The organism is Streptomyces sp. NPDC003027, from assembly GCF_053591435.1.
This window is the reverse complement of sequence record NZ_JBSFTU010000019.1, coordinates 55,940-112,351: the sequence shown is the minus strand read 5'-3', so window position 1 is coordinate 112,351 and position 56,412 is coordinate 55,940. Positions and strand designations below refer to the sequence as shown.

At 73.0% G+C, this 56,412-nt stretch carries 52 protein-coding genes and 1 pseudogene (2 of these 53 only partly in view); 41 read left to right on the top strand and 12 right to left on the bottom strand.

All coding sequences use genetic code 11. From position 1 onward, the window contains the following. From ACWDX6_RS16275 to ACWDX6_RS16265, 3 genes are all read left to right on the top strand, one after another. A protein-coding gene (locus ACWDX6_RS16275) for an aldehyde dehydrogenase family protein (RefSeq protein ID WP_451485595.1) crosses the window boundary here: on the top strand, positions 1-974 show its 3' portion. The gene continues 391 nt to the left of window position 1, outside the view; the window shows 974 of its 1,365 coding nt (coding positions 392-1,365); its start codon lies beyond the left edge, outside the window; it ends in the stop codon at positions 972-974. 5 nt (positions 975-979) lie between these two features. Beyond that, the gene (locus ACWDX6_RS16270; protein ID WP_451485594.1) at positions 980-1,765 is read left to right on the top strand and encodes a 3-oxoacyl-ACP reductase; all 786 of its coding nucleotides are present in this window, start codon (positions 980-982) and stop codon (positions 1,763-1,765) included. 143 nt (positions 1,766-1,908) lie between these two features. Further along, positions 1,909-2,814 carry a DUF2510 domain-containing protein gene (locus ACWDX6_RS16265; RefSeq protein WP_451485593.1) on the top strand — a complete coding sequence of 302 codons (906 nt, stop codon included), beginning with the start codon at positions 1,909-1,911 and terminating at the stop codon, positions 2,812-2,814. A 23-nt stretch (positions 2,815-2,837) separates the two neighbouring features. Here the strand turns inward: ACWDX6_RS16265 and ACWDX6_RS16260 are convergent, their stop codons facing one another. Next, the gene (locus ACWDX6_RS16260) at positions 2,838-4,040 is read right to left on the bottom strand and encodes an amino acid deaminase/aldolase (RefSeq protein ID WP_451485592.1); all 1,203 of its coding nucleotides are present in this window, start codon (positions 4,038-4,040) and stop codon (positions 2,838-2,840) included. 301 nt (positions 4,041-4,341) lie between these two features. On the opposite strand from ACWDX6_RS16260, the gene ACWDX6_RS16255 reads away from it, so the two are divergent. The 3 genes from ACWDX6_RS16255 (at position 4,342) to ACWDX6_RS16245 (ending at position 7,928) form a co-directional block, all read left to right on the top strand. Further along, entirely contained in the window at positions 4,342-5,847 is a 1,506-nt protein-coding gene (locus ACWDX6_RS16255; protein ID WP_451485591.1) for a hypothetical protein, read from the top strand. Further along, complete coding sequence (gene mycP / locus ACWDX6_RS16250) at positions 5,844-7,046, top strand: type VII secretion-associated serine protease mycosin (protein WP_451485590.1); 1,203 nt, start codon at positions 5,844-5,846, stop codon at positions 7,044-7,046. The genes ACWDX6_RS16255 and mycP overlap by 4 nt, the downstream gene beginning before the upstream one ends. 147 nt (positions 7,047-7,193) lie before the next feature. Continuing rightward, a complete protein-coding gene (locus ACWDX6_RS16245; RefSeq protein ID WP_451485589.1) occupies positions 7,194-7,928 on the top strand; it encodes an SseB family protein in 735 nt (244 codons plus the stop codon). Between the two features lie 57 nt (positions 7,929-7,985). Here the strand turns inward: ACWDX6_RS16245 and ACWDX6_RS16240 are convergent, their stop codons facing one another. Then, positions 7,986-8,354 carry a DUF1844 domain-containing protein gene (locus tag ACWDX6_RS16240; RefSeq protein WP_356895643.1) on the bottom strand — a complete coding sequence of 123 codons (369 nt, stop codon included), beginning with the start codon at positions 8,352-8,354 and terminating at the stop codon, positions 7,986-7,988. Between the two features lie 307 nt (positions 8,355-8,661). Between ACWDX6_RS16240 and infC the strand changes: the two genes are divergently transcribed. The 10 genes from infC to ACWDX6_RS16190 all read left to right on the top strand — a co-directional run bounded on the left by infC (position 8,662) and on the right by ACWDX6_RS16190 (position 19,879). Next, entirely contained in the window at positions 8,662-9,396 is a 735-nt protein-coding gene (gene infC, locus ACWDX6_RS16235) for a translation initiation factor IF-3 (RefSeq protein WP_451485600.1), read from the top strand. A 125-nt stretch (positions 9,397-9,521) separates the two neighbouring features. After that, complete coding sequence (gene rpmI, locus ACWDX6_RS16230; RefSeq protein WP_019884943.1) at positions 9,522-9,716, top strand: 50S ribosomal protein L35; 195 nt, start codon at positions 9,522-9,524, stop codon at positions 9,714-9,716. Between the two features lie 104 nt (positions 9,717-9,820). Further along, positions 9,821-10,207, top strand: coding sequence for a 50S ribosomal protein L20 (gene rplT / locus ACWDX6_RS16225; RefSeq protein ID WP_351220722.1), 387 nt, complete (start codon positions 9,821-9,823; stop codon positions 10,205-10,207). A gap of 266 nt (positions 10,208-10,473) precedes the next feature. Further along, entirely contained in the window at positions 10,474-11,313 is an 840-nt protein-coding gene (locus ACWDX6_RS16220) for a TrmH family RNA methyltransferase (protein ID WP_451485588.1), read from the top strand. A gap of 81 nt (positions 11,314-11,394) precedes the next feature. Further along, on the top strand, positions 11,395-12,513 hold the full coding sequence (locus tag ACWDX6_RS16215) for an ATP-binding protein (protein ID WP_451485587.1): 1,119 nt from the start codon (positions 11,395-11,397) through the stop codon (positions 12,511-12,513). 166 nt (positions 12,514-12,679) lie between these two features. After that, a complete protein-coding gene (gene pheS, locus ACWDX6_RS16210) occupies positions 12,680-13,807 on the top strand; it encodes a phenylalanine--tRNA ligase subunit alpha (protein WP_451485586.1) in 1,128 nt (375 codons plus the stop codon). Further along, on the top strand, positions 13,807-16,320 hold the full coding sequence (gene pheT, locus ACWDX6_RS16205) for a phenylalanine--tRNA ligase subunit beta (RefSeq protein ID WP_451485585.1): 2,514 nt from the start codon (positions 13,807-13,809) through the stop codon (positions 16,318-16,320). Before pheS ends, pheT begins: the two co-directional genes overlap by 1 nt. 289 nt (positions 16,321-16,609) lie before the next feature. After that, positions 16,610-17,686 (top strand): PP2C family protein-serine/threonine phosphatase, encoded by a 1,077-nt coding sequence (locus ACWDX6_RS16200; protein ID WP_451485584.1) that lies wholly within the window; start codon positions 16,610-16,612, stop codon positions 17,684-17,686. Positions 17,687-17,956: 270 nt separating this feature from the next. Then, positions 17,957-19,297 carry a transcriptional regulator gene (locus ACWDX6_RS16195; RefSeq protein WP_451485583.1) on the top strand — a complete coding sequence of 447 codons (1,341 nt, stop codon included), beginning with the start codon at positions 17,957-17,959 and terminating at the stop codon, positions 19,295-19,297. Positions 19,298-19,348: 51 nt separating this feature from the next. Further along, positions 19,349-19,879, top strand: coding sequence for an NUDIX hydrolase (locus tag ACWDX6_RS16190; RefSeq protein ID WP_451485582.1), 531 nt, complete (start codon positions 19,349-19,351; stop codon positions 19,877-19,879). A gap of 137 nt (positions 19,880-20,016) precedes the next feature. Here ACWDX6_RS16190 and ACWDX6_RS16185 read toward each other — a convergent pair whose 3' ends face one another. Continuing rightward, a complete protein-coding gene (locus ACWDX6_RS16185) occupies positions 20,017-20,877 on the bottom strand; it encodes a 3-hydroxybutyryl-CoA dehydrogenase (protein ID WP_403290868.1) in 861 nt (286 codons plus the stop codon). Positions 20,878-21,047: 170 nt separating this feature from the next. Between ACWDX6_RS16185 and ACWDX6_RS16180 the strand changes: the two genes are divergently transcribed. Next, positions 21,048-22,292: a glycoside hydrolase family 10 protein gene (locus ACWDX6_RS16180; protein WP_451485581.1), complete on the top strand. Its 1,245-nt coding sequence runs from the start codon at positions 21,048-21,050 to the stop codon at positions 22,290-22,292. 46 nt (positions 22,293-22,338) lie between these two features. Here the strand turns inward: ACWDX6_RS16180 and ACWDX6_RS16175 are convergent, their stop codons facing one another. Then, a complete protein-coding gene (locus ACWDX6_RS16175) occupies positions 22,339-22,533 on the bottom strand; it encodes a DUF1918 domain-containing protein (protein ID WP_403290864.1) in 195 nt (64 codons plus the stop codon). 96 nt (positions 22,534-22,629) lie between these two features. After that, positions 22,630-23,622 (bottom strand): DMT family transporter, encoded by a 993-nt coding sequence (locus ACWDX6_RS16170; RefSeq protein WP_451485580.1) that lies wholly within the window; start codon positions 23,620-23,622, stop codon positions 22,630-22,632. On the opposite strand from ACWDX6_RS16170, the gene ACWDX6_RS16165 reads away from it, so the two are divergent. From ACWDX6_RS16165 to ACWDX6_RS16155, 3 genes are all read left to right on the top strand, one after another. Next, positions 23,621-25,057: an aminotransferase-like domain-containing protein gene (locus ACWDX6_RS16165; protein ID WP_451485579.1), complete on the top strand. Its 1,437-nt coding sequence runs from the start codon at positions 23,621-23,623 to the stop codon at positions 25,055-25,057. The two genes, ACWDX6_RS16170 and ACWDX6_RS16165, sit on opposite strands and share 2 nt — an antisense overlap. Positions 25,058-25,283: 226 nt before the next feature. Continuing rightward, positions 25,284-25,859 carry a histidine phosphatase family protein gene (locus ACWDX6_RS16160; RefSeq protein ID WP_451485578.1) on the top strand — a complete coding sequence of 192 codons (576 nt, stop codon included), beginning with the start codon at positions 25,284-25,286 and terminating at the stop codon, positions 25,857-25,859. Positions 25,860-25,991: 132 nt separating this feature from the next. Beyond that, entirely contained in the window at positions 25,992-27,194 is a 1,203-nt protein-coding gene (locus tag ACWDX6_RS16155; RefSeq protein WP_451485577.1) for a methyltransferase, read from the top strand. 77 nt (positions 27,195-27,271) lie between these two features. Here the strand turns inward: ACWDX6_RS16155 and ACWDX6_RS16150 are convergent. Continuing rightward, positions 27,272-27,520: pseudogene (locus ACWDX6_RS16150) on the bottom strand (AraC family transcriptional regulator); the annotation flags it as partial. A 120-nt stretch (positions 27,521-27,640) separates the two neighbouring features. Here ACWDX6_RS16150 and argC point away from each other — a divergent pair. From argC to ACWDX6_RS16125, 5 genes are all read left to right on the top strand, one after another. Further along, positions 27,641-28,669 carry an N-acetyl-gamma-glutamyl-phosphate reductase gene (gene argC / locus ACWDX6_RS16145; protein ID WP_451485576.1) on the top strand — a complete coding sequence of 343 codons (1,029 nt, stop codon included), beginning with the start codon at positions 27,641-27,643 and terminating at the stop codon, positions 28,667-28,669. A gap of 88 nt (positions 28,670-28,757) precedes the next feature. Beyond that, positions 28,758-29,924, top strand: coding sequence for a bifunctional glutamate N-acetyltransferase/amino-acid acetyltransferase ArgJ (gene argJ / locus ACWDX6_RS16140; RefSeq protein WP_451485575.1), 1,167 nt, complete (start codon positions 28,758-28,760; stop codon positions 29,922-29,924). Beyond that, positions 29,921-30,823 (top strand): acetylglutamate kinase, encoded by a 903-nt coding sequence (argB, locus tag ACWDX6_RS16135; RefSeq protein WP_451485574.1) that lies wholly within the window; start codon positions 29,921-29,923, stop codon positions 30,821-30,823. The genes argJ and argB overlap by 4 nt, the downstream gene beginning before the upstream one ends. A 56-nt stretch (positions 30,824-30,879) precedes the next feature. Then, a complete protein-coding gene (locus ACWDX6_RS16130) occupies positions 30,880-32,067 on the top strand; it encodes an acetylornithine transaminase (RefSeq protein ID WP_451485573.1) in 1,188 nt (395 codons plus the stop codon). A gap of 19 nt (positions 32,068-32,086) precedes the next feature. Then, positions 32,087-32,650, top strand: a complete 564-nt coding sequence (locus ACWDX6_RS16125; protein WP_451485572.1) for an arginine repressor — start codon at positions 32,087-32,089, stop codon at positions 32,648-32,650. A gap of 16 nt (positions 32,651-32,666) precedes the next feature. Here the strand turns inward: ACWDX6_RS16125 and ACWDX6_RS16120 are convergent, their stop codons facing one another. Beyond that, positions 32,667-33,353: a L,D-transpeptidase family protein gene (locus tag ACWDX6_RS16120; RefSeq protein ID WP_451485571.1), complete on the bottom strand. Its 687-nt coding sequence runs from the start codon at positions 33,351-33,353 to the stop codon at positions 32,667-32,669. Between the two features lie 241 nt (positions 33,354-33,594). Here ACWDX6_RS16120 and argH point away from each other — a divergent pair, with 241 nt between their 5' ends. From argH to ACWDX6_RS16105, 3 genes are all read left to right on the top strand, one after another. Further along, positions 33,595-35,022 carry an argininosuccinate lyase gene (gene argH, locus ACWDX6_RS16115; protein WP_451485570.1) on the top strand — a complete coding sequence of 476 codons (1,428 nt, stop codon included), beginning with the start codon at positions 33,595-33,597 and terminating at the stop codon, positions 35,020-35,022. Positions 35,023-35,234: 212 nt separating this feature from the next. After that, the gene (locus tag ACWDX6_RS16110; RefSeq protein WP_451485569.1) at positions 35,235-35,786 is read left to right on the top strand and encodes a TetR/AcrR family transcriptional regulator; all 552 of its coding nucleotides are present in this window, start codon (positions 35,235-35,237) and stop codon (positions 35,784-35,786) included. Then, positions 35,783-37,330, top strand: a complete 1,548-nt coding sequence (locus ACWDX6_RS16105; protein WP_451485568.1) for an MFS transporter — start codon at positions 35,783-35,785, stop codon at positions 37,328-37,330. Before ACWDX6_RS16110 ends, ACWDX6_RS16105 begins: the two co-directional genes overlap by 4 nt. A gap of 75 nt (positions 37,331-37,405) precedes the next feature. Here ACWDX6_RS16105 and ACWDX6_RS16100 read toward each other — a convergent pair whose 3' ends face one another. Continuing rightward, positions 37,406-38,077, bottom strand: coding sequence for a lysophospholipid acyltransferase family protein (locus ACWDX6_RS16100; protein ID WP_356895083.1), 672 nt, complete (start codon positions 38,075-38,077; stop codon positions 37,406-37,408). Positions 38,078-38,298: 221 nt separating this feature from the next. Between ACWDX6_RS16100 and ACWDX6_RS16095 the strand changes: the two genes are divergently transcribed. From ACWDX6_RS16095 to ACWDX6_RS16085, 3 genes are all read left to right on the top strand, one after another. Beyond that, the gene (locus tag ACWDX6_RS16095; RefSeq protein ID WP_451485567.1) at positions 38,299-39,453 is read left to right on the top strand and encodes a glycerophosphodiester phosphodiesterase; all 1,155 of its coding nucleotides are present in this window, start codon (positions 38,299-38,301) and stop codon (positions 39,451-39,453) included. 87 nt (positions 39,454-39,540) lie between these two features. Beyond that, positions 39,541-40,086 carry a sigma-70 family RNA polymerase sigma factor gene (locus tag ACWDX6_RS16090; RefSeq protein WP_451485566.1) on the top strand — a complete coding sequence of 182 codons (546 nt, stop codon included), beginning with the start codon at positions 39,541-39,543 and terminating at the stop codon, positions 40,084-40,086. Between the two features lie 17 nt (positions 40,087-40,103). Beyond that, positions 40,104-40,586 carry a GNAT family N-acetyltransferase gene (locus ACWDX6_RS16085; protein WP_451485565.1) on the top strand — a complete coding sequence of 161 codons (483 nt, stop codon included), beginning with the start codon at positions 40,104-40,106 and terminating at the stop codon, positions 40,584-40,586. Position 40,587: 1 nt separating this feature from the next. Here ACWDX6_RS16085 and ACWDX6_RS16080 read toward each other — a convergent pair whose 3' ends face one another. Beyond that, positions 40,588-41,010, bottom strand: coding sequence for a hypothetical protein (locus tag ACWDX6_RS16080; RefSeq protein ID WP_451485564.1), 423 nt, complete (start codon positions 41,008-41,010; stop codon positions 40,588-40,590). A gap of 2 nt (positions 41,011-41,012) precedes the next feature. Next, on the bottom strand, positions 41,013-41,375 hold the full coding sequence (locus ACWDX6_RS16075) for a hypothetical protein (protein WP_451485563.1): 363 nt from the start codon (positions 41,373-41,375) through the stop codon (positions 41,013-41,015). A gap of 598 nt (positions 41,376-41,973) precedes the next feature. Between ACWDX6_RS16075 and ACWDX6_RS16070 the strand changes: the two genes are divergently transcribed. The 8 genes from ACWDX6_RS16070 (at position 41,974) to ACWDX6_RS16035 (ending at position 52,966) form a co-directional block, all read left to right on the top strand. Beyond that, positions 41,974-43,026: a methionine ABC transporter ATP-binding protein gene (locus ACWDX6_RS16070; protein WP_451485562.1), complete on the top strand. Its 1,053-nt coding sequence runs from the start codon at positions 41,974-41,976 to the stop codon at positions 43,024-43,026. Beyond that, complete coding sequence (locus tag ACWDX6_RS16065) at positions 43,023-43,691, top strand: methionine ABC transporter permease (protein WP_451485561.1); 669 nt, start codon at positions 43,023-43,025, stop codon at positions 43,689-43,691. Before ACWDX6_RS16070 ends, ACWDX6_RS16065 begins: the two co-directional genes overlap by 4 nt. 82 nt (positions 43,692-43,773) lie before the next feature. Then, positions 43,774-44,634: a MetQ/NlpA family ABC transporter substrate-binding protein gene (locus tag ACWDX6_RS16060; RefSeq protein WP_451485560.1), complete on the top strand. Its 861-nt coding sequence runs from the start codon at positions 43,774-43,776 to the stop codon at positions 44,632-44,634. A 165-nt stretch (positions 44,635-44,799) separates the two neighbouring features. After that, complete coding sequence (locus tag ACWDX6_RS16055) at positions 44,800-45,435, top strand: GNAT family N-acetyltransferase (RefSeq protein ID WP_451485559.1); 636 nt, start codon at positions 44,800-44,802, stop codon at positions 45,433-45,435. A 77-nt stretch (positions 45,436-45,512) separates the two neighbouring features. After that, complete coding sequence (cbiE, locus tag ACWDX6_RS16050) at positions 45,513-46,730, top strand: precorrin-6y C5,15-methyltransferase (decarboxylating) subunit CbiE (protein WP_451485558.1); 1,218 nt, start codon at positions 45,513-45,515, stop codon at positions 46,728-46,730. A 306-nt stretch (positions 46,731-47,036) separates the two neighbouring features. Beyond that, positions 47,037-50,612 carry a nicotinate-nucleotide--dimethylbenzimidazole phosphoribosyltransferase gene (gene cobT / locus ACWDX6_RS16045; protein ID WP_451485557.1) on the top strand — a complete coding sequence of 1,192 codons (3,576 nt, stop codon included), beginning with the start codon at positions 47,037-47,039 and terminating at the stop codon, positions 50,610-50,612. A gap of 237 nt (positions 50,613-50,849) precedes the next feature. Beyond that, positions 50,850-52,082, top strand: coding sequence for a uroporphyrinogen-III C-methyltransferase (gene cobA, locus ACWDX6_RS16040; RefSeq protein WP_451485556.1), 1,233 nt, complete (start codon positions 50,850-50,852; stop codon positions 52,080-52,082). A gap of 65 nt (positions 52,083-52,147) precedes the next feature. Further along, a complete protein-coding gene (locus ACWDX6_RS16035; RefSeq protein ID WP_451485555.1) occupies positions 52,148-52,966 on the top strand; it encodes a TrmH family RNA methyltransferase in 819 nt (272 codons plus the stop codon). 24 nt (positions 52,967-52,990) lie between these two features. Here the strand turns inward: ACWDX6_RS16035 and ACWDX6_RS16030 are convergent, their stop codons facing one another. Both ACWDX6_RS16030 and ACWDX6_RS16025 read right to left on the bottom strand, forming a co-directional pair. After that, positions 52,991-54,115: a hypothetical protein gene (locus ACWDX6_RS16030; protein WP_451485554.1), complete on the bottom strand. Its 1,125-nt coding sequence runs from the start codon at positions 54,113-54,115 to the stop codon at positions 52,991-52,993. Between the two features lie 95 nt (positions 54,116-54,210). Then, positions 54,211-55,362 carry a serine/threonine-protein kinase gene (locus ACWDX6_RS16025; RefSeq protein ID WP_451485553.1) on the bottom strand — a complete coding sequence of 384 codons (1,152 nt, stop codon included), beginning with the start codon at positions 55,360-55,362 and terminating at the stop codon, positions 54,211-54,213. A 615-nt stretch (positions 55,363-55,977) separates the two neighbouring features. Between ACWDX6_RS16025 and ACWDX6_RS16020 the strand changes: the two genes are divergently transcribed. Further along, positions 55,978-56,145 carry a hypothetical protein gene (locus ACWDX6_RS16020; protein ID WP_403290781.1) on the top strand — a complete coding sequence of 56 codons (168 nt, stop codon included), beginning with the start codon at positions 55,978-55,980 and terminating at the stop codon, positions 56,143-56,145. A gap of 194 nt (positions 56,146-56,339) precedes the next feature. Continuing rightward, positions 56,340-56,412, top strand: partial view of a phosphotransferase gene (locus ACWDX6_RS16015; RefSeq protein ID WP_451485552.1) — the beginning only. 857 nt of this gene lie beyond the right edge of the window; only the first 73 of its 930 coding nucleotides appear in the window; its start codon is at positions 56,340-56,342; its stop codon lies beyond the right edge, outside the window.

Sequence of the window (56,412 nt, the reverse complement as noted above, 5' to 3'; positions counted from 1 at the left end):
CCATGCCCATCGCCGCCTGGGCCCTCGCCCCGGCCCTCGCGGCCGGCAACGCCGTCCTCCTCAAGCCCGCCGAGACCACCCCGCTCACCGCCCTGCGGCTCGCCGAACTCGCCCTGGAGGCCGGCCTTCCCGAGGGCCTCTTCCAGGTCCTGCCGGGCGAGGGACCCGTCACCGGCGACGCGCTCGTCGGACACCCCGGCATCGCCAAGATCGTCTTCACCGGCTCGACCCGCGTCGGCAAGTCGATCATGGCGAAGTGCGCGGACCAGGTGAAGCGCCTCACCCTGGAGCTCGGCGGCAAGAGCCCCAACATCGTGTTCGCCGACGCGGACATCGAGGCGGCGGCCGCCGCGGCCCCGATGGCCTTCCTCGACAACAGCGGCCAGGACTGCTGCGCCCGCACCCGCGTCCTCGTCCAGCGGTCCGTGTACGACCGCTTCATGGAGCTGTTCACCCCCGCCGTCGAGGAGATCGTCGTCGGCGACCCGGCCGACGAGCGGACCCAGATGGGCCCGCTGATCTCGCGGGCCCAACTCGACCGCGTACGGGCGTACGTCCCCGACTCCGCCCCCGCCATCCGCGGCAAGGCCCCCGAGGGCCCCGGCTTCTGGTTCCCGCCGACCGTCCTCACCGACGTCGCCGAGGACGCGCCCTGCGCCGTCGAGGAGATCTTCGGACCGGTGGCCGTCGTCCTGCCCTTCGAGGACGAGGCCGACGCGATCCGGCTCGCCAACGCCACCGACTACGGCCTGTCCGGTTCCCTCTGGACCCGCGACGTCGGCCGCGCCCTGCGCGTCTCGCGCGCCGTCCGAGCGGGGAACCTCTCCGTCAACTCGCACTCCAGCGTCCGCTACTGGACCCCGTTCGGCGGCTACAAGCAGTCCGGCCTCGGCCGCGAACTCGGCCCCGACGCCCTGACCGCCTTCACCGAGACCAAGAACGTCTTCATCAGCACCGAGAGCCCGGAGGCCTGAGCACCATGACCGACACCGAGATCGTCTGCCGCCGCCTCGCCGGCCGTACCGCCGTCATCACCGGGGCCGGCAGCGGCATCGGACTCGCCGCCGCCCGCCGGCTCGCCTCCGAAGGCGCCAACGTGGTCTGCGGCGACATCGACGAGACCGCGGGCAAGGCGGCGGCGGAGGAGGTCGGCGGCACGTTCGTGCAGGTCGACGTCGTCGATCCCGAGCAGGTCGAGGCGCTCTTCAGGACCGCGTTCGACACCTACGGCTCCGTCGACATCGCCTTCAACAACGCGGGCATCTCGCCGCCGGACGACGACTCCATCCTCACCACCGGACTGGAGGCATGGAAGCGCGTCCAGGACGTCAACCTCACCTCCGTCTACCTCTGCTGCAAGGCGGCCCTGCCCTACATGCGGCGGCAGGGCTGCGGATCGATCATCAACACGGCCTCCTTCGTCGCCGTCATGGGCGCGGCCACCAGCCAGATCTCGTACACCGCCTCCAAGGGCGGCGTGCTCGCCATGTCCCGCGAACTGGGCGTCCAGTTCGCCCGTGAGGGCATCCGCGTCAACGCGCTCTGCCCCGGACCCGTCAACACCCCGCTGCTCCAGGAGCTGTTCGCCAAGGACCCGGAGCGCGCCGCCCGCCGCCTCGTCCACATCCCGGTCGGCCGGTTCGCCGAGGCCGAGGAGATCGCGGCCGCCGTCGCCTTCCTCGCCAGCGACGACTCCTCCTTCATCAACGCCACCGACTTCCTCGTCGACGGCGGCATCTCGGGCGCGTACGTGACGCCGCTCTAGCTCTTCCAGCCCCTCTAGCCCTTCCAGCCCCTTTGGACCATCCCGCCCCCCACCCCGCGACAGCCGGGCGCCGCCAGGTGCCCGGCTGTCGTGCGCCCGGGACTCCGTGTACGGGTCAGGAACACGCCCTCTAGGCTGGCCCGATGAGCATGACGACCCCTCCCCCCACGCCCGGCGGCGTACCCCCGGGCTGGTACCCGGACCCGGCCACGCCCGCCGTCGAACGCTGGTGGGACGGTACGACGTGGAGCGCCCACACCCGACCCGCAGGGGCGCCTCCGGCGTCGCGCCGCGGCCGGACCGTCGCCCTCGCCGCGGCGGCGGCCGTCGTCGTGGCGGCCCTCGTGGTCGCGGGGGTCGTCCTCGGCGGTGACGACGGGGAGGAACCCGGAACGGCCGGCCCGCCCGCGACGACGAGCGCGGGCACCACGGGCCCCGCCCCGGCGCCGCCGCCCTCGACCGGCCCGGCGGCCGAGGACCCCACCCGGGTCGCCGACCCGCTCAACGGCATCACCCTCCCCGTCCTCAAGGGCTGGGAGAAGCCGAAGTACATCTCGGGCGGCGTGCCCACGGTCGCCACCGTGGGCACCTACCCCTGCCCCGGAGCGGCCAACGTCGACTGCCGTCGCGGCACGGTGAACTCCCGTACGGTGTCGGGCACGGACGCCGCGACCCCCGAAGCGGTCGCCACGGAGGACATCGCCCTCGCCGCCGACGCCTTCCTCGAGGAGGACGTCCTCGGAAACCGGCCGTACGGCGGCATCGTCTCCCACAAGGTGGTCGCGGCCCGTCCCGCCGTCGTCGCTGGCCGCACCGGCTACCTCGTGCGCTGGCAGGTCACCACCGGCAAGGGCCCCGGCGCCTACGTCCAGTCGCTGGCCTTCTCGTCACCGCTGGGCAGCGAGTCCCCGGTCGTCGTGCGCTTCGCCTTCGACGCGGGCCCGGAAGGGCCGCCGCTCGCCGCGATGGACGAGATCACGAAGGGGATCCTCCCGATCGGCAGCACGACGAACGGCGGGGTGGGCGCGCCCCTCGGCCCTGGATCCTGACCGCGCCCACGCCCGGACCAGGCTCACAGGAAGGTGCGGCCCTCACCCCGGTACGTCGGCACGGTCGCCGTGACCCGCTCGCCCTCGACCAGCCGCAGACTGTCGAACCGCTCGCACAGCTCACCGGCCTTCGCGTGCCGGAACCACACCTTGTCGCCGATCAGGAGATCGTCGGCGGGGGCGCCGAGCAGCGGGGTCTGCACCTCGCCCGGCCCCTCCCGCGGGTCGTACCGCAGCCCCTCCGGGAGGTACGGGACGGGCAGCCGGTCCACGCCGGCGGCGCCGGACGCGGGATAGCCGCCACCGAGCACGGTCACCACCCCGACGCCGGGCCGGCGGACGACGGGCTGGGCGAAGAGGGCGGCGGGGCGCCCGGTGAAGGACGTGTAGTTGTCGAAGAGGCGCGGCACGAAGAGTCCCGAACCGGCGGCGATCTCCGTCACCGCGTCCTCGGCCGCCGTGTGCTGCACGCTGCCCGTTCCGCCGCCGTTGACGAACTCCAGCTCCGGCGCGACCGCCCGTACCGCGCGCACCACGGCCGCGCGCCGCTCCGCCAGCTCCCTGCGGGCGGCCGACTGCATCAGCCGGATCGCCCGGGAGCGCAGCGGCCGCCCGGCGACCGCGTCCCCGACTCCGGCGACATGGCCCTCGTACGCCATGATCCCGACGAGCCGGAAGCCGGGGCGACGGGCGACGGACCGGGCCAGCTCGGCCAGCTGGGCGGGCTCGCGCAGCGGGGAACGGAGGGCGCCGACCCGCACCCGGCCGCCGAGCAGCCGGAGCGAGGTGTCCAGCTCCAGACAGACCCGGATCTCCTCCGCGCCGCCCGCCCGGGCGTGGTCGATCAGATCGAGCTGCGCCGGGTCGTCGACCATGACGGTGACGGCGGCGGCGAGCTTGGGGTCGTTCGCCAGCTCGCCGTACGCGGTGCGGTCGGCGGAGGGGTAGGCGAGCAGGACGTCCTCGAACCCGGCCCTGGCAAGCCACAGGGACTCGTCCAGCGTGAACGACATGATCCCGGCGAACCCCTGGCGCGCCAGGACCCGCTCCAGCAGTGCCCGGCACCGCACGGACTTGCTGGCGACCCGGATCGGCTTGCCACCGGCCCGGCGGACGAGGTCCTCGGCGTTGGCGTCGAACGCCTCCAGGTCGACGATCGCCACGGGCGCGTCGAGGTGGGCGGTGGCCCGGTCGTACCGGGCTCGGTCGGCGGCACGGGGAGTCATGGCCCGAGCTTGCCAGACGGGTTGAGGGCGGGGTAGCCCCTGGGTTCCCGTGCCGGGGGGAACAGCCCGTAGAGTGACGGGCATTGCCAGGACGACCAGGGGGACGGGTATGACCACCGACGCGCACCCTCCCGCGTCCCGCATCACCGACGCGCTTCTCCCACCCACCCGCCCCCCGGCCGGCACCCCGCCGCGCCCGGCGGCAGGCGCGGAGGGCGGGGCCGCTCGGGCGTCGCGCCCGGCGGCAGGCGCGGAGGGCGCGTCCGCCCAGGCGCCGCGTCCGGGAGCACGTGCCGAGGGCGTGTCCGCCCCCGCTCGGCCCGGTACGTCCGCCGGTGGCTCGCACGTCATCGCGCCGCGTACGGCCGCAGGCGACGACGGGGTGTCCGCCTCTGCTCAGCCGCGCCCGTCGGGCGACACCTCGCTCGCACCCGCGCCGCCGCGTACGGCCGCGGGCACCGGCGGCGCGTCCGCCTCCGCCCGGCCCCGTCCGTCCGCCGGCTCGCGCGCGAACGCGCCCACCCCGCCGCGCCCGGGGGGCGACCGGCCCCCGCGGCCTGCCGGGAACCCGCACGCCTCGGTCGTCGACGGCGTCCCCCCGCGTCCGGCGCGCGACCCGCGTGCGGCGGACGCCGACGCGCCCGTTTCCGCCGGCGGCCCGGGCGGGCGCGGCGGCGGCTGGCACGAGGGCTCCCCGGCGAACCCCGCACCGGACACGCGCCCCGGCGTCGACGGCGCGCCCGCCGTCGAGACGACCACACGGTTGCGCGCCATCCGTGACACCGGCCCGGCGCCCGCCGCCCGCCCGGGCAACGGCCAGGCCCTGCCGGTGTCCGGCCCACGGCGGCCGGAGGGTGACGAAGCCCCGCCCGCCCGCCGCCCCGGCCCCGGCCACCCCGCGCGCTCGCCTGAGGGCGCCCCGCCCGCCCCCCGCCCGGTCGGCGGCCCCTCCGCGTCCGCCGAGCCCGCGCAGGCGTACGGAACCTACGGCGCCTATCGGGCGTACCCCGTGCCGCCCGAGACGCTTGTCGAGACGACCACGCGGCTGCGGCCGATCCGCGAGCGCCGGGTCGGGGCGGTCGTCGCCGCCGGGGTGTGTCTCGTCGTCGGCCTCGGTCTCATCGGCGGCGCCGTCACCGGGGCCGTCCTCGCCGCCACGAACGTGGGGGAGCCGGCCGAGCCCGTCGGCTACTCCCAGGCCAAGACGCTCTGGCACAGCGCCCCCGTGGACACCCTCTTCCCGCGCACCCTCTCCGGTGCCGACGCCGGCCCCGGGGACGCCGCCCGCACCTGGACGCGCGTCGTCGTCGCCCCCGACGCCGCCTGCTCGGCCACCGTCCTGCCCGCGAGCGTCCTCACCGCACTGAGCCCCGTCGGCTGCGACCGCGTCCTGCGCGCCACCTACACCGACGCCACCACCAGCAGCGTCATCACCGTGGGCCTGGCCTTCACCCGGGCCGAACCCGCTGCCATGCGGACCCTCGGCGGTACCCAGCTCGGCACCGACGTGCCCCCTCCGCTCTCCGCCCCCGGCACGGTCGCCGAACGCTTCGGCGCCGGCCAGCGCGCCAGCTGGTGGACGCGCTCCCTCGCCGACCTGCCGGTCGTCGTCTTCTCCGTCTCCGGGTTCGCCGACGGCCGCCCCGTCGACCAGCCCGAGCCCGCCGCGGAGGCCATGGCCGCCGACCGGACCACCGCCCCCGCCCAGGCCGGCCTCGGCCACGAGGCCAAGGGCGTCGCCGACGGCATCGAGCGCGGCCTGCGCAGGACCGTCGCCGAAGCCGTGAAGAAGGACGAAGACCGGTGACCCCATGCCGTACCCACCGCCGCCGCCCCCGCGCCGCGGCCGCGACCCTCCTCGCCGCCGCCTTCGCCGTCCTTCCCGCGACCACCACCCCCGCCCACGCCGATACCATCCGGGCCCGCCAATGGGGCCTGGAGGCCCTGCGCACCCAGGAGGCCTGGCGCACCACCGAGGGCGAACGCGTCACCGTCGCCGTCCTCGACACCGGTGTCGACGCGGACCACCCCGATCTCGCCGGCTCCGTCCTCGCCGGCACCGACCTCATCGGCTTCGGCGCCGAGCGGGGCGACCGCGCCTGGGCCCGCCACGGCACCGCCATGGCCGGCATCATCGCGGGGCACGGCCACGGCCCCGGCCGCCAGGACGGTGTCCTCGGTGTCGCGCCCGGCGCGAAGATCCTGCCCGTCCGGGTCATCCTCGAAGGCACCGACAAGGCCCGCGAGAAGGCCCGCAAGTCCCGTGGCACCGCCCTCGCCCAGGGCATCCGCTGGGCGGCCGACCACGGCGCCGACGTCATCAACCTCTCCCTCGGCGACGACTCCGAGTCCGCCCACCCCGACGCGGGCGAGGACGCGGCCGTCCAGTACGCCCTCGCCAAGGGCGTCTCCGTCGTCGCCTCGGCCGGCAACGGCGGCGAGAAGGGCGACCACATCTCGTACCCCGCCGCCTACCCCGGCGTCATCGCCGTCACCGCCGTCGACCGCTACGGCACCCACGCCTCCTTCTCCACCAGCCGCTGGTACGCCACCGTCAGCGCCCCCGGCGTGCACATCGTGATGGCCGACCCCGACCGGCGCTACTACGAGGGCTGGGGCACCAGCGCCGCCGCCGCGTTCGTCTCCGGCGCCGTGGCACTCGTGCGCTCCGCCCACCCCGACCTGACCCCGGCCCAGGTCAAGAAGCTCCTCATCGACACCGCCCGCAACCGGCCCAAGGCCGGCCGCAGTGACGCCAAGGGGTACGGGACGGTCGACCCGGCCGCAGCGATCAGGGCCGGGGCCGCGCTCAAGGGCGCCGACCCCAAGAACGCCGCCGCCGGTTACGAGGGGCGGTACTTCGGGCCCGGACCGCTGCCCGCACCCGAGGACAGCGAGTCCATCGGCCTGCTCGCCCCGGCCGCCGGCGGTCTCGGCGCGCTGCTGCTCGTGGCCGCGGCGCTCCTGTGGCGCGCCGGCCTCCCCGGCCCGCGCCCACCCCGCTGACCGGCCCGCGCCCACCCCGCCGAGGGGGCCCACCGCGCCCACGGCGCGAGAGAGCCCACCGCGCTCAGAGAGCCGACCGCGCCCACACCGCCCCGGCCCGCCGACCCGCCGGGGGAGCGGCCCCGCGCGGACGGATAGGCTCGTCGGGTGGCGCTCAAGAACATCCCTGACCCCGGTTTCTCCGACGACGACGGCACCGCCGATCCGCGGCTCGCCGCGGCCCTCGCGGCCTGGGCGGAGGACAGAACCGCCCACGGCCCCGTCCTGGAGGCCCTCCGGAACGCGCGCCTGCTGGTTCCCGTCGTGGCCGTGCTCGGTGAGGTCGAGGAGGACCCCGAGACGGGGCTGCGCCGTGAGAAGACGAGCGACATGGCCGTGCCCACCCTCACCGCGGGCGACCGGCGGGCCCTGCCCGCCTTCACCTCGATCGCCTCGCTCGCCCGATGGGACCCCGCCGCCCGCCCCGTCGCCGTACCGCTGCACCAGGCGCTCCAGGCCGCCGCCCACGAGAAGGCGGACACCGTGGTCCTGGACCTCGCGGGACCGGTGCCGTACCAGCTGACCGGTCCGGCCCTGCTCGCCCTCGCGGAGGGCCGCGACAGCACGGACCCGCTCGACGACCCGGCGGTACGGGAGGCGGTGCGCGCCGCCGTCGCCGCCGAGCCCGCCGTCCTGCGCGCCCATCTGGGCCCCGGCAGCGCCGACGGCACCCTCGCCCTCGTCCTGGCGGAGCACGCCGCACCGGCCGAGGCGGCCCAGCGGGTCGCCCGGCTGCTGGCCGCGGACGAAACGCTGAGGGCCCGCCTGGTGCGGGGCCTGGACCTGGCACTGCTGCCGGCCACGGCCACGCCTCCCGGCGAGCCCTTCTACCTCAGGAAGTGACGAGAGGCGGGTGCCCCGGCCGTCCGGCCAGCGCACCCGCCCCCCCCGCGCGACGTTCTAGCCGTACACCGGCCCGGTGTACTTCTCGCCCGGGCCCTGGCCCGGCTCGTCCGGGATGATCGAGGCCTCGCGGAAGGCCAGCTGGAGGGATTTCAGGCCGTCCCGCAGCGGCGCCGCGTGGAAGGAGCTGATCTCCGTCGCGCCGGCGTCCAGCAGGCCCGCCAGAGCGTGGACCAGCTTGCGTGCCTCGTCGAGGTCCTTGTGCTCGTCGCCCTCCTCGGTGAGCCCGAGCTTCACCGCGGCGGCGCTCATCAGGTTGACGGCGACCGTCACGATCACCTCGACCGCCGGGACCTCCGCGATGTCGCGGGTCATGGCGTCGAAGTCGGGGGAGTCCGTGGGCTCGGTGTGGGGCGTTTCGCTCATGCCCCACACGATAAGCCGCCCCGGACGGCGCGACGCCCGCGCCCACGGTTAGCGCAGCCGCCCGCCGGGTGCTAACCTTGTGTAACGACCGGCCGGACACGCGTGTGCCCGGCCCACAAGTGGAGGCTCCGACTTCCCACCTGGCCGCCCTCGCGGGCGGCGGGTCACCGGTCAGGTGGCGCCCATCGTTCCGTACGGACGATGGAGCCGCCCGATGTGCGCCCCGCGGTTGACCGCGGCGGTGCTCCGGTATTCCCCTGGAGCCCCGCCTGTGTCCCGTCCGGGGCATTTTCGTGTTCCGGCGCGGTTGGTCTCACTAAACAGACGTTGCGCGTCCGTCCGCCAGGCGGTCGCGTGGTGCTACCGAGGAGGATCCATCAGCGCCGAGCCCCGCATCAACGACAGGATTCGCGTTCCCGAGGTGCGACTTGTCGGACCCAGCGGCGAGCAGGTCGGGATTGTTCCGCTTGCCAAGGCCCTGGAGCTCGCACAGGAGTACGACCTCGACCTGGTCGAGGTCGCGGCGAACGCCCGTCCGCCCGTGTGCAAGCTCATGGACTACGGGAAGTTCAAGTACGAGTCGGCCATGAAGGCCCGTGAGGCGCGCAAGAACCAGGCGCACACGGTCATTAAGGAGATGAAGCTCCGGCCGAAGATCGACCCGCACGACTATGACACCAAGAAGGGTCATGTCGTCCGGTTCCTCAAGCAGGGCGACAAGGTCAAGATCACGATCATGTTCCGTGGTCGTGAGCAGTCCCGCCCCGAGCTTGGCTTCCGTCTGCTGCAGCGACTGGCGTCGGACGTCGAGGAGCTTGGCTTCATCGAGTCCAACCCGAAGCAGGACGGCCGGAACATGATCATGGTTCTTGGCCCGCACAAGAAGAAGACCGAGGCGATGGCCGAGGCACGCGAGGCCCAGGCCGCGCGCAAGGCGGAGCGTCAGGGCGGTTCGTCCGACCTCGCCGAGGACGCTCCCGCCGAGGACGCCCCGGTCGAGGACGCCCCGGTCGAGGCTCCGGCCGAGAACCCCGAGGCGTGACCCGAGGGGCTGCCACCCAGGCAGCCCCGGGGCCCCGCCCGGAACCACCAAACGAAGATCTGACGCTCCCGGTCGTCCGGTGCCCGCACCGGGGGGAGCGCCACTGACGAGGAGATAACGGCGCGATGCCGAAGAACAAGACGCACAGCGGTGCCAAGAAGCGCTTCAAGATCACCGGCTCCGGCAAGGTGCTCCGTGAGCGCGCCGGCAAGCGCCACCTGCTCGAGCACAAGTCGTCCAAGCTGACGCGTCGCCTCACCGGCAACGCCGAGATGGCCCCGGGCGACGCGGCCAAGATCAAGAAGATGCTGGGCATCTGATCGATCTCCGGTTCCCGGTGACGGGAGCCTCCGGCCCAGTCCGGATCCATTCAGTTTCCGGGTCGTGTGAGTCCAACCACGGCCCCGCTACAAGGAGTTAACAAGTGGCACGCGTCAAGCGGGCAGTCAACGCCCACAAGAAGCGCCGGGCGATCCTCGAGGCGGCCAAGGGCTACCGCGGTCAGCGTTCGCGCCTGTACCGCAAGGCCAAGGAGCAGGTCACCCACTCCCTGGTCTACAACTACAACGACCGCAAGAAGCGCAAGGGCGACTTCCGCCGTCTCTGGATCCAGCGCATCAACGCCGCTGCCCGTGAGAACGGCATGACGTACAACCGCCTCATCCAGGGTCTGAACGCCGCCAACATCGAGGTCGACCGCAAGATCCTCGCCGAGCTGGCCGTCAACGACCCGAACGCGTTCGCCGCGCTGGTCGAGGTCGCGCAGAAGGCTCTGCCGGCCGACGTCAACGCCCCGAAGGCCGCCGCCTGATCTTCCAGGCCGCAGTACCTCCGCCCGGACCCGCAGGCCCCGCGCCTGCGGGTCCGGCGCGTTCCGGCTTCCGGGCCGCCTCGGCCGACGAGGCCGTCTCGGCCGGCCGGGCCGTTCCGTCTCCGTGACCGTTCCAGACGCCGACGCGCCCGACGCGCCCGGCCGGACCACCGGGCCCTGCGCCTCCCCGGACCGCGCGCCCCGCCGTACCCTCTCGCACCCACTCGCACCCTTCTCGTACGTACGAAAAGAGAGCCGCCGACCCCATGGGCACCCCCGAGCTGATCTCCCCGCGTTCGCCGCGCGTCGTCGCCGCCCGGCGGCTCGCCAAGCGCAACTTCCGGGGCAAGGACCGCCTCTTCATCGCCGAGGGCCCGCAGGCCGTCCGTGAGGCCGTCCACCACCGCGGCGGCGCGGGCGAGCCCACGCTCGTCGAGCTCTTCACCACCGTCGAGGCCGCCGAGCGGTACGCCGGGATCGTCGACGCCGCCCGCGAGGCCGGGGCCCGCGTCCACCACGCCTCCGACGCCGTCCTCGCCGAGGTCTCCCAGACCGTCACCCCGCAGGGCCTGGTCGGTGTCTGCCGCTTCCTCGACTCCCCGTTCGAGGAGATCCTCGCCGCCCGCCCCAAGCTGGTCGCCGTCCTCGCCCACGTCCGCGACCCCGGCAACGCCGGCACCGTCCTGCGCTGCGCCGACGCCGCCGGGGCCGACGCCGTCGTCCTCACCGACGCCTCCGTCGACCTCTACAACCCCAAGTCCGTCCGCGCCTCCGTCGGCTCCCTCTTCCACCTCCCGGTCGCCGTCGGCGTCCCGGTCGAGCAGGCCGTCGCCGGACTCAAGAGCGTCGGCGTCCGGATCCTGGCCGCCGACGGAGCCGGTGACGACGACCTCGACGACGAACTGGACGCCGGCACCATGGGCGGACCCACCGCCTGGGTCTTCGGCAACGAGGCCTGGGGCCTGCCCGAGGAGACCCGCGCGCTCGCGGACGCCGTGGTGCGCGTGCCCATCCACGGCAAGGCCGAAAGCCTCAACCTCGCGACGGCCGCCGCCGTCTGCCTCTACGCCTCCGCGCGGGCCCAGCGCCCCCGAACCACCGCCTGAGGGGTCCACCGCGTCACCTTCAACTAGTAGGGTGACGGGCTCGGGGGCCCACTGCGCTACACGGAGGGGTGGGGAACGGGGATGACGGTCGGCACGGACAGGCCCGCGGACGGACGGGGGGCCACGCCGCACGCCCACGAACCCTGGCCCGGCATCGACCCGGACGACCTGCCCGACGGGCTCGTCGTCGCCGACGAGACCGGCCGTGTCATCTGCTTCAACGCGGCCGCCGGCCGGATCACCGCCGTCCCCGGCGGCGAAGCCCTCGGCCGTCCGCTGGACCAGGTCCTGCCCCTGGAAGACCTCAAGGGCCGCCGCTGGTGGGCGCTCACCGACCCGTACGGCGGTCTCGCCACCCGCCGCGGCCAGCCCGAGCGCAACCTGCTCCTGCCCGGCGGACGCGAGGTCCTCGTCTCCGCCCGCTACGTCCGCGAGCACCCGGCCGGACCGGTCCGCCGGGTCGTCGTCTGTCTGCGCGGCACCGAGGCCCGGCGCCGTACCGAACGCAGCCATGCCGAGCTCATCGCCACCGTCGCCCACGAACTGCGCTCTCCCCTGACCTCCGTCAAGGGCTTCACGGCGACCCTGCTCGCCAAGTGGGAACGGTTCACCGACGACCAGAAGCGGCTCATGCTGGAGACCGTCGACGCCGACGCCAACCGCGTCACCCGGCTCATCGCCGAGCTCCTCGACATCTCCCGGATCGACTCCGGCCGGCTCGAGGTCCGCCGCCAGCCCGTCGACATCGCCGCCGCCATCGGCCGCCACATCCAGGCCCACACCACCGGCGGGCAGTCCCCCGACCGCTTCTTCGTACGGGTCCACCCGCAGCTGCCCGATCTGTGGGCCGACCCCGACAAGATCGACCAGATCCTCGGCAACCTCCTGGAAAACGCGGTGCGCCACGGCGAGGGAACCGTCACCATCGAGGTGGCACCCACCCGCGCCACCACCGACGGAGAGAAGGGAACGGCGGTCACCGTGAGCGACGAAGGCCCCGGCATCCCCGAGGAGTCGATGGGACGCGTCTTCACCCGCTTCTGGCGGGGAAGCAAGCGCGGTGGCACCGGACTCGGCCTCTACATCGTCAAGGGCATCGTCGAGGCCCACGGCGGCACCATCACCGTCGGCCGCGGCCCCCGGGGCGGCGCCGAGTTCCGATTTATCCTGCCCGTCGGCGCCCCGGCCTATCTCGCCTGACGAGATCACCAGCCGCCCGGCCCCCACGGGCTCATTCGCGTCCTCGCACCCCGTTAGACTCGACCTTTGGCACGTTTGCGCCCTTGTCGTCGAGCAGGGCCTCGGGGGCCCGGGGGTGTCCCCCGGAAGGGCACAGTCAGCCAGCCGAACGGAAGCACGGGAAGAGATGTCCGCACCCAATAAGTCGTACGACCCGGTCGAGGTCGAGGCCTTGAAACCGGAAGAGATCGAGCGCATGCGGGACGAGGCGCTCGCCGCCTTCGCCGCCGCGGGTGACCTCGACGCGCTCGCGCACGCGAAGACCGCGCACACCGGTGGCACCTCGCCGCTCGCGCTGGCCAACCGGGAGATCGGCGCGCTGCCGCCGCAGGCCAAGGCCGCGGCCGGCAAGCTGGTGGGCCAGGCCCGCGGTGTCGTCTCCAAGGCCCTCGCGGCCCGCCAGGCGGAGCTGGAGGCCGAGCGCGACGCCCGCGTGCTCGTCGAGGAGGCGGTGGACGTCACACTGCCCTACGACCGCACCCCGGCCGGCGCCCGCCACCCCCTGACCACGCTCATGGAGCGGGTCGCCGACGTCTTCGTCTCCATGGGGTACGAGGTCGCCGAAGGTCCCGAGGTCGAGGCGGAGTGGTTCAACTTCGACGCCCTGAACTTCGTACCGGACCACCCGGCGCGCCAGATGCAGGACACCTTCTTCGTGCAGGGCCCGGAAGGGACCACCGGCGACGAGTCCGGTGTCGTCCTGCGGACGCACACCTCCCCGGTGCAGGCCCGCACGCTCATCGACCGGGAGCCCCCGGTCTACGTCGTCTGCCCCGGCCGCGTCTACCGCACCGACGAGCTCGACGCCACGCACACCCCGGTCTTCCACCAGATCGAGCTGCTCGCCGTCGACGAGGGCCTGACCATGGCCGACCTCAAGGGCACCCTGGACCACATGGTCCAGGCGCTCTTCGGGCCCGACATGAAGACCCGGCTCCGCCCGAACTTCTTCCCGTTCACCGAGCCGTCCGCCGAGATGGACATGCTCTGCTACGTCTGCCGCGGCGAGTCCGTCGGCAACGCCGACCGGCCCTGCCGCACCTGCGGCAGCGAGGGCTGGATCGAGCTGGGCGGCTGCGGCATGGTCAACCCCAAGGTGCTGATCGCCTGCGGCGTCGACCCGGAGAAGTACAGCGGCTTCGCCTTCGGGTTCGGAATCGAGCGGATGCTGATGTTCCGCCACAACGTCGATGACATGCGAGACATGGTCGAGGGTGACGTCCGGTTCACCCGGCCGTTCGGGATGGAGATCTGATGCGGGTCCCGCTTTCTTGGCTGCGGGAGTACGTCGACCTGCCGGCGACGGAGACCGGACGTGACGTCCAGGCCAAGCTCATCTCGGCAGGACTCGAGGTCGAGACCGTCGAGCAGCTCGGCGCCGGCCTGACCGGTCCGCTGGTGGTCGGCAAGGTCCTCACCATCGAGGAGCTGACGGAGTTCAAGAAGCCGATCCGCTTCTGCACCGTCGACGTCGGTCAGGCCAACGGCACCGGCGAGCCCCAGGAGATCATCTGCGGCGCCCGGAACTTCGCCGAGGGCGACAAGGTCGTCGTGGCCCTGCCCGGCGCCGTGCTGCCCGGTGACTTCCGGATCGCCGAGCGCAAGACGTACGGCCGGGTCTCCCGCGGCATGATCTGCTCCGGTGACGAGCTCGGCATGGGCGACGACGGCACGCACGGCATCATCGTGCTCCCGCCGGAGCACGAGGTCGGGATCGACGCCACCGTCCTGCTGGAGCTGTACGACGAGGTCCTCGACATCGCCGTCACCCCCGACCGCGGCTACTGCCTCTCGATGCGCGGCGTCGCCCGCGAGACCGCCATCGCCTACGGCCTGCCGCTGCGCGACCCGGCGCTCCTCGACGTGCCCGCGCCGAACTCGTACGGCTACCCCGTCCAGATCGCCGACCCGATCGGCTGCGACCGCTTCACCGCGCGCACCGTCGTCGGCCTGGAGCCGGAGGCGCGCACGCCGATCTGGATGCGCCGCCGCCTGCAGAAGGCCGGCATGCGTCCGATCTCGCTCGCCGTCGACGTCGCCAACTACGTGATGCTGGAGCTCGGCCAGCCGCTGCACGCCTACGACCGCACCCGGCTCGACGGCCCCATCGGGGTCCGCCGCGCCGAGCACGGCGAGAAGATCACCACCCTCGACGGCACCGTGCGCGTCCTGGACGGCGCCGACCTCGTCATCACCGACAGCCGCGGGCCGATCGGCATCGCGGGCGTCATGGGCGGTGCCAACACCGAGATCGCCGACCACGACGACACCGCCGGTGCGACGACCGAGGTCGTCATCGAGGCCGCGCACTTCGACCCGATCTCGATCGCCCGCACCGCGCGCCGCCACAAGCTGTCGTCCGAGGCGTCCAAGCGCTTCGAGCGCGGAGTCGACCCGAAGGCCACGGCCGCCGCCGCGCAGCGCACCGTCGACCTCCTCGTGCTCCTCGCGGGCGGCACGGCCGAGGCCGGCGTCACCGAGCTCATCGCGCCCTCCGCGCCCCGTACGGTCGCCATGCCGGCGGACCACCCGGACCGCGTCGCGGGCGTGGCCTACGGCCGCGAGACCGTCGTCCGCCGCCTCCAGGAGATCGGCTGCGACGTCTACGGCCAGGACGAGCTCGTCGTCACGGTCCCCTCGTGGCGCCCCGACCTGAACGAGCCGAACGACCTCGCCGAAGAGGTCATCCGGCTCGAGGGGTACGAGAACCTTCCCTCGACGCTGCCCAAGCCGCCGGCCGGCCGCGGGCTGACCGAGCGCCAGCGCATCCACCGCCGCGTGGGCCGCGCCCTGGCCGGCGCCGGATACGTGGAGGCGCTGAACTACCCGTTCATCGGCGAGCAGGTCTTCGACCAGCTCGGCCTGGACGCGGACGACCCCTGCCGCCGCGTGGTCACGCTCGTCAACCCGCTCTCCGACGAGGAGCCCGCGCTCCGTACGGCGCTGCTGCCGGGTCTGCTCGGCGCGCTGCGCCGCAACGACGGCCGCGGCTCGCACGACCTCGCGCTCTTCGAGACCGGTCTGGTCTTCCGGGCGGGCGAGAAGCCGGGCGTCGCGGTGCGGCTCCCCGTCGACCGCCGTCCGACCGAGGCGGAGATCGCGGAGGTCAACGCCGCGCTGCCCGAGCAGCCCCGGCACGCCGCCGTCGTCCTCGCCGGCGCCCGCGAGCAGGCCGGCTGGTGGGGCAAGGGCCGTCCGGCCGACTGGGCGGACGCGGTCGAGGCCGCCCGCACGGTCGCCCGCGAGACCGGTGCCGAACTGATCGTGCGTCAGGGCCAGTACGGCCCGTGGCACCCCGGTCGCTGCGCCGAACTCCTCGTCGTCCTGGACGGCGAGGAGCGGACCGTCGGTTACGCGGGTGAGCTGCACCCGCGCGTCGTGAAGGCGTTCGGTCTGCCGGCCCGCACCTGCGCGATGGAGCTGAACCTCGACCTGGTCGAGCAGGCGGTGACGGGCCCGCTCAAGGCGCCCCGGATCTCCTCCTTCCCGGTCGCCACCCAGGACGTCGCCCTGGTCGTCGACACCGCGGTGCCGGCCGACACGGTCGAAGCCGCGCTGCGCGACGGCGCCGGTGAACTCCTGGAGTCCATCCGGCTGTTCGACGTGTACACCGGCGACCAGATCGGCGAGGGCAAGAAGTCCCTGGCGTACGCCCTGAAGTTCCGCGCCACCGACCGCACCCTCACGGTCGACGAGGCCACCGCCGCCCGCGACGCGGCCGTCGCCCTCGCCGCCGAGCGCACGGGCGCCACGCTGCGCGGCGCCTGATCGCGGACCTTGGGAGAGGGGGCCGGCCGGGTGACACACACCGGGCCGGCCCCCTCCGGCGTTCGAGGGGCCCGGGACTCCGCACGGGTTGACGACGGCGGTCCGTCCGTGCGACCGGGCGTTCCCCGTCGCGTGGGGAGGCGAGTCGAGCGCGCTCACTCCTTCGGGTGAGATGCCCGGAGGGTATTCCGCCGTGCCCCGCGCCGTCGGGAGAATCGACGCGGCCGCAGGGGCGGGTCTGTGTGCCGCAGGGCTTTCGGGCGCCGTAGGGCCTCAGGAAGGGCCGTGCATGATCCGTACCAGGTCGTTGCTCTCCGATGGCTCACGGCTACGCCGACTGGGCCCCCTCGCCCTCCCCGCCCTCTGGGGTGCCGTCGCCGTCACCTGGAAGCTCGCCTGTCCGCTGGCCCAGCAGCCGGGAACGGCCATGCGGGTCGCGACCAGCGTCGTGTTCTTCACCGTGGGCACCGGTCTTGTCGTCGGGAGCCGGTCCGGCCTCGCCCGTGAGCTGGAGCGGGTGCGCGCCGTCGCGCACGCCACCCAGCGGGTGCTGTTGCGCCCGCCGCCGCCCCGGCTCGACGGTCTCACCATCGCGGCCGGCCAGCTCTCCGCCTCCCGCGGCGCGGCCGTCGGAGGCGATCTGTACGAGGTGATCGCCACGCCGTACGGCGTGCGGATCGTCATCGGTGACGTACGGGGACACGGACTCGCCGCCCTCGGCGCGGTCGTGGCCGTGCTCGGCAGCTTCCGTGAGGCCGCCCACGACGAGCCTGAGCTCGGCGGTGTGCTGCGCCGCCTCGACCGGGCGCTGGGGCGGCATCTGCGCGAGCGGGCCCGTGACGAGCACCCCTCCCGCGCCGGGCGCGAGCCGGAGCATCCGGTGGCCGAGGAGTTCGTCACCGTCCTGCTCCTGGAGATCCGTGCGGACGGGGAGGTGTACGCGCTCAACTGCGGGCACCCCGGCCCGTACCGGATCGGGGCCGGTGTCGAGGCCGTGCCGGTCGGTGACCCGCTGCCGCCGCTGGGTGCGTTCCCGCTGCCGGACGAGCTCTCCCCGTACGCCTGCACCCGCCTCCTGCCGGGCGAGGCGCTCTTCCTGCACACCGACGGAGCGGTAGACGCCCGCGACGGCGCCGGGCGCTTCTTCGCTCTGGAGGCCGTGCTCGCCCAGGCGGTCCGGGACGCGCCCGTCCCGCCCGCCGCGCTGGTCCGCCGCGTGCACACCGCGCTGCTGCGGCACACCGGCGGCCGACCGGCCGACGACATGGCGCTGTTGGTCGTCCGCAACGACCGGGCGCGGGTGCCGGCGCAGCCCGCCGAACCCGGGCTGCGCCGTACCCGGCCCGCACCCTCCCCCCACCGGTGAGCGACCGGTGAGGGACGGGTCCGGTCGGACGGCGCCACCCGTCCTGCCACGGAGGGTCGGGCAGATCGGCAGGGCGGGCGGCGCGGGACGGGCCACCGCACTGTACGAGGGGGAGCCGGCGGCCCGGTCGCCTTTCGGCGAGGCGCCCAGTCAACCGTTCGCGGCCGCCCGGCGGCAGAGCGCGCGGACGGGAGGAACGGGCACTTCATTCACACCCCGTGCGAAACCGCCTGCCGTTAGCGTGGACGGACCGAGCCACCGGAGGGGCCCATGCTGCCCAATACCCTGCTCGACGCTCTGCTGGACGAGGCGGGCATGTCGAACGCCGGTCTGGCCGCCCATGTGAACCAGGCCGGCCGCGCCCGTGGCCTCGCCCTGCGGTACGAACACACCGCTGTCGCCCGCTGGTTGAAGGGTCAGCGGCCGCGCGGCCAGGTCCCCGACCTGATCTGCGAGGTGCTCGCCGCACGTCTGCGCCGGGTGGTCACCCTCGACGACATCGGGCTCGGTGTGCCCGGCGGCGCCGGCCCGGCCCACGGCTCGCCGCTCTCCTCGTTCGTCGAGCGAGCCACCGCCCTGTGGCGCTCCGACGAGCAGCAGCGGCCGCACATACTCGGCGCGCAGGCCGTCACCGGCACGCCCGCGGTGATGCCCGTCTGGGAGTGGGAGAACCCGCCGGAGGACTCCGACGTCTCGCGCGACGGCCTGACCCGGGTCTCGACGGCCGACATCACGATGCTCCGCGCGGCCCGGGCGCACTACGAGCAGATGTACCGCAAGGCGGGCGGGGTCGCGACCCGGGTGCGGATCGTCGGATTCCTCAACGCCGAGACCGCGCCGCTGCTGCGGGGTGCGTACAGCGACAGTCTGGGCCGGCAGCTGCACCGTGCCACGGGCGGTCTGGTGGCGGTGGCCGGGATCTGCGCGTACGACTCCGACGCGCTCGGGCTCGCCCAGCGCTACTTCCACCAGGCGCTGCGGCTGGCGAAGGCGAGCGGCGACCGGGGGCTCGGCGCGTACGTGGTCGCGCTGCTCGTCAACCAGTCGCTGTTCATGGGGGAGTTCCGGCAGGCGGTGGCGTTCGCCGAGGCCGCGCTGCGGTCGGCCGGGCGGCAGATCACCCCCGCGCTCGCCGCCGATCTCTCCGCGATGCAGGCGAAGGCGTACGCCCATCTCGGGGACGGTTCGGCGGCGTTGGCGTGCATCCGGCGGGCGGAGGCGGAGGCGGAGCGGATCTCTCCGGGGCATGAGCCGGCCGAGACCGGCTATGTCCAGCCGGGGCTCGTCGATGTGCAGGTCGCCGAGGCCCTGCTCAGTCTGGGTGATCTTCCGGCGGCGCGCGAGCACGCGGTGGCGGCCGTGGGGACACCGGCCCATGACCGGGGGCGGGTGCACCGGCTGGCGATGTTGTGCCAGATCGAGCTGCGGCAGGGGGAGGCCGACCAGGCGGCGCGGAGGGCGGTGGAGATGACCGAGCGGGCCCGGGGGATGGAGTCGCAGCGGCTGCGCGACCGGCTCCGGCTGGTGCGGGAGCATCTTCTGGCGAGCGACTGCGCGGACGCGCGGGAGGCGGCCGCACTCATCGATGGGGCGCTACGCGTTCCCCTCTGACCCCAGGACTGCTGCCATATTGCCACCGACCAATCGGAAGGTGGCAGAAACGTGCAGTGGACGAAACTAAGCGAACAACCGGTCTATGAGAACCGCTGGTTCCGGGTGAACCTCGCGGACGTCGAACTCCCGGACGGCCGCCGCCTCGACCACTATCTGATCCGGCTCCGGCCGGTCGCCGTGGCGACCGTCGTCAACGAGGACGACGAGGTGCTCATGCTGTGGCGCCACCGTTTCATCACCGACAGCTGGGGCTGGGAGCTGGCCGCCGGTGTCGTCGAGGACGGCGAGGATCCGCAGACGGCCGCCGCCCGAGAGATGGAGGAGGAGACGGGCTGGCGGCCCGGGCCCCTGCGCCCTCTGCTGACCGTGGAGCCGTCCAACGGCCTCACCGACGCCCGGCACCACCTCTACTGGGCGGAGCACGCCACGTACATCGGTCCGCCCGAGGACGACTTCGAGTCCTCACGGCGGGAGTGGATGCCGCTCAAGCGCGTCCCCGACCTGATCGCCCGGGGCGAGGTCCCGGCCGCCAACATGGCCGCCGGGCTGCTGATGCTGCACCATCTGCGGCTCGGCTGACCTGCCGGCCGAGACCGGCCGCGGAAAGCCGAACGGCCCGTACCTGTGCGGGTGTACGGGCCGTTCGAGCCGTCGGCGCATCAGGCGGTGCCGACGGTGTTCCAGGCGTGCCGGGCGCAGCCTGGGCCGACGGTGTCTCAGGGGTACGGGTAGAAGCCCGAGCCGGTCTTGCGGCCGAGCCGGCCCGCGTCCACCATCCGCTGGAGCAGCGGGGGAGCGGCGTACAGCGGCTCCTTGTACTCGGTGTACATCGAGTCGGCGATCGAGGCGATGGTGTCCAGACCGATCAGGTCGGCGAGCTTGAGCGGGCCCATCGGGTGGGCGCAGCCGAACTCCATGCCGTTGTCGATGTCCTCGCGGCTCGCGATGCCCGACTCGAACATCCGGATCGCGGAGAGGAGGTACGGGACCAGCAGCGCGTTCACCACGAAGCCGGACCGGTCCTGGGCGCGGATCGCGTGCTTGCCCAGCACCTTCTCCGCGAAGATCTGCGCCCGGCTGATCGTGCCCTCGGAGGTGGTGAGGGCCGGGATCAGCTCGACGAGCTTCTGCACCGGGGCGGGGTTGAAGAAGTGGATGCCGATGACCTGGTCGGGCCGCGAGGTCGCCACGGCCAGCTTCACCAGGGGGATCGAGGAGGTGTTGGAGGCCAGGATCGCGTCCTGCCGGGTCACCACCTGGTCGAGCACCTGGAAGATCTCGGTCTTGACCTGCTCGTTCTCGACGACGGCCTCGATGACGAGATCGCGGTCGGCGAACTCGCCGAGGTCGGTGGTGAAGCTGAGGCGCGCCAGTGTCGCGTCGCGCTCCTCGTCGCTGATCTTGCCGCGTTCGGCGGCCTTCGACAGCGAGTTGTAGAGCCGCGTGCGGCCGATCTCCAGCGCCTCGCCGGTGGTCTCGGCGACCTTCACCTCAAGACCGCTGCGGGCACACACCTCCGCGATGCCCGCGCCCATCTGGCCGCAGCCCACCACTCCGACGCGCTCAATGTCGGCCATGGAGTCCGTCACCTCGTGCCTTTCGCTCTTCTCTGGCGGCGGGCCCCGTGTGATTCCGGTGCGTCCGCCTCGACCCCACGACGTTACTCCGCCTGGGCGGATGATCGATCGTCCGGGGCGGGCATGCTCTGCCTATGGGTGTGACGTGTCCGACAGGTGAGGGGTGACATATGGGATCTATCGGCAGAAGAGGGTTTGTCGCGGGCACCGTTCTCGCGGCGTTCGCCACTATGGGCGGAGAAGGCGCGGGCGCCGCGGCCGGAGGGGCGCGTCCGGTCCGCGACTTCCGGGGCGTGTGGATCGCCACCGTCTCCAACCGCGACTGGCCCTCCCGCCCCGGTCTCACCGCCGACGAGCAGCGGGCGGAACTCCTGGCCCATCTGGACATGGCCGTGGAGCGCCGGCTGAACACGGTGATCCTCCAGGTCAGGCCGGTGGCCGACGCGCTGTGGCCCTCGCCCTACGAGCCGTGGGCGCAGTGCCTGACGGGGGTCCAGGGCCGCGATCCGGGGTGGGACCCGCTGGGCACGGCCGTCGAGGAGGCTCACGACCGGGGTCTGGAGCTGCACGCCTGGTTCAACCCGTACCGTGTGGCGCATCACACGGACCCGTCCCGGCTGGTGGCGGACCACCCGGCCCGGCTCCACCCGGAGTGGGTGCTGCCCTACGGCGGGAAGCTCTTCTACAACCCCGGCCTGCCCGAGGTCCGCGCCTTCGTCCAGGACGCGATGCTGGACGCCGTGCGCCGCTACGACATCGACGCGGTGCACTGGGACGACTACTTCTACCCGTATCCGGTCAAGGGCGAGGTCTTCGACGACGACGACGCCTACCAGCGCTACGGCGGGGACTTCCCGGACAAGGCGGCCTGGCGGCGGAACAACATCGATCTGCTGGTCTCCGGCATGGCCGCGCGGATCAAGGAGATCAAGCCGGGCGTCGCCTTCGGGGTGAGCCCCTTCGGGGTGTGGCGCAACGCCGCCACCGACCCGGAGGGCTCGGACACCCGCGCGGGCGTGCAGACCTACGACGACCTCTACGCCGACACGCGCAAGTGGATCCGGGAGGGCTGGCTCGACCACGTCATCCCGCAGCTGTACTGGCACATCGGTCACCCGGCCGTCGACTACGCCAAGGCGCTGCCGTGGTGGGACGAGGTGGTACGGGGCACCGGTGTGGCTCTCCACATCGGCGAGGCGCTGTACAAGTGCGGCGACCCGGCACAGCCCGCCGCCTGGCAGGACCCCCAGGAGCTGTCCCGCCATCTGACGCTCGCCGCCCGGTACGCGTCGGTCGGCGGCCACTGCTACTTCGCCGCGAAAGAGGTCGCGGCGGACCCCATCGGGGCGATGGCCGCCGTGGTGGCGGACCACTACCCGACCAGGGCGCGTCCGCCGCGCCGGCGTTCCGGGTGAGAGTCGTCAGGGATCGTGTCCCAGGACTCGGCCCCAGGGCCTGCTCCTAGGACTTCTCGGGGTGCCGCACGACGGAGTCGGGCCCCGGCGACATCAGGGCCTCGTGACCGTCGTCGTCGAATCGCACGCGGTACGGGGGAGTGCCGTTCTCGCCCAGTACTTCCGTGATCTCGGCCGTACGGTCGTGCTGACCGACGGTCCGGCCGTGCATCAGCAGCTTGTCGCCCACGCTCGCCTGCATCGGGTGGCCTCCTCGGGGCCGGGCTTCTCCAACGGAGTCTACGTCCGCCATTGTGACCCGCGTCACCCCCTGCTGTCCTGTCGGCCCCGAGGCGTCTCAGCTCTTCGCCCGCTGGGTCACGGCGATGCAGACCAGGACCGCCACCGCGGCGATCGGGGCGGCGGGGGTGAGCGGCTCGCCGAGCAGCGACACCGACCAGACCAGGGTCAGCAGCGGCTGCGCCAACTGGAGCTGGCTGGCCTTGGGGATGCCGATCGCGGCCATGCCCCGATACCAGACGTACAGGCCGAAGAACGTCGAACCGGCGGCCACCCAGACCAGGCCCACGATGCCGTGGACGGTCAGGCGCACCGGTTCGAAGGAGAGGGCGACGGCCGAACCGACCGCCATCAGCGGCAGGCAGAGCATCAGCGCCCAGCCGATGACGTGCCAGCCGGGCATGACCCGTGCGAGCCGGCCGCCCTCGGTGTACCCGGCGGCGCACACGAGGAGCGCGCCGAAGAGGTACAGGTCGCCCGTGGACAGGGCGCCACCGCTCTGCTGGAGGGTGAAGCCGATGACGACCGCCGCGCCGGAGACGGCCGCGATCCAGAACGTACGGGAAGGGCGGCGGCCGGTGCGGACCGCGGCGAAGGCGGCCGTGGTGAGCGGCAGCAGGCCGACGACGACGGCGGCGTGCGAGGTGGTGGAGGTCTGCAAAGCCAGCGTCGTCAGCAGGGGGAAGCCGACCACGACACCGCCGGCCACCACGGCGAGGCCGGCCCAGTGGCGCCGCTCGGGCAGCGGCGCCCGCGTCGCGAGCAGGAAGGCGCCCGCGATGAGCGCGGCGAGCGTGGAGCGCACGGCGACCAGGGACCACGGGCCGAAGCTCTCCAGTCCCCAGGCGGTGGAGGGGAAGGTGAGCGAGAACGCGACGACACCCAGTGCGGCGAGGAGGGTGCCGCGGCCTCCGGTCGGCGTGGCGGGCGCGGTGGGACCGGCCGTGGTGGGACCGGTGGGCCCGGTCACGCGCGCGTCGGCGGTGGTGCGGGCCTCAGGGGCGTCGACCGCTATCGCAGTGCGGGGAGTAGCGCTATTCTCTGCTGTCATGCACGAGCGTAGCAGCGTGGCCGAACTGGCGAAATCCCTGAAGGCGGAGCTCAACCGCTACTCACCCGGTGGCAAGCTGCCGTCGAGCAGGGCTCTCGTCGAGCGCTACCGCGTCTCGCCGGTGACCGTCACCCGCGCCCTCGCCCAGCTCGCCGCCGAGGGCCTTGTCGTCACCCGCCCGGGAGCGGGCGCCTTCCGCGCGGAGACGCGCGCGCCGACGCCGGCCGTGGGCGACACCTCCTGGCAGGAGGTGGCGCTGAGCGCCGACACGGCCACCGAACTCGTGCCGAGGGCCGTCGACGCCTCCGGGGTGCTGGTCACCCTCTCCGCGCCCCCGCCGGGCGTCATCGAGTTCAACGGCGGCTATCTGCACCCCTCGCTCCAGCCGGAGCGCGCCCTGGCCGCCGCCCTGGCCCGCGCGGCCCGCCGCCCCGGCGCCTGGGGGCGGCCGCCCACCGACGGACTGCCCGAACTGCGCGAATGGTTCGCCCGCGCGATCGGCGGCACCGTCACCGCCGCCGAGATCCTCATCACCGCCGGCGGGCAGTCCGCGATCACCACCGCCCTGCGCGCCCTGGCCCCGCCCGGCACCCCCGTCCTCGTCGAGTCGCCCACCTACCCCGGCATGCTCGCGGTCGCGCGCGCCGCGGGTCTGCGGCCCGTCCCGGTCCCGGCCGACGCCGAGGGCGTACGCCCCGATCTGCTGGAAGCCGCCTTCCGGGCCACCGGAGCGCGCGTCTTCGTCTGCCAGCCGCTCTTCCAGAACCCCACCGGAGCCGTGCTGAGCGGAACGCGCCGGAGCGAGGTGGTGCGGATCGCCCGCGCGGCCGGCGCCTTCGTCGTCGAGGACGACTTCGCCCGCCGCCTCGTCCACGAGGACGCCGGGCCGCTGCCCGCGACCCTGGCCGCCGAGGACCCCGACGGCGTCGTCGTCCACGTCTGCTCCCTCACCAAACCGACCTCCCCGAGCCTGCGCGTCGGCGCTCTGGCCGCCCGGGGCCCCGTCCTGGAACGCCTGCGCGCCATCCAGGTCGTCGACAGCTTCTTCGTCCCCCGCCCCCTCCAGGAAGCCGCCCTCGAACTGGTCGGCTCGCCCGCCTGGAGCCGCCATCTGCGCGCGGTGTCCCAGGAGCTGAAGAGCCGACGCGACGTGATGACGGGCGCCCTCGCCCTCCACCTCCCCGAAGTCGCCCTGCCCCACATCCCCTCCGGCGGCTACCACCTCTGGCTCCGCCTTCCCGACGGCCTCTCCGAGGCCGCTCTGCACGCCACCGCCCTGCGCACGGGTGTCGCCGCCGCCCCCGGCCGCCCCTACTTCTGCGCGGAACCCTCCGCCGGTCACCTCCGGCTCGGCTTCGCCGGTGTCGCGGGCGCCGCGGAGATCGTGGAGGGCGTACGGCGGCTGCGGACCGCGGTCGACGAGCTGGCGCCGTGACCCCGCTCCGAAAGCGAGATGCTCCCCGCTTGACGCCGCCGACGCCCAGGGTGGGTACGAGGATCGCCCACGGTGAGGAGGAAAAGGTCGGGTTCGAGCCACTTCGAGACCCGGGCAAAAGAACGGTTCTCGGTCTCAACCGTCCCTCCGGCCACCTCGCGACCCCGTGCGACGCGGCGCATATGCCCCCTTGACCTGCCAGGCTCCCGGCCTCACGATCGCGGCCATGGGTCTTCGGGTCACGCTGGTCGCAGCGGCGCGCAGCTCCTCCCTGCTCGCCGAGCGGTTCGACGACGACCGGCCGCTCGACGAGGCCGGCTGGTACGAGGTGCAGCTCGCCGCGCACACGCTGGTCCCGCTCGGCGCGGCCGAGCTGCGCTACTGCTCCCCGACGCCCCGCAGCCGGGCCACCGGCACGGCCCTCGGCTACGCACCGCTCGCCCAGCCCGCCCTGCGGGACTGCGACATGGGCCGTTGGCGCGGTCGTACCCTCTCCGAGGTCGCCGCCCTCGAACCGGCCGCCGTCGACGCCTGGCTCACCGATCCGCGCACCGCTCCGCACGGCGGTGAGACCCTGCTCGCCTTCATCTCGCGCATAGGGGGCTGGCTCGACACCCGCCCGGCGCAGGACGGCGCCATCGTCGCGGTAGCCGAACCCGCCGTCGTACGGGCGGCCCTGGTGTACGCCCTGAAGGCGCCGCCCCTCACGTACTGGAACGTCGACGTCCGCCCCCTGTCCACCGTCACCCTCACCGGCCGCCCCGGACTGTGGCACCTCCGGCTCGCGGCGACGGCCGGCTGAGGCGCGTACGACCCCCGGGCCCGGCCTGGGCGCTGCGACAGGCCGGAGGCCGTCGGACCGGAGACCGTCGGACCCGAAGGCCGACCCGGGGCCGTCCCACCGCCACCGCCGACCGGCTAGCCTGAGACCACGATGAACCGTTTGACCACGTCATGGGGCGAATTCCCGCTCACCCGCTTCCCCGAGGACCCGCGCGACCCCCTCCGCGCCTGGGACGCCTCCGACGAGTACCTGCTGCGGCACCTGGCCGAGACGGAGACCGATCTGTCCGGCGCCGTCGCGGTCGTCGGCGACCGCTGGGGCGCCCTGGTGACCGCACTGGCCGCCCGGCGGCACGGTGAGACCACCCGGTCCACCCAGCTCACCCAGATCAGCGACTCCTGTCTCGGCCGACGGGCGACCGCCGACAACCTCGCCCGGTGCGGGGCGGCCCCGGACGCGGTCCGGCTGCTCACCACGCAGGACCCGCCGCCCGCGCGGATCGACGTCCTGCTCGTCCGCGTCCCCAAGAGCCTGGCGCTCCTGGAGGACCAGCTGCACCGCCTGGCACCGGCCGTGCACGAGGGGACCGTGGTCGTGGGTACCGGCATGGTCAAGGAGATCCACACCTCCACGCTCCGGCTCTTCGAGCGGATCCTCGGTCCCACCCGGACCTCGCTCGCCGTCAAGAAGGCCCGGCTGATCTTCTGCACCCCGGACCCCTCCCTGGAGCGAGGCGCCAACCCCTGGCCGTACCGGTACGAACTCCCCGACGACGCCCCGGCCGTCGCCGGCCGGACCGTCGTCAACCAGGCGGGGGTCTTCTGCGCCGACCGCCTCGACATCGGCACCCGCTTCTTCCTGCGGCACCTGCCCACGGATCTCGGCCCGGCCCGGGTCGTGGACCTGGGCTGCGGCAACGGAGTCGTGGGCCTGGCGGTCGCGCTCGCCGAACCGGAGGCCGAGCTGGTCTTCACCGACGAGTCGTACCAGGCCGTCGCCTCGGCCGAGGACAACTTCCGCACCCACGCCGGAGCCGGTCGGGCGGCCGAGTTCCTGGTCGGGGACGGTACGGCGGACCTTCCGGACGAGTCGGTGGACCTCGTTCTGAACAACCCGCCGTTCCACAGCCACCAGGCCACCACCGACCGCACCGCCCGCCGGATGTTCACCGACGCGCGGCGGGTGCTGCGGCCGGGCGGCGAGCTGTGGGTGGTGGGCAACCGGCACCTCGGCTACCACATCACCCTGCGCCGGATCTTCGGCGCCTGCGAACTGGTCGCCGGGGACCCGAAGTTCGTGATCCTGCGAGCGGTCAAGACGTCCGGGGCAGGGAGCCGCGGCCCGCGCGGCTGAGCTGACGTCGCCCGTAAGGCACGTGCACCACCGCGGCCCGCCCGCCGAGAAGGCCGACCCTAGCGCTGCCCCTCCCCGTCCAGCAGCGTGTCGCGCCCCGCGAGCACTTCGGCGCCCGCGAGCGTGAGCCGGCGCGGCGCCGGACGTACTCCGCCAGCGGTATTGCCCGCGAGCGCGGAGAACATCCGGCGCAGGTGGTACTCCGAGGTGGCCGCGATGCGGGCCGGCTCCGCCACGTCGAGATCCTGGTCGAGACGGCGCTCGATGTGCTCCAGGGCCTGGTTCAACTCTCCAGCATGCCCGGTCTCCTTCCTTTCGACGATCACCACGCCAGGCAGCGCCCACCATGCCGGACCCGACATCTCGTGCCGATCGAGTCGGATCCGACTGCTTTGCATAAAACTGCGGCGCCACGTATAGTCATGCTCTCCAGGAGGAGGATATCGATGACGGTACGAGCAGCAGTGGCGGGTGCGAGCGGATACGCGGGCGGAGAGCTCCTGCGTCTCCTCGTCGCCCATCCCCACGTCGAGATCGGCACCCTGACCGGTCACTCCAACGCCGGTCAGCGACTCGGCGGCCTCCAGCCGCACCTCCTGCCGCTCGCCGACCGTGTCCTCGCGCCCACCACGGCCGAGGAGCTGGCCGGGCACGACGTCGTCTTCCTCGCGCTCCCGCACGGCCAGTCCGCCGCCGTCGCCGAGCAGCTGGGCCCGGACGTCCTCGTCGTCGACATGGGCGCCGACTTCCGGCTCACGGACTCCGCCGACTGGGAGAAGTTCTACGGCTCCCCGCACGCCGGCACCTGGCCCTACGGCCTTCCGGAGCTGCCGGGCGCCCGCGCGGCGCTGGAGGGTGCCAAGCGCGTCGCGGTACCCGGCTGCTATCCCACCGCGGTCTCGCTCGCGCTCTTCCCCGCGTACGGGAGCGGTCTGGCCGAGCCCGAGGCGGTGGTCGTGGCCGCCACCGGGACCTCGGGCGCGGGCAAGGCGCTCAAGCCGCATCTGCTCGGCAGCGAGGTCATGGGTTCCATGTCCCCGTACGGCGTCGGCGGCGGCCACCGGCACACCCCGGAGATGATCCAGAACCTGAGTGCCGTTGCCGGGGAGCGGGTGGGTGTCTCCTTCACCCCGACGCTCGCCCCCATGTCGCGCGGCATCCTCGCCACCTGCTCCGCCAAGGCGAAGCCGGGCGTGACCGGCGAGGCCGTACGGGCCGCGTACGAGAAGGCCTACGCGGACGAGCCCTTCGTCCACCTGCTCCCCGAGGACCAGTGGCCGGCGACGGCGTCCGTCCAGGGCTCCAACGCCGTGCAGATCCAGGTCGCGTACGACGAGGCCGCGCACCGGGTCATCGCGATCAGCGCCATCGACAACCTCACCAAGGGCACCGCCGGCGGCGCGGTGCAGAGCATGAACATCGCCCTCGGGCTTCCCGAAGCCACTGGACTGTCCACGATGGGAGTCGCTCCGTGAGCGACGCGCGCGCAGCCGCCGGGCGGTACTTGATGACGATGCCCGCGCCTGTGCGCTGCGCGGGCGGAGAAGCGAACGGAGAAGAACAGTGAGCGTCACCGCAGCGAAGGGATTCACGGCGGCGGGTATCGCCGCCGGGATCAAGGAGAACGGCAACCCCGATCTGGCCCTCGTGGTCAACAACGGGCCCCGTCGCGCCGCCGCGGGCGTCTTCACCTCGAACCGGGTCAAGGCGGCGCCCGTCCTGTGGTCCCAGCAGGTGCTGGCCTCGGGCGAGCTGGCCGCGGTCGTGCTCAACTCCGGTGGTGCCAACGCGTGTACGGGTCCGCAGGGTTTCCAGGACACCCATGCCACCGCCGAGAAGGTCGCCGAGGTCCTGAGCGCGGCGGGTACGGAGATCGGCGCGGGTGAGGTCGCGGTCGCGTCGACCGGGCTCATCGGGCTGCTGCTCCCGATGGACAAGGTCCTGGCCGGTGTGGAGAAGGCCGCCGGGGAGCTGTCCGAGCACGGTGGCGAGAAGGCCGCCATCGCGATCAAGACCACCGACACGGTCCACAAGACGGCGGTCGTCACCAGGGACGGCTGGACCGTGGGCGGCATGGCCAAGGGCGCGGGCATGCTCGCGCCCGGCCTCGCCACCATGCTCGTCGTCCTCACCACGGACGCCGACGTGGCGAGCGGGGACCTGGACTCGGCGCTGCGGCACGCGACGAAGCTGACCTTCGACCGGGTCGACTCCGACGGCTGCATGTCGACCAACGACACGGTTCTGCTGCTGGCTTCCGGCGCCTCCGGTGTCACCCCGGTGTACGAGGAGTTCGCCGAGGCGGTCCGGGCCGTCTGCGACGATCTGGCCCGTCAGCTCATCGGCGACGCCGAGGGCGCCAGCAAGGACATCCGTATCGAGGTGGTCAACGCGGCGACCGAGGACGACGCCGTCGAGGTGGGCCGCTCCATCGCCCGCAACAACCTCCTCAAGTGCGCGATCCACGGGGAGGACCCCAACTGGGGCCGGGTGCTCTCCGCCATCGGCACGACGCGGGCGGCCTTCGACCCGGACCAGCTCAATGTCGCCATCAACGGCGTCTGGGTCTGCAAGAACGGCTCGGTCGGCGAGGACCGCGACCTCGTCGACATGCGCTACCGGGAGGTCACCATCACCGCCGACCTCGCGGCCGGTTCGGAGTCCGCCGTGATCTGGGCCAACGACCTGACCGCCGATTACGTCCACGAGAACAGCGCGTACTCCTCATGACCGGTACCCGTAAGCACACCGCGCTCCCGAAGGCGCAGATCCTCATCGAGGCGCTGCCCTGGCTGACCCGGCACCACGGCAGGACCGTCGTGATCAAGTTCGGCGGCAACGCCATGATCGACGAGGATCTCAAGGCGGCCTTCGCCCAGGACGTCGTCTTTCTGCGCCACGCCGGTCTCAAGCCGGTCGTCGTGCACGGCGGCGGGCCGCAGATCAGCGCCGCGCTCGACCAGGCGGGGCTGGTCAGCGAATTCAAGGCCGGACTGCGGGTCACGACTCCGGAGGCGATGGATGTCGTACGGATGGTCCTCGCCGGCCAGGTCCAGCGGGAGCTCGTCGGACTGCTCAACCAGCACGGCCCGTTCGCCGTCGGCATGACCGGCGAGGACGCGCACACCATCACGGCCACCAAGCACCGGCCGGTCATCGAGGGCGAACAGGTCGACATCGGCCGGGTCGGCGAGATCACCGCCATCGAGACCGGCGCCATCGAGGCGCTCCTGGAGGACGGCCGGATCCCGGTCATCTCCTCCATCGCCCGCTCCCAGGACGACGGACATGTCTACAACGTCAATGCTGATACGGCGGCTGCGGCACTCGCTGCGGCGCTGGGCGCCGAGACCCTGATGGTCCTGACCGACGTCGAGGGCCTCTACGAGGACTGGCCGAACAGCGACGAGGTCATCAGCCGGCTCACCGCGAGCCAGCTGGAGAAGCTGCTGCCGGAGCTCTCCAGCGGCATGGTCCCGAAGATGGAGGGCTGTCTGCACGCCGTGCGCAACGGGGTCACGACGGCCCGTGTGATCGACGGCCGGGTGCAGCACTCCATCCTGTTGGAGATCTTCACCGACGAGGGCATCGGCACGATGGTGGTGCCGGACGGACAGGGGGAGCGGTGACCAACGAGGAACGGGCAGGGGGAGCCGTGACCAACGAGGAACGGACAGGGGCAGCCGTGACCAACGCGGAACTGAGCCTGCGGTGGCAGGGCTCGCTGATGGACAACTACGGCACGCCCCGGCTGCCGCTCGTCCGCGGCGAGGGCGTCCGGGTCTGGGACGCGGACGGCAGGGAGTACCTCGACTTCGTCGGCGGCATCGCCGTCAACGCGCTCGGCCACGCCCACCCGGCGGTCGTCGAGGCGGTGTCCCGGCAGGTCGCGTCCCTCGGGCATGTCTCCAATCTCTTCGTCGCCGAGCCGCCCGTCGCCCTCGCCGAGCGGCTGCTCCAGCTCTTCGGCCGCCCGGGACGGGTCTTCTTCTGCAACTCCGGCGCCGAGGCCAACGAAGGCGCCTTCAAGATCGGCCGGCTGACCGGCCGCGGCCACATGGTCGCCACCGAGGGCGGGTTCCACGGCCGGACCATGGGCTCCCTCGCCCTGACCGGCCAGCCCGGCAAGCAGACTCCGTTCCTGCCGCTGCCCGGTGACGTCACGCATGTGCCGTACGGAGACGTGGAGGCCCTGCGGGCCGCGGTCACGGAGAGCACCGCACTTGTGATCATCGAGCCGATCCAGGGCGAGAACGGTGTCGTCGTCCCGCCCGTCGGCTATCTCCGGGCCGCCCGCGAGATCACCCGCGCCACCGGGACCCTGCTCGTCCTCGACGAGGTCCAGACGGGGGTCGGCCGGTGCGGCACCTGGTTCGAGTACCAGGCCCATGAGGGTGTCGACCCCGACATCGTGACCCTCGCCAAGGGCCTGGGCGGCGGCCTGCCGCTCGGCGCGACCGTCGCCTTCGGCGAGGCGGCCGAGCTGCTCAAGCCCGGTCACCACGGCACCACCTTCGGCGGGAACCCGGTCGCGTGCGCCGCCGGACTCGCGGTCCTGGACACCCTGGCCGCCGACGGGGCCCTCGACGAGGTCAAGCGCCTCGGCGAGCGGCTGCGCGGCGGAATCGAGGGTCTGAAGCACCCGCTGGTCTCCCACGTCCGCGGCGCGGGCCTGCTGCTGGGTATCGTGCTCACCGAGTCCCTCGCACCCCAGGTGCAGCAGGCGGCTCAGGACGCCGGCCTCCTGGTGAACGCGCCCGCTCCCGATGTCGTACGGCTCATGCCGGCACTGATCATCACGGACGCGGAGGTGGACGCCTTCCTGGAGGTGTTCGAGGGCGTCCTCGACGGAGCGGTGAACGGGGAAGGATGAACCGGAGAATGGGACGACGATGACCGACGCGCAGGAAACCGAGCACTGGGGGTCCCCCCGGGCGGAGCCCGGGGGAGGGCCGTCGGTTCCGCAGACCCGCACGGCACGCCACCGCAGGATCGTCGACATTCTCAACCGGCAGCCGGTCCGCTCCCAGAGCCAGCTGGCCAAGCTGCTCGCGGACGACGGGCTGAGCGTCACCCAGGCGACGCTCTCCCGAGACCTGGACGAGCTGGGCGCGGTGAAGATCCGCAACACGGGCGGCGAGCTGATCTACGCGGTGCCCAGTGAAGGCGGTTTCCGCACCCCGCAGGCGCCGCTCGGCGAGTCCGCCAAGGAGGAGCGGATGCGGCGCCTCTCCGGCGAACTGCTGATCTCCGCCGAGGCCTCCGCCAACCTCGTGGTGCTGCGGACCCCGCCGGGGGCCGCCCAGTTCCTCGCGTCGGCCATCGACCAGGCCGAACTCCACGCGATCCTCGGCACGATCGCGGGCGACGACACGCTGCTTCTGATCTCCCGCGACCCGGCGGGCGGCCAGGCACTCGCCGACCATCTGCTGCGGCTCGCGCAGAAGGAGAGCTGACGCAGCCGGCGGCGGTTCAGTACCGGACGATCGCCGTCCGGCCTTCCCGCGTGCCGATGGCGATGTGCGGGCGCCGCGCCGGGTCGGCCCAGGCCAGGATCCCTCGCATCGCCTCCGCGGGTACGGACACGCAACCGGCCGTCGCGCCGCGCCCGTCGACGTGGAGGAAGATCCCGGCGCCGCGCCCGCGCACGGGCTGGGCGTAGTTGAAACCGATCACCAGGGCGTGCGCGTACTGCGTGCCGTACGAGACGAGATGCTCGGCCTCGGTCGCCCGGCAGTCGTCGGGCAGTCCCTCGACCCAGCGGTTGTACGCACGCGAGTCGTTGTCCTGGCACCACCAGGACCGGTCCGTGACGCGGACGAAGGGCGAACGCGTACGCGCCGGCGGGGGTTTGATCCCGAAGGCGTACGGAAGGTCGTACAGGCCGGCCGGTGTCGTGTCGGTCCCCTGCCGGCGCCGGTCCCCCTCCACCAGCCCGTTCGCGCCGAACCTGGCCGGCGCGGAGCCCGCCTCGACCCATCGCGAGCCGCGCCGGTCCCACCAGGTGACGGTCCCGGTGGTGGACCGGGCGTCCGGGGCCTCGGCCGTGATCAGCTGCGTACCGCCGCCGGTGTCGGCCATCCGCGCGGGCAGCGGGTCCTCCCGCACCGGCGGGACCGCGACGAGCAGGGCGGACGCGAGGACGAGAGCGGTGCGCATGCTCAGGACCGTACGCGCGCCGCGCCCGAGACGCCGGTCCGACGCGTCCGCATGGGCCGTCCTTGCGCGACGGCGTTGACGAATCATGCATACCTCTGCATACTTATGCCCATCGGCGTCCGCGCCCGCCCCTCTTCGCGCGGCGTGACCTCGCCTGAGCGCGACTCGTTCCACAGCCGCCTCCCCGTATCTCCGCGGCGGGGAGGCGGCCGTACACCCACCCTCTTGAGGAGCAGTAGCTGTGAGCAGCAACAACGGTGACGTCCGGCTCTGGGGCGCCCGGTTCGCCGACGGCCCGGCCGAGGCCCTGGCGAAGCTGTCGGCCTCGGTGCACTTCGACTGGCGCCTCGCGCCGTACGACATCGCCGGTTCCCGCGCCCACGCGCGCGTGCTCCACCGGGCGGGGCTGCTCACCGAGGACGAGCTGACGCGCATGCTCGCCGGCCTCGACCGGCTCCAGGCCGACGTGGCCGACGGCTCCTTCGTCGGCACCGTCGCCGACGAGGACGTGCACACCGCCCTGGAGCGCGGCCTTCTGGAGCGCCTCGGCCCGGACCTCGGGGGCAAGCTGCGTGCCGGCCGGTCCCGCAACGACCAGGTCGCCACCCTCTTCCGGATGTACCTGCGCGACCACGCCCGGATCATCGGCGGCCTGATCGCCGACCTCCAGGACGCGCTCGTGGGCCTCGCGGAGGCGCACCCGGACGTCGCGATGCCGGGCCGTACGCACCTCCAGCACGCCCAGCCGGTGCTCTTCGCCCACCACGTCCTCGCCCACGCCCAGGCGCTCTCGCGGGACGCCGAGCGGCTGCGTCAGTGGGACACCCGTACCGCCGTCTCGCCGTACGGCTCCGGCGCCCTGGCCGGCTCCTCGCTCGGGCTCGACCCGGAGGCGGTCGCCAAGGACCTCGGCTTCGAGCGCGGCTCGGTCGGCAACTCGATCGACGGCACGGCCTCGCGTGACTTCGTCGCCGAGTTCGCCTTCATCACGGCGATGATCGGGGTGAACCTCTCCCGTATCGCGGAGGAGATCATCATCTGGAACACGAAGGAGTTCTCCTTCGTGACCCTGCACGACGCCTTCTCCACCGGGTCGTCGATCATGCCGCAGAAGAAGAACCCGGACATCGCCGAGCTGGCCCGGGGCAAGTCGGGCCGCCTGATCGGCAACCTCTCGGGCCTGATGGCCACCTTGAAGGCGCTGCCGCTCGCGTACAACCGGGACCTCCAGGAGGACAAGGAGCCGGTCTTCGACTCCTGCGACCAACTGGAGATCCTGCTCCCGGCGTTCACCGGCATGATGGCCACGCTCACCGTCAACCGGGAGCGCATGGAGGAGCTGGCCCCGGCCGGCTTCTCGCTCGCCACCGACGTCGCCGAGTGGCTGGTGAAGCAGGGCGTGCCGTTCCGGGTGGCGCACGAGGTCGCCGGTGAGTGTGTGAAGGTCGCCGAGGCGGAGGGCAAGGAGCTGGACGAGCTCACGGACGACCAGTTCGCGAAGATCTCCGCGCACCTGACCCCCGAGGTCCGTACGGTCCTCAACGTCCCCGGCGCCCTCGCCTCCCGCGACGGCCGCGGGGGTACGGCCCCGTCGGCGGTCGCCGCCCAGCTGGTGGAGGTCAAGGCCGACCTGGTGATCCAGCACGCCTGGGCCACCGCCAAGCAGTAGCCCGTACGACCGTCACAGCGCCGCCGCCCAGTCCGCGAGCGCGTCGAAGTCCGGCCGGACCAGCCCGGTCCGGGGATCGACGCGCGGCAACAGGGCGGCGGCGCCGTGCGTTGTTCCGCGTACTCGCGCCTCCAGCCGTCAGCCGCAGGCCTCACTGAGGCGGCGAATTATCGGATGAGACGGTGATGTCTCATTCGGTGTATGGTTGTCTCATGTCGCTCGATCGTAACCAGGTGCTCCGCACCGCCGCCGCCCTGCTCTCCCGGAAGTCGACCGCCACCATGGACGAGGTCGCCCGGGCCGCCGGTATCGGCCGCGCCACCCTGCACCGGCACTTCGCCGGGCGGGACGCGCTGGTCAGGGCGTTGGAGGCGATGGGGCTCCAGGAGTTCGAGGCCGCGTGCGACGCGGCACGCCTCGACGACGGCCCGGCCGACGAGGCGCTGCGGCGGCTCGTCGCCGAGACCGAGCCCAACGCGCAGCTGCTGGCCTTCCTCGTCACCGAGAACCAGCTCTTCGAGGGCGACGACGTGGACGAGGGCTGGGCCCGGCTCGACGCGAGGGTCAGTGCCCTCTTCAGGCGCGGCCAGGAGGAAGGCACCTTCCGGATCGACCTGAGCCCCGCCTGGCTCACCGAGGCCCTCTACGGCCTCGTCTCGGCCTGTGCCTGGTCCGTGATGGACGGCCGGGTCGCCACCAAGGACTTTCAGTACATGATCACCGAGCTCCTGCTCGGTGGCGCACGACGGAGCGTGGAGAAATGAGCAGCACCCAGCAGCTGAGCCCGACGACGGGGACGGTGGTGAAGAGCCCCGGCCGCTGGCTCGCGCTCTCGGTCCTCGTCCTGGCCGTCCTGCTGGTCGCCGTGGACGCCACCGTACTCGGCCTCGCGACCCCCTCCCTCAGCGAGGACCTCAAGCCGTCCGGCACACAGCTGCTCTGGATCGGCGACATCTACTCCTTCGTCATCGCCGGCCTGCTCGTCTCCATGGGCTCCCTCGGCGACCGGATCGGCCGCAAGAAGCTGCTCCTGATCGGCGCGACCGCCTTCGGCGCCGTCTCCGTGCTCAACGCGTACGCGACCAGCCCCGAGATGATGATCGTGGCCCGAGCGCTGCTCGGTGTCGCCGGTGCGACCCTGATGCCGTCGACCCTGGCGCTGATCCGGAACATCTTCCACGACCCCAAGGAGCGCAGCCTCGCCATCGGCATCTGGGGCGCCACCGCCTCGGCCGGCGCGGCCATCGGCCCGGTCGTCGGCGGAGCGCTGCTCCAGCACTTCTACTGGGGCTCGGTCTTCCTCATCAACCTGCCCGTGATGGCGGTCCTGGTCCTGGTCGGCATCAAGCTGCTCCCCGAGTCCAGGAATCCGGTCACCGGCCCCTGGGACCTGATCAGCGTCGGCCTCTCGCTCGTCGGCATCATCGGCGTCGTCTACGCGATCAAGGAGCTCGCCTCCCACGGCGTGTCCGTGGAGGTCGTCGCCGCCGCCGTCATCGGCGCCGCCGCCCTGTACGCCTTCGTCCGCCGTCAGTACGCGCTGACCGCGCCGCTGCTCGACATGCGGCTGTTCAAGCACCGCGGCTTCTCGGGCGCCGTCCTGGCCGACCTGCTCACCGTCTTCGGACTGTCCGGACTGGTCTTCTTCCTCTCCCAGTTCCTCCAGCTCGTCCAGGGCCGTGAGCCGCTGGAAGCCGGACTGGCCGAACTCCCCGCCGCCATCGGCGCGGTGGTCACCGGTCTGATCGCGGGCCGCTACGCCCGGCGGTTCTCCGTACGGGGCATCGTGGCCGGCGGTCTCGCCGCGATCGGACTCGCGCTCGCCGTCATCACCCTGGTCCACCGGGAGACCGGCTACCCGCTGCTCGGCGCCGCCCTGCTCGTCGTCGGCCTCGGCGCCGGGTTCTCCTTCACCGTGACCGCCGACGTGATCCTCTCCAGCGTGCCCAAGGAGCAGGCGGGTTCCGCCTCCGCCGTCTCCGAGACCGCGTACGAACTCGGCGCGGCCCTCGGCATCGCGCTCCTCGGCTCGATCGTCACCGGCGTCTACCAGGGCTTCACCACCCCGGCGGGCGTCCCCTCCGGCGCCGCCGCGGCGGCCCACGAGTCGCTCGGCGGTGCGGTCGAGGCCTCCACCGGTCTGGCCCCGGACGCGGCGACCGCCCTGGTCTCCACGGCCCAGGACGCCTTCGTCGACGGCCTGAACATCGCGGCGGGCGTCGGAGCGGCGGTCCTGCTCGCGACGTCGGTGGCGGCCTGGTTCCTCCTGAAGGGCCAGAAGCTGGAGGACGGGCTGGAGCACCCGTAACCCCGGTGCGGCCCAACGCCACGGGCCGGGGTCCTTCTTCGAGGACCCCGGCCCGTCGGCCATCCGCCACCGCCGCTACGCGGCCTTCGCCTTGGTGGCGTACATGTCCACGTACTCCTGACCGGAGAGCCGCATCACCTCGGCCATCACCGAGTCCGTCACCGCCCGCAGCACATAGCGGTCCCGGTCCATCCCCTCGTACCGCGAGAACTCCATCGGCTCACCGAACCGGACCGTCACCCGCCCCGGCCGCGGCAGCCCCGCCCCGCCCGGCTGGATCTTGTCCGTGCCGATCATCGCGAACGGCACCACCGGCGCGCCCGTCATCAGCGTGAGCCGCGCGATGCCCGTACGGCCCCGGTACAGCCGGCCGTCGGGGGAGCGGGTGCCCTCCGGGTAGATCGAGAAGATCTTGCCCTCCTCCAGCACCCGGCGGCCCGTCATCAGCGCCGCGACACCGCCGCGCCCGCCGTCGCGGTCGACCGGGATCATGCCGACACTGGTGAAGAACCAGGCCATCAGCCGGCCCTTGAAGCCCTTGCCGGTCACGTACTCGTCCTTGCCGATGAAGAAGACCGGACGGTCCGTGCAGATCGGCATGATCATCGAGTCGATGAAGGTGAGGTGGTTGCCCGCCAGGATGACCGGACCCGTCCCCGGGATGTTCTCGGCGCCCTCCACACGTGGACGGAACATCAGGCGCAGGATCGGTCCGAGCACTGCCTTGATGAGTGCGAGACGGGACAACGGTTCCTCCGGTGTCGGGGCGGGCGGTCTGTGCAGGTGGCGACGATACTCGCGGGTCACCACGGTGCGCACATCGGGTTCACCGACCGGATACACAGTGTTGACGTGAGTTTCCGTCATGTTCGGCCGGGGTCTGCCGGAGGTAAGAGGTGACTGCCTACGGTCGGACCGACCACCGACCGGCACGGACAGGTGCGGGACATCACACAGAAGGAGCCTTCATGACACAGGGTGCACACCGGACGCCGGGCCGGCGGACGGTACTCGGAGCGGCGGGAGCGGCCGTGCTCGGCGCCTCGACGGTCCTGCCCACGGGCGCGGCCCGGGCCGCCGAGGCCAAGGGCACAGGGCGCGGCCACCGCTCCCTGCCCGTCCCCACCGTCATCGCGCACCGCGGCGCCAGCGGCTACCGCCCGGAGCACACCCTCGGCTCCTACCAGCTCGCCCTCGACATGGGCGCGCACGTCATCGAGCAGGACCTCGTCCCCACCAAGGACGGGCATCTGGTCTGCCGCCACGAGAACGACATCACCGGCACCACCGACGTCGCCGACCGCCCCGAGTTCGCCTCCCGCAGGACCACCAAGTCCGTCGACGGGACCTCCCTCACCGGCTGGTTCACCGAGGACTTCACGCTCGCCGAACTCAAGACGCTGCGCGCCAAGGAGCGCATCCCCGGCATCCGCCAGGAGAACACGCTCTACGACGGCCGCTGGGAGATACCCACCTTCGAGGAGGTGCTGCGCTGGGCCGAGCGGGAGGGGCGCCGCCGAGGCCGGGAGGTCTGGCTGCACGTCGAGACCAAGCACCCCACCTACTTCCGCTCCGTCGGCCTCGGCCTGGAGGAGCGGCTCGCCACGCTGCTGCGCCGGTACGGACGCCACCGCGCCGACTCGCCGACATTCCTCCAGTCCTTCGAGCCGACCAGCATGCGGCGGATGGCGAAGCTCGTCGCCACCCCGCGCGTGGTGCTCCTGTGGACGCCGGACGACCGCCCCTGGGACTTCCGCGAGGCGGGCGACCCGCGCACGGTCGCCGACCTCATCACGCCCGAGGGCCTGGCGTGGATCGCCTCCTACGCGCAGGGCATCGGCCCGCTGCTCGACCTGGTCATCCCCAAGGACAAGGACGGCAGGCTGGGCGAGCCCACCACGCTGGTGCGCGACGCGCACGCCAAGGGCCTGATCCTCCATCCGTACACCCACCGCAACGAGAACACCTTCCTCCCCGCCGACTTCCGCCGCGGCACCGACCCGGCGGCGTACGGGGACGCCTTCGGCGCGCTGAAGAAGTACCTGGCGACCGGCATCGACGGCATCTTCTCCGACAACCCGGACACCGCACTCCTGGCCGCCCAGGACTTCCGGACCGGCTGACGGCGCGCCACCCGGTCGGAACCCCCGACCGGGTGGTTCGGCCCGTCCCGCGCAACCGCGCCACGGCGCACCCGCGTCGTGGCGGGCATGACCCCTCCCGATCCCCACCTCCTGCGCACCCTCGCCCCCCTTCTCGCCGCCGAGTCCCGCGCGGAGGCACCCGCCGCCGGCGTCGAGCCCGACGACCTCGAACAGGCCGTCTGGCTCAAGCTCCTGGAGCGGCTCCAGGACCACGAGGCCCCCGACCGCCCGGCCGACTGGCTGCGCCGGGCCGTCCGCGCCGAGGCCCGCCGTGCGCGCCGCACCGCCCTGCGCGAGCGCCCGTACCACGGGGAGGAGGCGGCCGCGCCGCACACCTCTCCCGAAAGCTCCGCCCTCACCGCCGAACGCCGCCGCGCCGTGCGCGCCGCCGTCCGCCGTACGCCCGGCCACTGCCCCCGACTGCTGACCGCGATGCTCGACCCCGCGGACCCCACCTACCGGGAAATCGCAGGGGAGTTGGGTATCTCACAGGGCAGTCTGGGGCCGATGCGTTCCCGTTGCCTGGGATGTCTGCGCAGAATGCTGGCTGCAGAGGTTCCCGCTCCCCGCCCGATGGGAAGGGTGCGGGAGACCGACCGGCGGACCAGGTGAGCGGGAGGCATGCGCACATGGGCATGAGCGTGACCATCTCAGCGGCAGACGCGCAGGACGCGGAGCACATACTCAAGCTGCAGTACCTCTGTTACCAGAGCGAGGCCGAGCTCTACGGCGACTGGTCCATCGAACCCCTCACCCAGTCGCTGGACGCCCTGCGTGCCGAACTCGCCGCGGGCCACGCCCTCGTGGCGCGTCTCGGCGACGAGATCGTCGCCTCCGTGCGCGGACGGGCCGACGAGGACGGCACCGTCCGGATCGCCAAGCTGATCGTCCATCCCCGGCTGCGGCGCCATGGACTCGGCGGGCGTCTCCTCGACGCCATCGAGGGCCACTTCGCCGGCGACCCGGTGCCCGCCGCCAAGCGCTTCCGGCTCTTCACCGGCCACCGCAGCGAGGGAAACCTGCGGCTCTACCGCAGCAGGGGGTACGAGCCGGTCGCCAGCCGCGAGATCGGGCCGCGGCTCACGCTGGTGACCCTGGAGAAGGCGGCCTGACTCAGCCGGCTTCCGCCCGCGCCCGGCGCAGCCACCAGATACCGGTCACCGGCAGCAGCACCGGGATGAAGATGTAGCCGTAGCCGTAGTCCGACCACACCGTGGCGTCCGGGAACGCGGACGGGTCGAGCAGCGTCCAGGTCCCCACGGTCAGTACGCCCACCAGCTCGGCGGCGCAGCACACCAGCGCCGCCCTGCGGGCCGTGTCCCCGCCGCGGACCAGCGTGTACGTGATGAACGCGTACACCACGGCCGCCACCGCCGACAGCGCGTACGCGAGCGGCGCCCGGTCGAACTCGGTCGCGATCTGGTAGATCGAGCGCGAGACCGCGCCCACCGACATCACCCCGTACAGCCACACCAGCAGCATCCCGGGGCCCTGGACGAGCCGCGTCCGCGTCCGCTTCTCCCGCGTCACGGTCATGGTCAGCCCACCGTCCAGATGTCGAAGAGACGCACTTCGAGCACCGCGAGCACGAACGCCCCGGCCGCCACCGTCGCCGAGCCCCAGCGGCTCCGTTCCGCGAGCGACATGAAGCCCGCCGCCGGCACCGCGCACAGCGCACCCACCAGATACGCCACGAAGATCGTCGTACCCTCGTCGGCCTTCTCGCCGCGCGCCAGCTGCACGACGCCGACCACCAGCTGCGCCAGCGCGAGGACGGTCACCACGGCTATGCCGATGAAGTGCCAGTCCTTCGTCGGCTGGTCCCGGTAGGCGGCGAAGCCGCACCAGGCGGCGAGGGCGAGCGCGGCCACCGATACCGCGACCGTCAGGGCGTCAAGCATGGCCCCGAGGGTATTACGGGCCGAACGTCCCGATGCGCTCGCCCCCCACCCGCCTCCCCGGGGCCGGCGGGGAGCGCGACAAGAGCGTGGTCTTGACCACACCCCCCGCCGCTCCCCTGTCCCCGCCGACACCGCCGTGACCCCTCCGCAGGCGCCATCCACGCAGGCCACGGACGGCCGGGACGGAGAGCGCGACCGGTGGATGACGGCGGCGCGCACTGTCCGCATGCTGCGGGAAAAGCGTCCGCTATTCGGACAGCCCCCAGGTGGTCGAATACCCGCGTGCTTTACTTGCAGCCATGACCACGACGAGCAGCCGCACCCTTGCGACCGAGGCGATCAGCACGCCCGGTGCTCGTTGTATGTGTCGAATGTGCGCCTTCTGAGGGCCCCCGCCCGCGCCTCGCGCCCCGAAGCGAGACCCGACGGCCGAGCCGATCCGCCCGCCATCCGGCGCCGGACCGCTCCTGCCCCGCGCGACGAGCTGCCTCCCGGCCACCCGCCGAAACCGGCCGATCCGCGCCTGACTGTCCGAACGACGAATGCCCCGTGCCCGGCGGACCCCGCGCCGCGCACTCGACAGTGACGGAAAACCCCTGTGATCACCACTTCGGGCCTGACCAAGGTCTACGAGTCGCGAGGCCGCGAGGTCACCGCTCTGGACGGTGTCGACCTCCACGTCCGTGAGGGCGAGGTGTTCGGCGTGATCGGCCAGAGCGGCGCCGGCAAGTCCTCGCTCATCCGCTGCGTCAACCTCCTGGAGCGCCCCACCTCCGGCACCGTGACCGTCGACGGCGTCGACCTCACCGCGCTCGCCGCCAACGGCCGCCGCGCCGGCAAGGAGCTGCGCCGGGCACGCAGCACCATCGGCATGGTCTTCCAGCACTTCAACCTGCTGTCCTCGCGCACGGTCAAGGACAACATCGAGCTGCCGCTCGAGATCCTCGGCGTCTCCGGCGCCGAACGCTCCCGCCGCGCCCTGGAACTCCTCGACCTCGTCGGCCTCGCCGACAAGGCCAAGGCCTACCCCGGCCAGCTCTCCGGGGGCCAGAAGCAGCGCGTCGGCATCGCCCGCGCCCTGGCCGGCGAGCCGAAGGTGCTGCTCTCCGACGAGGCCACCAGCGCCCTCGACCCCGAGACCACCCGCTCCATCCTCCAGCTGCTGCGCGACCTCAACCGGCAGCTCGGCCTCACCGTCCTGCTCATCACGCACGAGATGGACGTCGTCAAGACGGTCTGCGACTCCGCCGCGCTGATGCGGCAGGGCCGGATCGTCGAGTCCGGCACCGTGGGCGGACTCCTGGCCACCCCCGGCTCCCAGCTCGCGGCCGAACTCTTCCCGGTGAGCGGCGCCCCCAGCGGCCCCGACCGCACGGTCGTCGACGTCACCTTCCACGGCGAGGCCGCCACCCAGCCGGTGATCTCCCAGCTCTCCCGTACGTACAACGTCGACATCTCGATCCTCGGGGCGGCGATGGACACCGTGGGCGGCCGGCAGATCGGCCGGATGCGGATCGAACTCCCCGGACGGTACGAGGAGAACGTCGTCCCGGTCGGCTTCCTGCGCGAGCAGGGCCTCCAGGTCGATGTCGTCGACGAGGAGACCGCGCCCGAGGCGGCGCCCGTACTGGTCAAGGAAGGTGCCAAGTGACCTGGTCCGAGATGCAGCCCCTGCTGGAGCAGGGCACCGTCGACACCCTCTACATGGTCCTGTGGGCCACCGTCGTCACCATCCTCGGCGGACTGCCGCTCGGCATCCTCCTCGTCCTCACGGACAAGGGCGGACTGCTGCAGAACACCGTGGTCAACAAGGTCGTCGGGGTGATCGTGAACATCGGCCGCTCGCTGCCGTTCATCATCCTGCTCATCGCCCTCATCCCCTTCACCACGTTCGTCGTCGGCACCTTCATCGGTCCCACCGCGATGATCGTGCCGCTGGCCATCGGCGCCATCCCGTTCTTCGCGCGCCTGGTGGAGACCGCGATCCGCGAGGTCGACCACGGCCTCGTCGAAGCCGTGCAGTCCATGGGCGGCTCCGTGCCCACGATCATCCGCAAGGTGCTGCTGCCGCAGTCGCTGCCCTCGCTCGTCTCCGCCGTCACCACCACCGTCATCGTGCTCATCGGCTACTCCGCGATGGCCGGCGCGGTCGGCGGCGAAGGGCTCGGCTCCAAGGCCATCACCTACGGATACCAGCGCTTCGACACCCAGTTCATGCTGGTCACCGTCGTCGTCCTGATCGTGATCGTGACCGTCGTGCAGCTCATCGGCGACCTGGCCGTCCGGCTCCTCGCCCGCCGAGGACGCACCGCGTAACCCCTACAGACTTCGTCTCCCGAAGAAGAGCCCGGACTTGTTGTCCAGGCGTCCACCGCACCACCTGAAAGAGGCACTTTTCGTGCGTAACAACATCAAGCTCACCGCCGGTATCGCCGCCACCGCCGCGCTCGCCCTGGGCCTCACCGCCTGCGGCACCTCGTCGGACCCCTCCTCCGGCAAGGACTCGGCCGCCTCCGCCGACAAGCCGCTGGTCGTCGCCGCGTCCCCGACGCCGCACGCCGACATCCTGAACTTCGTCAAGGACGAGCTGGCCGCCAAGGCGGGCCTGAAGCTGGAGGTGAAGGAGTTCACGGACTACGTCCTGCCGAACACCGCCACCCAGTCCGGCCAGGTCGACGCCAACTTCTTCCAGCACAAGCCGTACCTGGACGACTTCAACCAGAAGAACGACACCGACATCGTCCCGGTGGTCAACGTCCACCTGGAGCCGCTCGGCCTCTACTCCACGAAGGTCAAGGCCCTCAAGGACGTCAAGGCCGGCCAGACCATCGCCGTCCCCAACGACACCACCAACGGCGGCCGCGCGCTCAAGCTGCTCGCCGACAACGGTCTGATCACCCTGAAGGACGGCGTCGGCTCCAACGGCAAGCTCTCCGACATCACCGACAGGAAGGGCCTGGAGTTCAAGGAGCTGGAGGCCGCCACCGTGCCCCGCGCCCTGAACGACGTGGACGCCGCGGTCGTCAACGGCAACTACGCCATCGAGGCCAAGCTCAACCCGGCCACCGACTCCCTGGCCCTGGAGAAGGCGGAGGGCAACCCCTACGCCAACTTCCTCGCCGTCAAGGAGGGCAGCGAGAAGGACGCGCGCGTGCAGAAGCTCGCCAAGCTCCTCAACTCGCCCGAGGTGAAGAAGTACATCGAGGACACGTACAAGAACGGCTCGGTCGTTCCGGCGTTCGGCGCCGTCGCCAAGTAAGGATCGCAGTACAGTCCTTGTGACGAAGGCCCCCGCATCCCGTCCGGTGCGCGGGGCTTTCGTCGCCTTCCGCACACACCGGACCCGGCCATGCGCACCGACGGCTGCATGCTGCATGCTGTGCGTTCACGGTCGATTCGGACGGTCCTCGGCATGGAGCTGCGCATGACTACCACCTTTCCGGACATCTCCATCAGCACGGACCGGTTGGTGCTGCGCGCACTCGAAGAGGCCGACGCCCCGGCCCTCGCCGAGATGATGAACGACGAACTGGTCGCCGCCTGGACCGCCGTGCCCCAGCCCTTCACCGAGGCGGCCGCGCACACCTGGATCACCGAGTACGCGCCCACGGAACGCGCCGCCGGACGCGGCATCGACCTCGCCGTCACCGAGTTCCTGACCCAGCGTCTGGTCGGCGTGATCCAGCTGAGCAAGACCAACTGGCGCGTCCGCTCCACCGAACTGTCGTACATCGTCGCCCCGTGGGCCCGCGGTGAGGGGTACGCCTCCGAGGCCGCGCTCGCCACCGCCCAATGGCTCTTCGGCGACCAGGGCTTCGAGCGCATCGAACTGCGCACCGCGGCCGACAACACCGCCTCCCAGCAGGTCGCCCAGAAGATCGGCTGCATCAGCGAGGGCGTGCTGCGCGGCGCCTGCATAGCCCGCACGCGCACCGAGGACGGCGGCTGGACCGACCTGCGCACCGACTTCATCGTCTGGGGCCTCCTCCCCGAGGACCTCGAAGGCGTCGACGACCAGATGACCGAGGCCGGATACTCCTCGTACGCCGACTGGAGCTGATCTCCGGGCCGACCGGCTCCGGGTACCCTCGACACCCCACCGACCCCGCAACGACACACCTCAGGAGTGAGACGACGATGGCCGACCGGGTGACGGTGATCGGCTGGGACGGCTCGCCCCTCACCGCGGCGGCCCGGTCCGCGCTCTCCGCCGCCACCCTCGTGGCCGGGGCGGCACACCATCTCGCCCTGCCCGAGGTCCCGCCCACCGCCGAACGCATCCGCCTCGGCAGCGTCGACCTCGCCGCCCGCCGGATCGCCGGCCACCGCGGCAGCGCCGTCGTCCTCGCCGACGGCGACCCCGGCTTCTTCGGCGTCGTCCGCACCCTGCGCGCCCCCGAGCACGGCCTGGAGGTCGAGGTCGTCCCCGCCGTCTCCTCCGTCGCCGCCGCCTTCGCCCGCGCCGGCATGCCCTGGGACGACGCCCGGATCGTCGTCGCCCACCAGCGCACCCTGCGCCGCGCCGTCAACATCTGCCGCGCCCACCCCAAGGTCGCCGTCCTCACCTCACCCGGCGCCGGCCCGGCCGAGCTCGCCCTCCTCCTCGACGGCGTCCACCGCACCTTCGTCATCTGCGAGGAACTCGGCACCGACCGCGAACAGGTCACCGTCCTCACCTCCGACAAGGCCGCCGACCACGCCTGGCGCGACCCCAACGTCGTCATCGTCATCGGCGGCTCCTCCCACAGCCGGGGCGGCGGCTGGCTCATGGGCCACGAGACCCCGGCCGTACGGGGCTGGGCGCTGCCCGCCGAGGAGCACGAGGAGCAGGTGGGGCACGGCGAGGGACGCGGAGCCACCCCCACCCTGCGCGCCGCCCAACTCGCCCGCCTCGGCCCGCGCGTCGGCGACCTCGTCTGGGACATCGGCTGCGGCGGCGGGGCCCTCTCGGTCGAGGCCGCCCGCTTCGGCGCCGCCGTCATCGCGGTCGACGCCGACCCCGCCGCCTGTGCCCGGACCGAGGCCGCCGCCCGCCGCTCCGGCGTCCAGCTGCACGTCGTACCCGGCCGCGCCCCGCACGTGCTGGAGCGGCTTCCCGAACCCGACGTCGTACGGATCGGAGGCGGCGGGGTGCCCGTCGTCACCGCCTGCACCGACCGCAGGCCCGAACGGATCGTCACCCACGCCGCCACGCGAGACGAGGCCGAGGCCCTCGGCGCGGCCCTCGCCGACGGCGGCTACACCGTCGAGTGCGCCCTGCTGCAGAGCGTCGGCCTCGACCCCGCCGACTGGACGGAACGCGAGCGCTCCGTCGTCTTCCTGCTCTCCGGGCGCAGGATCGATCGCGCCCCGTGATCCAGTGCTCTCGGCGGGCGAGGTAGGCTGGCCGATTGTTGTACCGCACCGGTACGTTCGGCGCCATGTTCGCCAATATCCGGACGAAGCGGCCACTTTGGGTCGCTGATGTGGTACGGAGCAACCTGGGGGACGCGCGACGTGGCGCAGTCCACAGCGCACCGTGGCAGATCTGCCTGCCACGATGGCCGAAGGCCGCGACAATGCTTGGGTGTCCGCGCGTCATTCGTGCCGCGCGGCGCGCACGCTCGTTGTTGTTGACGGGTGAAGGTCTGAAGGAGCACAAGCGATGGGCGAGGGGTACGCATGACGGACACCGGCCAGGTCCCGGGCGAGGGGCTGCCGGAGAACGCAGGCATGGTCGAGCAGCCGGGCATCCCCGCTCCGGGCGCGTACACCTTCCTGGACCCCTCCGAGAACGCAGCCGAGGAAGACGACCTGCTGCTCATGCCGGGCGCGCAGGGCGCGTGGAGCGAGCACCAGCCGGGCGTGGCTCCGGCGGCGCCCGTCGCCGTAGCGCCCTCCGCCGGGCCCCAGCCGGCGGTGCCGGGCCAGGCGTCGGGGCAGCATCCGACGGTGGACCCCCTCACCGACCCCCTGGCCGGACCGCTCGCCGACGCACTCGCCGCCCAGACCCCGATGGGCCAGGTCCCGCACGCCCAGCAGGCCGTACAGACGCCCCTCTCCACCCCACCGCACGGCGTGCCCACCGAGGAGGCCCCCGGGCAGTTCCCCGCGCAGGGCGTCTCCACCCCCGCGCACGGCGTTCCGGCGGGCGCGGAGGCCTTCGCGACTCCGGGGCACGGTGTTCCGGCGGGTGCGGAGGGCGTCGGGACTCCGGCGCACGGGGTTGCGGGCGCGGCCCAGGCGGTCGCCACTCCCGCGCACGGCGTGGAGACGGCGTCGCAGGAGCAGGTCGCCACCCACCACGGCTACGAACCCGGTGTCCTCGACACCGGCGCCCACGAGGCGGCCGGCCGCGACTCCGGCTCCGTCGACCTCAGCGGCGTCCGCATGCCGCCGCATGCCGCCGCCCCCACCGCGCGCCGCCCGCTGCACATGGGCCCGCCCGTGCCGGACAACTCCGGGGGAGTGGTGCGCTCGCTGGCCGACCGCGGCCCGGCCGGGGCACCGGCCGCCGCGCCCGCTCCGGCTCCGGCTCCCGAGCCCGCTCCGGCCGCCATGGCGGCAGCGCCGGCTCCGATGCCGACCCGCGTGGAGGGCCCGCCGACGACCGGCCCCGAGTACCTCGATGTCCCGCAGGACCCGCGGTCCGCGTCGTCGGGCGGCAGCCAGTTCGGCGAGGCCGCGCCGCAGGGCGCTGTGCCGTGGGACCCGCAGCCCCCGCAGTCCGTCGCGCCCGAGACGGCGCCGGCCCCCGCAGAAACGGTCGGTCACTTCGTCCAGGTCGAGGGCACCGTCCCGACGACCCCCCACCTGGCGCCGACGCCGGTCGCCGAGGCGGCGGAGCCGGCCGTCGAGGCAGAGGCGGAGCAGTCCCAGCCCGTGGCCGAGCCCGAGGCGCCGGTGGCGACCGTTCCCGCCCCACGGGAGGGGGAGCCCGCGGCGGAGGCGGCGGGTGCGCCGGAGGCCGAGGCCCAGCCCGAGCCTGCCGTTCAGCCTGAGCCCGAGCCTGTGGTCGAGGCCGTGGTCGAGGAGCTCCCGGTGGCGGAGGAGGCCGTTCGGGCCGAGACCGTGGCCGAGTCGGCGGAGGAACAGCCCGAGGCTGTCGCAGAGGCCCAGGCGCAGGCGGAGTCCGTCGAGGCCGCGGCCGAACCGATCGTCGAGCCCGAGCCCGAGATCGAGGCGGAGGGTCAGGCGGAGGCGGAGCAGCCCGAGTCGGCGGTCGACGCCGAGCCGGAGCCCGCACCCGAGCCGGTAGCCGAGGTCCAGGCCGAGCCCGAGGCCGCTGAGGCTGAGCCTGAGCCCGAGGCCGCTGAGGCTGAGGTCGTGGCAGAGCCCGCGCCCGCGCCGGCTGAGGTCGTGGCAGAGCCGGCCGCCGCCGCCGAGCCCGCACCGGCCGCCGAACCCGTCCCCGACGCCACCGCCACCGCCGAGGTCGTGGCCGAACCCGTCCCCGACGCCACCGCCACCGCCGACGCCGAGCCCCTCCCCGACGCCGAACCCGCCGACGAGGCCCAGGCCGCCCCCGCGCCCGCCCCCGGCTACGCCGACGCCGAGCGCGAGGCCGTGCTCCGCGTCATGCGCGAGCGCCGGGACATCCGCAACGGTTTCCGTTCCGACCCGATCCCGCACGAGGTGCTGCTCCGGGTCCTGGAGGCCGCCCACACGGCCCCCAGCGTCGGCCACTCCCAGCCCTGGGACTTCGTCGTCATCCGCTCCGCCGAGACCCGCCGGAGCATGCACGAGCTCGCCCAGCGCCAGCGCGAGGCGTACGCCCAGTCGCTTCCGAAGGCACGGGCGAAGCAGTTCAAGGAACTGAAGATCGAGGCCATCCTCGACACCCCGGTCAACATCGTCGTCACCGCCGACCCCACCCGCGGCGGGCGTCACACGCTGGGCCGCTTCACCCAGCCGCAGATGGCGCCGTACTCCTCGGCCCTCGCCGTCGAGAACCTCTGGCTCGCCGCCCGCGCCGAGGGCCTCGGAGTCGGCTGGGTCAGCTTCTTCGACGAGCGCGAGATGGTCCGCGCCCTCGGCCTGCCCGAGCACCTCGAAGTCGTCGCGTACCTCTGCGTGGGTTACGTCGACGAGTTCCCGGAGGAGCCCGAGCTGATGCAGGCGGGCTGGTCCAAGCGCCGCCCCCTGTCCTGGGTCGTCCACGAGGAGACGTACGGCCGCCGCGCCCTGCCCGGCGAGGAGCCGCACGACCTGCTCCAGGAGACCGTCTCCCACATCCGCCCGCTGGACGCCAAGGCGCTCGGCGAGGCGTGGGAACGGCAGAAGCGCATGACCAAGCCCGCGGGGGCGCTCGGCATGCTGGAGATCATCTCCGCACAGCTCTCGGGGCTCTCCCGGATGTGCCCGCCGCCGATCCCGGAGCCCGCGGCCGTCGCGATCTTCGCGGGCGACCACGGGGTGCACGCCCAGGGCGTCACCGCCTGGCCGCAGGAGGTCACCGGCCAGATGGTCGCGAACTTCCTCGGCGGCGGCGCGGTCTGCAACGCCTTCGCCAACCAGGTCGGCGCGGAGGTCTGCGTCATCGACGTCGGCGTCGCCTCCGACCTGCCGGCCACGCCGGGGCTGCTGCCCCGCAAGGTCCGCGCCGGTACGGGCGACTTCACGACCGGTCTCGCGATGACGCGGGAGGAGGTGCTCGCCGCGATCGAGGTGGGCATCGAGACCGCGCGGGACCTGGTGGCGGCGGGCAACAAGGCGCTGCTGACCGGTGAGATGGGCATCGCCAACACGACGGCCTCGGCGGCGCTGATCTCGGTGTACACCGGGGTCGATCCGGTGGAGGTCACCGGCCGCGGCACCGGCATCAACGACGAGATGCACGCGCGGAAGGTGGACGTGGTCCGCCGCGCCCTCGACCTGCACCAGCCGGACCCGGCGGACCCGATCGGTGTCCTCTCGGCGATCGGCGGCCTGGAGCACGCGGCGCTGGTCGGTCTGATCCTGGGCGCGGCCTCGCTGCGCACCCCGGTCGTCCTCGACGGTGTCTCGACGGGCGCGGCGGCGCTGGTGGCCCGGGCGATCGCGCCCGAGTCCCTGGCCGCCTGCATCGCGGGGCACCGCAGCGCGGAGCCGGGCCATGTGGCCGCTCTCAACAAGCTCGGTCTGCGCCCCCTGGTCGATCTCGACCTGCGTCTCGGCGAGGGCACGGGAGCGCTCCTGGCCCTCCCCATCGTCCAGAGCGCGGCCCGCGCGATGCACGAGGTCGCGACGTTCGACTCGGCGGGCGTGACGGAGAAGTAGTCCCGGCCCGGGGGCGGCGCGGCGGTTCGCGGCTTCGCCGCCCCTGCCACCGGCGTCGGCGGTCCGCCGGGGGAGACCCCGGCGGACCGTCCGCGAGCGCGGAGGGACATGGGTCACAGGCCGCCCACCGCCGGTGACCGATATCGTGGGGCAAGGTCGAAGAAACCGCGCCCCACCAGCCGCTTCACCGCCGCAGCGGCCCCGCCCACGCATCGCCCTCCGAGGAGCCGCACACCCATGGCCGAGCACCCCGAGCACCCCGCCTACCCCGTCGGGCTCCGCCTCTCCGGCCGTCGCGTCGTCGTCTTCGGCGGTGGCCAGGTCGCCCAGCGCAGGCTCCCCGCCCTCATCGCCGCCGGCGCCGACGTGACCCTGATCTCCCCGTCCGCGACCCCGTCCGTCGAGGCCATGGCGGAGGCCGGCGAGATCACCTGGGTCAAGCGCCGTTACGAGGACGGGGACATCGCCGACGCCTGGTACGCGCTCGTCGCCACCAGCGACCCCGTCGCCAACGCCGCCGCCTCCGCCGAGGCCGAGCGGACCAAGACCTGGTGCGTGCGCTCCGACGACGCCGAGGCGGCCACCGCCTGGACCCCGGCCACCGGCCGTAGCGAGGGCGTGACCGTCGCGGTCCTCACCGGCCACGACCCCCGCCGCTCCGCCGCCGTGCGCGACGCCATCGTCGAGGGCCTGCGGGACGGTTCCATCGCGGCCCCGCAGCACCGCTCCCGTACCTCCTTCGTCGCCCTCGTCGGCGGCGGCCCCGGCGACCCCGACCTGATCACCGTCCGCGGCCGCCGGCTGCTCGCCGAGGCCGACGTGGTCATCGCCGACCGCCTCGGCCCGCGTGACCTGCTCGATGAACTGCCCCCGCACGTCGAGGTGATCGACGCGGCGAAGATCCCGTACGGCCGTTTCATGGCCCAGGAGGCCATCAACAACGCGCTCATCGAGCACGCCAAGGCCGGCAAGTCGGTCGTGCGGCTCAAGGGCGGTGACCCGTTCGTCTTCGGCCGCGGCATGGAGGAGGCCCAGGCCCTCGCCGCCGAGGGCATCGCGTGCACCGTCGTCCCCGGCATCTCCAGCTCGATCTCGGTTCCCGGAGCGGCCGGCATCCCCGTCACCCACCGCGGTGTGGCGCACGAGTTCACCGTCGTCAGCGGCCATGTCGCCCCGGACGACCCGCGCTCCCTGGTCGACTGGGCGTCGCTGGCCAAGCTCACCGGCACACTCGTGATCCTGATGGGCGTCGACAAGATCGGGAAGATCGCCGAGGCGCTGATCGCCCACGGCAAGGACCCGGAGACTCCGCTCGCCCTCGTCCAGGAGGGCACCACGGCCACCCAGCGCCGGGTGGACGCGACCCTGGCCACGGTCGCCGAGACGGTCAAGGCCCAGGAGGTCCGCCCGCCGGCCGTCATCGTCATCGGCGCGGTCGTGAGCGAGGGCCCCCAGAAGCACGTGAAGTAACCAGGGGTGACCGAACCCCTGTCGCACACACTGGCACCACATCCCGGACAAGGCAGTATCACCTCGTGGCCGAAATCATCACCATCGACGACCCCGACGACCCGCGCCTGCGCGACTACACCGGCCTGACCGACGTCGAGCTGCGGCGCAGACGGGAGCCCGCCGAGGGGCTGTTCATCGCCGAGGGGGAGAAGGTCATCCGCCGTGCCGGGCAGGCCGGTTACGAGATGCGGTCGATGCTGCTCTCCGCCAAGTGGGTCGACGTCATGCGCGATGTCATCGACGAGGTCCCGGCGCCCGTGTACGCCGTGCAGCCGGACCTCGCCGAGCGCGTCACCGGCTACCACGTGCACCGCGGCGCCCTCGCCTCCATGCAGCGCAAGCCGCTGCCGACGGCCGGGGAACTCCTGAGCACCGCCCGGCGCGTCGCCGTCATGGAGTCGGTCAACGACCACACCAACATCGGGGCCATCTTCCGCAGCGCCGCCGCGCTCGGCATGGACGCGGTCCTGCTCTCACCGGACTGTGCGGACCCGCTGTACCGCAGGTCCGTGAAGGTCTCCATGGGCGCGGTCTTCTCCGTCCCGTACGCCCGCCTGGAGACCTGGCCCCGCGGCCTGGAGGCGGTCAGGGAGGCGGGCTTCAGGCTGCTCGCGCTCACCCCCGACGAGAAGGCGACCCCGATCGACGTGGCGGCCCCGCACAAGCTGGAGCGGGCGGCGCTGATGCTCGGCGCGGAGGGCGACGGCCTGTCCGCGCAGGCCCTGCGCGCCGCGGACGAATGGGTCCGCATCCCGATGGCCCACGGCGTCGACTCCCTCAACGTCGGCGCGGCGGCCGCCGTGGCCTTCTACGCGGTGGCGAGCGGCCGCCCGCAGGACTGACGACCGGCCGCCGACCGCGGCCGCTCATTCCCACGCTTCCCGCAAGGCCCCCAGGATCAGCGGGGCGTCGCGCCGGCGGGTGGCGATGAGGACCGGCTCGGCGCCGTCCCGGCACGTGATGACGACGCCGTCGAACTGGTACGTGCGGGGCCAGGCGTCGGGGTCGTCGCCGAGCCGGAACGCCCGTACCCCTTCCACGGTCAGCGACTCCGGCAGATCCCGGCGGGCGACGTTCCCCCAGGGGTCCGGGGTGGCGGCCGGGCGCCCGTCCCCGACCACCAGGTGGTCGAACCCGTCCACGCTGTACGGAACGTCTCCTCGCAGCGACGCCCGCAGGCACCGCTTCCCGTCCGGGCCGACCGGCACGACGTCACTGGTGTCCTCCGCCCTGCGCAGGCGCCGCCGCAGCGGCAGGACGCACACGCCGCCCAGCGCCAAAGCCGGTGGCGCCCCGCATGCCATCATCAGCAGCGCGCCGGGAACGTCGTCGCCGATGCCGGCGGCGAGGAACCCGACGCCGCCCAGGAGCACCGCCGCGAGACACAGCGTGGTGGGGAGAGCCCACGGGTGGTGACCTCCCGGTTCGGCCGGGCGCCGACGGGGGAGCCGCGGGCCCGCCCACAGGGAGAGCCAGAGGAAGAGGAGCCCGACGGGCAGCGCCGCGAGACCGATACCCAGGGTCGACCGCCAATCGTCGAGCGGTGACGCATGCGTCTCCTCGACGGCACCGCCGATCCCCACCCGGCGGATCTCGCCGCGCCAGTACGTCGTCGTGACCACGTCCCCAGGGCGCACGGATGCGAGAACCGGGCCCGGCGCCCCGCCCATGCGCACGTGGCGCGCGGTGTCCGAGCCCGCTTCCGTGAGGATCAGGAAGTGCCGGCGACCCTTGCCGCGTGCCTCCTCCCGCGTCCCCCGCACGGTCGCCTGAACCGTCGTCGTGCACGGATCCGACCACGTCGTACCGTCCGGACAGGCCGGTGCCGCGGCGTACGCGTCCTCGTCCGCCAGCCTGTCCGGGACGGCGGTGAACTGCCACGCGGACAGACCGAGAAGGAGCACTCCGAGAGCGGCGCCGACGAGGAATCGGGTGGGGTCGGGCGAGCGTCGGCGCTCGTCGCGCGGGCCGTTCGAGTGGTGTTCCGTCACCTCGGGAAGAGTAGGGACGCTCCCGGTTCCGGACGACGTGGTCGTACGGCAGGCAAGGCTGCCGTGACCTTGCCGGACACCGGCAGCGTGTCGCCTCAGCCCTGGAGGGCCTGGGCGGCCGCGATCCCCAGGGCGACGACCAGCGTGACCACCACGAAGACGAAGAGCCGCTGACGCAGCAGCCGGGGATTGGCGGGGCGGCGGCCGGTCGAGGTGGTACGGGCGCCGGAGCGGGACGGCACCGGGCGCCCGTTGGGCCGGGACTGGGGGGCGGGCCGCCCGCCCGTTCGCGAGGCGACGGGCCGCGAGGCCGGGCCCTGCGCCCGCCCCTGCGTCGTGCGCCCGGTGTACCGCTCCGTCGGCCGGCTGCCCGTCGCCTCCTCCGTACGCTCCCGCTGCGCCGGCGGGCGGGCGGCCGGCAGCCCCTGCGCCTCGCGGGCCGCGATCTCCTTGAGGCGCATGGAGAGCTGGAGCGTGCTGGGACGTTCCTCCGGGTCCTTCGCCAGACAGGCCCGTACGAGCGGGGCGAGCGCGTCCGGTACGCCGTGCAGCTGGGGCTCCTCGTGCACCACCCGGTAGAGCATGACCTCCGAACTGCCGTGCCCGAAGGGGGAGTCGGCCATCGCGGCGTACGCGAGGGTGGCGCCGAGCGAGAACACGTCCGTGGCCGGGGTGACGGCCGCGCCGCGCACCTGCTCGGGCGCGAGGAAGCCGGGGGAGCCGACGGCCGTGCCCACGTGGGTGAGGGTGCTGGCTCCGGTGGCCCAGGCGATGCCGAAGTCGATGATCCTGGGGCCCTTGGGTGACAACAGGATGTTCGACGGCTTGAGGTCCCGGTGCACGACCCCGGCCTCGTGGACGGCGACCAGGCCCTCCGACAGCGCGGCACCGATCGCTGCCACGTCGGCGGCGGGCAGGGGCCCCTCCTCGGCGACACGGTCGTGCAGCGACGGCCCGGGCACGTACTGGGTGGCGAACCAGGGACGATCGGCCTCCAGGTCGGCGGCGACCAGCCGGGCCGTGCAGCCGCCGCGGATCCGCCGGGCCGCCGAGACCTCGCGGGCGAACCGCGACCGGAACTCCTGGTCCTCGGCCAGGTCCGGCCGGATCACCTTCAGCGCGACGCGCTGCCCACGCCGGTCGGACCCCAGGTACACGACCCCCATCCCGCCGGCGCCGAGCCGCCGGTGGAGGCGGAACGACCCGACGACCCGCGGATCCTCGCGCCGGAGCCGCATCATCGCCATGTCCGTCCCCTCGTCCGTTCGACGAGGCACAGCTTACGTATTGGCGCCCCGGTGTGCTCATAGGCCGCGCCCTCGCGCAGGGATCGATTGTCAGTGCTGGGGAGGACACTTGAGGGTTGGTCAGGGCGCCGCCGCCGACGCCGGCCCCGGCCCCGGGATTTTCCAACATCCCGACGCGGCAGGGAGATTCGACCGATGGCGGGCGCCCGCGCGGAGAGGTCCGTGGACCCGGTGGGCACGGCACGGACCTGCGACGCGGTGGCCGGCGGGGAGGGCCGGAGGGCGGGCACGGCGGCCCGGCGAGGGGTGGTGGAAGTGAGCGAAGTCACGCGTACCGGCGCGCTCGTCCGAACGGCCCCTTTCCTGGCAGGCCGGGCCTCGCCCCGGCCGCACACCCGCACCCCTCAGGGAAGACCCTCAGTCCGGACGCGGCCTCTCCACCCAGGGGAGTACGCCGTGGGGACGCGGGTCATCCTCCGGGAGGCCCGGAAGCCGGTACGCGGGCATGACGTCCCGGTGGCGCCCGGTCCCTAGTGTTGGAGGCAAGCGGCGGGTGCAGCACTCGTCCCCCGAGGTCAGACACCCGCCGCTGTCAGACACGACAGGAGAGGACCCATGGCGTACACGGCACCGCGGATGAACACCCGCCCTTCGAGCCGGCGTCACCCCTTGGTGGCGACCGCCATGGTCCTCCCTCTCGCGACCCTGCTCGTGGTCGTCTTCGGCGGCTGGGACGCGGTGGTCACTCAGGCGTCGTCCGTGGGCGTGATGCTGGGGCGCTGAGCGGCGCCCCGGACCCGGGAGAGCGGCCCGGGTCGGGACATCCGGCCAACAACCCCGTGGGGACGGGGGTACGGCGGACGGCAGCGTGTGGCCGGTCAGCTGGGGAGCTGACCGGCCCTCGCGCTTCTCCCCGTCGCGGGACCGGGCGAGACGTGTCCGGACAGGACCTGTGCCGCCGGGCGTACGCTCCCCAGGTGCTCGCACCCGATCTCGACCTGCTGCGCTCCCTCGCGCGCGAAGCCGTCCACGCGGAGACGGCTCGCTGTG

Excerpts from the sequence above, each read along its gene's own strand:
- ACWDX6_RS16200 (WP_451485584.1), top strand. The coding sequence starts at position 16,610 with ATGATCCGTACCAGGTCGTTGCTCTCCGATGGCTCACGGCTACGCCGA.
- cbiE (WP_451485558.1), top strand. The coding sequence starts at position 45,513 with ATGGCCGACCGGGTGACGGTGATCGGCTGGGACGGCTCGCCCCTCACC.
- ACWDX6_RS16160 (WP_451485578.1), top strand. The coding sequence starts at position 25,284 with ATGGGTCTTCGGGTCACGCTGGTCGCAGCGGCGCGCAGCTCCTCCCTG.
- ACWDX6_RS16125 (WP_451485572.1), top strand. The coding sequence starts at position 32,087 with ATGACCGACGCGCAGGAAACCGAGCACTGGGGGTCCCCCCGGGCGGAG.
- ACWDX6_RS16120 (WP_451485571.1), bottom strand. The coding sequence starts at position 33,353 with ATGCGCACCGCTCTCGTCCTCGCGTCCGCCCTGCTCGTCGCGGTCCCG.
- cobA (WP_451485556.1), top strand. The coding sequence starts at position 50,850 with ATGGCCGAGCACCCCGAGCACCCCGCCTACCCCGTCGGGCTCCGCCTC.
- ACWDX6_RS16260 (WP_451485592.1), bottom strand. The coding sequence starts at position 4,040 with ATGACTCCCCGTGCCGCCGACCGAGCCCGGTACGACCGGGCCACCGCC.
- rpmI (WP_019884943.1), top strand. The coding sequence starts at position 9,522 with ATGCCGAAGAACAAGACGCACAGCGGTGCCAAGAAGCGCTTCAAGATC.
- cobT (WP_451485557.1), top strand. The coding sequence starts at position 47,037 with ATGACGGACACCGGCCAGGTCCCGGGCGAGGGGCTGCCGGAGAACGCA.
- ACWDX6_RS16175 (WP_403290864.1), bottom strand. The coding sequence starts at position 22,533 with ATGCAGGCGAGCGTGGGCGACAAGCTGCTGATGCACGGCCGGACCGTC.
- ACWDX6_RS16105 (WP_451485568.1), top strand. The coding sequence starts at position 35,783 with ATGAGCAGCACCCAGCAGCTGAGCCCGACGACGGGGACGGTGGTGAAG.
- ACWDX6_RS16170 (WP_451485580.1), bottom strand. The coding sequence starts at position 23,622 with ATGACAGCAGAGAATAGCGCTACTCCCCGCACTGCGATAGCGGTCGAC.
- ACWDX6_RS16215 (WP_451485587.1), top strand. The coding sequence starts at position 11,395 with ATGACGGTCGGCACGGACAGGCCCGCGGACGGACGGGGGGCCACGCCG.
- ACWDX6_RS16020 (WP_403290781.1), top strand. The coding sequence starts at position 55,978 with ATGGCGTACACGGCACCGCGGATGAACACCCGCCCTTCGAGCCGGCGT.
- ACWDX6_RS16195 (WP_451485583.1), top strand. The coding sequence starts at position 17,957 with ATGCTGCCCAATACCCTGCTCGACGCTCTGCTGGACGAGGCGGGCATG.
- ACWDX6_RS16025 (WP_451485553.1), bottom strand. The coding sequence starts at position 55,362 with ATGGCGATGATGCGGCTCCGGCGCGAGGATCCGCGGGTCGTCGGGTCG.
- ACWDX6_RS16155 (WP_451485577.1), top strand. The coding sequence starts at position 25,992 with ATGAACCGTTTGACCACGTCATGGGGCGAATTCCCGCTCACCCGCTTC.
- ACWDX6_RS16110 (WP_451485569.1), top strand. The coding sequence starts at position 35,235 with ATGTCGCTCGATCGTAACCAGGTGCTCCGCACCGCCGCCGCCCTGCTC.
- argC (WP_451485576.1), top strand. The coding sequence starts at position 27,641 with ATGACGGTACGAGCAGCAGTGGCGGGTGCGAGCGGATACGCGGGCGGA.
- ACWDX6_RS16185 (WP_403290868.1), bottom strand. The coding sequence starts at position 20,877 with ATGGCCGACATTGAGCGCGTCGGAGTGGTGGGCTGCGGCCAGATGGGC.
- ACWDX6_RS16080 (WP_451485564.1), bottom strand. The coding sequence starts at position 41,010 with ATGACCGTGACGCGGGAGAAGCGGACGCGGACGCGGCTCGTCCAGGGC.
- ACWDX6_RS16220 (WP_451485588.1), top strand. The coding sequence starts at position 10,474 with ATGGGCACCCCCGAGCTGATCTCCCCGCGTTCGCCGCGCGTCGTCGCC.
- ACWDX6_RS16270 (WP_451485594.1), top strand. The coding sequence starts at position 980 with ATGACCGACACCGAGATCGTCTGCCGCCGCCTCGCCGGCCGTACCGCC.
- ACWDX6_RS16180 (WP_451485581.1), top strand. The coding sequence starts at position 21,048 with ATGGGATCTATCGGCAGAAGAGGGTTTGTCGCGGGCACCGTTCTCGCG.
- pheS (WP_451485586.1), top strand. The coding sequence starts at position 12,680 with ATGTCCGCACCCAATAAGTCGTACGACCCGGTCGAGGTCGAGGCCTTG.
- ACWDX6_RS16075 (WP_451485563.1), bottom strand. The coding sequence starts at position 41,375 with ATGCTTGACGCCCTGACGGTCGCGGTATCGGTGGCCGCGCTCGCCCTC.
- argB (WP_451485574.1), top strand. The coding sequence starts at position 29,921 with ATGACCGGTACCCGTAAGCACACCGCGCTCCCGAAGGCGCAGATCCTC.
- ACWDX6_RS16090 (WP_451485566.1), top strand. The coding sequence starts at position 39,541 with ATGACCCCTCCCGATCCCCACCTCCTGCGCACCCTCGCCCCCCTTCTC.
- ACWDX6_RS16265 (WP_451485593.1), top strand. The coding sequence starts at position 1,909 with ATGAGCATGACGACCCCTCCCCCCACGCCCGGCGGCGTACCCCCGGGC.
- ACWDX6_RS16055 (WP_451485559.1), top strand. The coding sequence starts at position 44,800 with ATGACTACCACCTTTCCGGACATCTCCATCAGCACGGACCGGTTGGTG.
- pheT (WP_451485585.1), top strand. The coding sequence starts at position 13,807 with ATGCGGGTCCCGCTTTCTTGGCTGCGGGAGTACGTCGACCTGCCGGCG.
- ACWDX6_RS16095 (WP_451485567.1), top strand. The coding sequence starts at position 38,299 with ATGACACAGGGTGCACACCGGACGCCGGGCCGGCGGACGGTACTCGGA.
- ACWDX6_RS16085 (WP_451485565.1), top strand. The coding sequence starts at position 40,104 with ATGGGCATGAGCGTGACCATCTCAGCGGCAGACGCGCAGGACGCGGAG.
- ACWDX6_RS16165 (WP_451485579.1), top strand. The coding sequence starts at position 23,621 with ATGCACGAGCGTAGCAGCGTGGCCGAACTGGCGAAATCCCTGAAGGCG.
- ACWDX6_RS16240 (WP_356895643.1), bottom strand. The coding sequence starts at position 8,354 with ATGAGCGAAACGCCCCACACCGAGCCCACGGACTCCCCCGACTTCGAC.